We start from the raw sequence: 41,262 nt of genomic DNA, 5'->3' as shown, positions 1-41,262 counted from the left end.
CAATCGTCCCGATGTTGAGATGCGGCTTGTTCCGCTCGAACTTCGGCTTGCTCATCCCTGCTCTGCTCCCACATCTACCGCGCAGAGGCGGGAGGGTCGCGGTCTGACCCTCCCATCCTCTTGCCTTCACTCTCGGTAGCGGTGGCGGGACTCGAACCCGCGACGCCGCGATTATGAGCCGCGTGCTCTGACCAACTGAGCTACACCGCCGAGCCCCCTTACGGACTCGAACCGTAGACCCCTTCCTTACCATGGAAGTGCTCTGCCGACTGAGCTAAGGGGGCGAGCCAGTCAGGTTAGCAACACTGCGAATCCCGACCACCAGCCGTTGTGGGCCGACTACCTTCCGCGGCTGTGTCCACGCTGCCGATTCGACTCGCCGAGCGACGCGATGCCGCCGCGATCCGAGAGATCTACAACCTGGAGGTCGCCGAGTCGACGGTGACCTTCGACCTGGTTCCCCGCACGCTGGACCAGCAAGTGGCGTGGATCGACGAGCACTCGGGCGGTCACCCCGCGATCGTCGCCCTCGACGATGACGGGACCATCGTGGGTTTCGGGTCGCTGTCGCCGTACAAGGACCGCCCGGCATACGCGACCACCGTCGAGGACTCGGTGTACGTGCACCGGGATCACCGCTCCCGCGGCCTCGGGCGGCTCTTGCTCGACGAGCTCGTTCGCCTCGGCCGGGACCACGGGTTCCACTCGATGATCGCCCGCATCGTGGGCGATCACGAGGTGTCGATCGCGCTGCACGTAGCGTGCGGGTTCGAGCACGTTGGCATCGAGCGCGAGGTCGGTCGCAAGTTCAACAAGTGGCTCGACGTCGTGGAGATGCAGCGGCTGTTGTGACCGTGCGCGCGGTCGCCGCGCGAATCGGCCCGCCCCTCGGGCGAGCCGTGTCGTGGGCCGGGTTGGATTCGAACCAACGTAGGCTGTGCCAGCGACTTTACAGGCCGCTCCCTTTGGCCACTCGGGTACCGACCCCGGTTGCGTACAGTACCGCGATGCCTACCTTCGACGTTGTCTCCGAGGTCGACTTTCAAGAGGTGCGCAACGCGGTCGACCAAGCCAGCCGCGAGATCTCGACGCGCTTCGACTTCAAGGGCACGAACAGCTCGATCGAACTCAAAGAGAAGACGATCGAGCTGCACACCGAGAGCGATCAGCGCCTCAAAGCGCTCACGCAGGTGCTCGAAGAGAAGTTCGTGAAGCGCAAGGTGTCGCTGAAGGCGCTCTCGTACGGCAAGATCGAGGAAGCCACGAAGGGAACGGTTCGCCAGGTCGTCACCCTCATGGTCGGCATCAACCAGGACAAGGCGCGCGAGCTCGGCAAGTTCATCAAGGAGCTCGGACTCAAGGGCGTGTCACACCAGGTGCAGGGTGATCAGCTCCGCGTCAGCGGCAAGAAGCGCGACGACCTCCAATCCGTCATCGCCGCGGTGCGAGAGAAGGACTTCGGCATCCCCCTCGACTTCACCAACTTCCGCGACTGAAAGGGGGGGGGGGGGGGGGGGGGGGGGGGGGGGGGGGGCCCCCCCCCCCCCCCCCGGCCCCTCCCAACGCGACTCGCTCCACGCCCCGGTGGTCGAGCGGCGGCAAAGCCCCCGCTCGGGCGCACCAGCCGATGCCGTTGTGCTACCGCCACGCTCCGTCGCGGAGTCGGGCGACTCGGTCGGCTGTCGGTGGGTGGGTGGAGAAGAGGCCGGCGAAGCTGACTTTGCGGCCCGTGAGGGGATTGATGATGAACGCGCTGGCTTGCGCGGGTTGGATGTTCATCGGGACTTGCTTCACGTAGGCCTCGATCTTCTCCAGGGCACGGGCGAGCGGCTCACCGTCGTCGATCAGGTGCGCGCCGCTGGAGTCGGCCTGGAACTCGCGTGAGCGCGAGAGGGCCATCTGGAGCAGCATCGCCGCGATCGGGGCGAGGATCACGAGTGCCAGCAAGCCGATGATGCCGCCGCCATCGTCGTCGTCGCTACCGCCGAACATCGCACCCCACATCGCGATGCGGGACACGAACATGATCGCCATCGCCACCGCGGCGGCAACAGAGCCGATGAGGATGTCGCGGTTCTTGACGTGCGAGAGCTCGTGGGCGAGCACGCCGCGCAGCTCGTCGCGATCGAGGACCTGCATGATCCCCTGGGTGGCACACACCGCGGCGTGGTTCGGACTCCGTCCGGTGGCGAACGCATTGGGTTGCGGCTCTGCGGACATGTACAGGCGCGGCATGGGGATGCCGTCGCGACGGGCGAGGTCCTCCACGATCTCGTACAGGACCGGCTCGTCCTCGCGGGTCACGGGCTTCGCCCGAGCGGCCTTGATCGCGAGCTTGTCGCTGAACCAGTAGGACCCACCCACGAAGAGCAGGCCGATGACGAGCCCGATGGCGAGCCCGCCGTTCCCGCCGAGCGCTCCGCCGATTCCGATGAACAGCCCGCCGAGCGCGGCGAGGAAGATCATGGTCTTGAACGTGTTCTTGAATGCCGACATCGTCGTCACCTCTCGGGCCCACCTGATCGGGGCCATTTGATTCCAACGCTACGTGCTGCGGATTGGTTCCCGTGAACCGGGGTCAGCTTCTCCGCTCTCGGCGCTGCGAGCCGGGCCGCTTGGGCCCGCTCACTGCGCCCTAGGTTGCCTGCGGCGCGGACATTCGCTCAGCGAGAGGCCACGAGGAGCACCAATCCCACCGTCACCACGGCGGCCGACACGAGGCGCGCCCGTCCGAGACGCTCGTGGAGCAGGAGCCAGCCGGCGGCCGCACCCAACACCACCGACGACTCGCGCAGGGAGGCGACGTAGCCGACCGGCGCGAGTCGCACACCCGCCAGCACCATCGAGTACGCCATCACGGAGGCGATCCCGCCCAGGGACACGCGGCGCCAGTCGCTCCTCAAGTAGCGGGTGAAGTCGCCGACCATGCCTTGCGTGGCTCCGTAGATGCTGATCGCGAGCGCCGCTCCGATGACCAGTGCGATCCCGTATGCGATCCCGCTGTCGGTCTTCCGCGCGCCGGCCGAGTCGAGCACGGTGTACATGCCGATCGTCGCGGCGGTCAGCCCCGCCCACAGCAGCGCTGCTCGCCCGACGTGCCGCCGCACGAGCGACGCCAACCCGCCGACGACGATCGCGATCGCGAGCCACGAAAGACCCGAGAGGTCGTCGGACAGGAAGGCCACACCACCGATCGCTGCGAGCATCGCTCCGCCGCCGCGTGCCAGCGGATAGGCGAGCGAGAAGTCGCCGTGGTGGTACGCACGAACGAGGGCGAACACGTACACGACGTGCACGGCACTCGAGATCGCGAGGTACGGCAAGGCATCGGCGTCGGGGAAGCCGATGATCACGAGCACCGGCAGCGTGATCACGCCACCGACGAGGAACTGACCCCACGCCGTGAAGAGACGCTCCTGGCTCGCCTTGACGAGCAGGTTCCAGAACGCGTGCAGCGCGGCTGACCCGAGCGCGAGGAGCGTTGCCTCCAGCATCCAGATCAGTCGCTAGTCGTAGTAGCCGCTATGGAAGTAGATGCAGGGCACGCCCTCGCTGCGGAACATCTCGACGTTGCGCCGATCGTCTTCGATCGCGAGGCGAAGCTCGAAGCCGTACTGACGCAGCTCCCAAACCGACGCTTGCTTGAACTCACGCGACTGGTCGTAGTCACCCCACGGCCGCATGACGAGCACGTCCCAACGGATTCGGTAGTGCTCCAACCACGCCACCGTCAGGTGATGCAGCCGCTCGGGGCGAGCAGTGAGCAGGACGATGCGCAGCATCGGGTCGAGGAGGTCGAGGAGCACTTTGACCTCCTCGATCACCGGGTCCTCACTGCACGCGTCGAAGAACGCGCGCCAGTCGCGTCGCGGTGCCTCCAAGTAGTGCTGGCGGGTGGTCGCGTCCGAGAGCACGCCGTCGATGTCGATGACGGCGACGCGACCGGCCTCGATCGGACCATCGCGCCACGTCCAGTGTTCAGGAGCGAGCTTCATTCCCGCTGCGCGCGGCGAACGAGCGAAGCGAGTGAGCTCGCCGGAGTGGCGAGCCACCCGTAGGGCGGCGGCGGGAGACGGAGCCTGCGGAGTCGACCAGGCAGGTTGGTCCCTGCCGCCGAGCGAGCGCGACCAGAAAGGTGACTCACTCCTCGTCCGGCGTCTCTGCGAGGTAGCGCGCCTTGATGCCTTCGACGACGGATGGGTCGGCGAGGGTGGTCGTGTCGCCGAGCGCGTGGTCTTCGCTCACGTCCTTGAGCAGCCGGCGCATGATCTTCCCCGACCGGGTCTTGGGCAGGTCTTCGGTGAACAAGATCGTCTTCGGCTTCGCGATCGGGCCGATCGTGTCCCCGACGTGCGCGCGCAGCTCATCGGCGAGCGCCTCGCTCGGCTCCTGGCCGCTGCGCAGGATCACGAACGCGGCGATCGCCTGGCCGGTGGTGGCGTCGGTGCGTCCGATGACCGCGGCCTCAGCCACCGCCGGGTGCCCGACCAGCGAGTGCTCCACCTCGGCAGTCGAGATGTTGTGCCCCGACACGAGCATCACGTCATCGACGCGCCCGAGCAGCCAGAAGTACCCGTCGTCGTCGCGCTTCGCGCCGTCACCGGCGAAGTACTTGCCGTCGAAGCGGCTCCAATACGTGCTGCGGTACCGCTCCGGATCACCCCAGATGCCACGCAGCATCGAGGGCCACGGGCGCGTCAGCACGAGGTAGCCCCCACCGGGGATCGGGACACCATTGCCCTGGTCGTCGACGATGTCGGCACCGATCCCTGGCATCGGGAACGTCGCGCTCCCTGGCTTGAGCGTCGTCGCGCCGGGGAGCGGGCTGATCATGATGGCGCCGGTCTCGGTCTGCCACCACGTGTCCACGACCGGGCACCGCCCGCCGCCGATGTGCTCCCAGTACCAAACCCAAGCCTCCGGATTGATCGGTTCGCCGACGGTCCCGAGGAGCCGAAGGCTCTTCAGGTCACGATGTTCGGGCCATTCGGCGCCCCATTTCATGAAGGTGCGGATGGCGGTAGGTGCGGTATAGAGGATGGTGACGCCGTAGCGCTCGACGATCTGCCAGAGCCGGTCCTTGTCCGGGAAGTCGGGCGTTCCTTCGTACATCACGCTCGTCGTGCAGTTCGCGAGCGGCCCGTAGACGATGTACGAGTGACCGGTGACCCAGCCGACGTCGGCTGCACACCAGTAGACGTCGTCGTCGGGCTGGAGGTCGAAGACGTTCTGGTGCGTCCAGCACACCTGGGTGAGGTAGCCCCCGGTGGTGTGCATGATGCCCTTGGGCTTGGCCGTGGTCCCGCTCGTATAGAGGAGGTAGAGGAGGTCCTCGGTGTCCATCGGCTCGGGCGGGCACTCGGTTGATTGCTGCGCCACGAGGTCGTGCCACCACACGTCGCGCCCGTCGGTCCAGGGAACGTCCTGCTCGGTGCGCCGCAGCACCAACACCTTCTCGATTGACGGGCAGTCGGCGACTGCAGCGTCGGCGGTGTCCTTGAGGGGCACGATCGTCCCGCGTCGCCACGCGCCGTCGCCGGTGATGAGGACCTTGGCCTCGGCGTCGTTGATGCGATCGCGCAGTGAGTCGGCGGAGAACCCACCGAACACCACCGAGTGGGGCGCGCCGATGCGCGAGCACGCGAGAAGCGCCATCGGGAGCTCGGGCACCATTCCGAGGTAGATGTTCACCCGATCGCCCTTGCCGACGCCCAGCGCCTTCAACGCGTTGGCGAGGCGACTCACCTCGTCGAGGAGCTGCGCGTACGTGATCGTGCGCGTGTCACCGGGCTCACCTTCCCAGTGATACGCGACCTTGTCGCCGTGACCGGCGGCGACGTGGCGATCGAGGCAGTTGTACGACGCGTTGATCTTGCCGCCGACGAACCACTTGGCGAAGGGCAGGTCCCATTCGAGGACCGTGTGCCATTCCTCGTACCAGTCGAGGAGGTCGGCCGCTTGCTTGGCCCAAAAGCCCTCGAAGTCGGTGTTCGCCTCGTCGTAGAGCTCGGCGTCGGTGACGCGCGCGCGCTTCTTGAACGGCGCAGGGGGCGGAAAGGTCCGGCCCTCGGCGAGCAGAGACTCGATCGTGTCGGTCATAGACACCTCCCCTTGTCGCGCTCGCTCGGCGGCAGGTTACCTGCACCCCTGGTCGACTCCGCAGGCTTCGTCTCCTCCGGTGACGGGCGGCAAAGCCACCCGTCACCTACCGCCGTCCTTTGGAACGCTCGCCGCTCCGACTGTGAGAGTGACGACGCGGTGTGCACCCAGCCCGTCGGGGTCGGTGAGTGCCGCGGCTTCGACGCCGCGGCTGCGCCCCGCGATGGCCTCGAGATCTCCGATATGCGCGCGGTCGCGCCATGTGGCGTCGCCTGCCGCGACGAGCTCGTCAACGCCAAGCCCCGCCAACCACTCGGCTTGCGACGTCTCGCCCGCGATCGTGAACCCGGCGCGTGCCGCCGCCAAGCCGAGGTACTCGATCGGCACGTCGCACGTAATGTCCTGATGACCCGGGGCGTCGAGCGGGGCAGAACCGCGACCGTGACCGGCGTAGGTGCGCAACCAGCTCGCTTGGCCGCGCTGCAGCAGCCCGCGCACATCGTCCATGTAGTCGATCAACAGCACCTCGCCGTGGTCGAGCAGCATCGCGATGCGCTCGAGCCAGTCCTTGGTCGCGACCGGGATCGGGAGCCGGCTCCCGCCGGGCACGTCGGCGGACCCGACGCGATCGGCCTCGATCGCGAGCTCGGGTGGCGCGGGAACGAGCGCTTCGACCAATCGCTCTTCGTCGTCGAGCCGCACGCGGACCTCGCTCCACTCGCCCTCGACGCGTTCCACGAGGTGCACGGGCAGGTTGTCGAGGAGCTCGTTGGCGATGACGACACCGTCGAGGGACATGGCCGGGAGGTCGTCCAGCGAGCTCACGATCGGTCCGGACCCGGGCACCGCTTCCAGCGGCTCGTCGAGGTCGGCGCGGCGAGCGAACGGCCCTAGCGCTTCGTCGGCGGGCTCGAGCGTGAGGAGCTCGCGCTGCTCGGCGCGCAGCCGCGCCGAGCGCTCGATCAAGACGTAGCGCAACGCTGGCGCACATCCCGGACCCGCGCGCAACACGTCGGCGGCGAGGCGACCGCGGCCGGCACCGACCTCTACAACCACGAACGGGTCGGGCGCGTCGAGGCGGTGCCAGACCGCGTCGAGATGGCGGGCGACGAGCGCACCGAACAGTGACCCGACCTCGGGGCTGGTCATGAAGTCGCGCCCGCCGCGCCCCGCGCCACCGCCACCGGTGAAGAACCCGTCGGGCTCGTCGTAGAGTGCCATCGCCTGGAAGTCGGCGAACGCGATCGGACCCTCCCGCCGGATCCGCGCCGCAATCCGCGCTTCGAGCGTCACGGTGCTCGTGGGTTGCGCTACCCCGGTGTGAAGGCGAGCTCGCCGAGGCGGGCGATGGCCTGTGGGTACACGCCGACGGCGAGGACGCCGACGGTGACGATGAACATCGCGGCGTTGAGCGCAAGCGGCGTGGGCACCGTGCTGCGCTCTGTTGCCGGGTCGGGCTCGCGGAACCACATCTGACGGCCGACACCGGCGTAATAGAAGAAGGCCACGACCGCGTTCACCGCGGCGATCACGCCGAGGATCACCGCGCCCGTGGTGCCCGAGTCGAACGCGGCACGGAACATCACCAGCTTGGCGAACCAGCCTGCGAAGAACGGGATGCCGGCCAGCGAGAACAGGAAGATCGTCATCATCAGAGCGAGCGCGGGGTCGCTGCGGCCGAGCCCGGCGTAGCTCGAGATCTCGCCCGATCCGGTGCGCCGCGCCACCGCGATCACCGCCGCGAACGCACCGATGTTCATGCCGGCGTAGATCAGGAGATAGATGACGACGCCTTCCCAGGCGGAGTTACTGGTCACGTCGGCCGCGACCGCGAGCGGGACGAGCATGAAGCCGCCCTGCGCGATCGATGAGTACGCGAGCATGCGCACGATGTTGGTCTGGCGTAGTGCGGCGAGGTTCCCGAGCGTCATGGATGCCGCCGCAAGGGCATAGATGATCGGCTGCCACGAATCGTCGGACGAGAAGAAGCCGATCTTGAGGATCGAGATCATCGCCACGAAGCCACCGGCCTTGGACGCGACCGACAGGAACGCCGTGACCGGGGTGGGCGCGCCCTCGTAGGTATCGGGGGCCCAGAAGTGGAACGGCACCGCGCTCACCTTGAACGCGAAGCCGGTCAGCGTGAGGAACACGCCGACGGCGAAGAGCGGTGGCACCGAGTGTGCGTTGATGTATCCGGCGATGTCGACGAGCTTGTTGGCGCCCGTGACGCCGTACACCAGTGACATCCCGTACAACATGATCGCGGTCGAGATCACCCCGATCAGGAAGTACTTGAGCCCCGCCTCGTTGGACTTCGTGTCGTGCTTGCGCCAAGCCGCGAGCGCGAACGTGGGGATCGTGATCGTCTCGAGGGCCACGAAGATGGTGATGAGGTCACGAGCTGACGCCATGACCGTCATCCCGAGCACGGACGTGAGGATCAGCACGTAGAACTCGCCGCGGTAGTAGTCGCCCTCGCCGATGTAGTTGAACGCAAGCAGGATCGTGAGATACGCGACGATCAGGAACAAGCCTTTGAACACGAGGGCGTAGTTGTCGACGACGTATGCGCCACCGAACATGGACCGGTCGGCGCCGTCGACCGCGAGCGTGAACACGGGGATGAGCGCACCGAGCACTCCGATGCTCGCGAGCCGCGGTACGAGATCGGAACGCCGCGCGAACAGGTCGACCAGCAGCACGACGACGATCGTCCCGGTGAGGACGATCTCCGGCGCGAGCGCGTGGTAGTCGATCTGCGGCGCGTTCATGCGGTCAGCCCCCGAAGACCTTCGTGACGCTCCCGACCGCGCCGTCGGTGACGTCGAACAGCAGGTTGGGGTAAATGCCGAGCGCGACGATCAGGAGCAGGAGCGGTGTCCACGCGAGCCACTCGGGCACATGCAGATCGTGGATGTGCGCGCTCTCGAACTCAGACTTGGGTGCGCCGAAGGCAACGCGCTGCAGCATGACGAGCAGGTAGCCGGCCGCGAGCACCGTGCCGATCGCCGCGATCACCATGTACGTGCGATACGTCCACAACGCGCTGCCGTCGCCGACGAGGCCATCGAGCACCTTGGCGGGCGAGTAGGCGGAGAGGACGGCCGGGAACTCACCCCAGAACCCGGCGAGCCCAGGCAGCCCGAGCGACGCCATCGTGCAGAACCCGAGGATCCACCCGAGCTTGGGCGCTTGCGTGAGCAGGCCTCCAAGCCGGCTCATCTCGCGCGTCTCGTAGCGCTCCTGCACCGACCCGGCGATGAAGAAGAGCATGCCGGTGATGAGGCCATGCGCGACCATCCCGAAGACGGCTGCATTGAGGCCGAAGTCGGTGAGCGTGGCGATCCCGAGCATCACGAAGCCCATGTGCGCCACCGACGAGAACGCGATCAGGCGTTTCATGTCTCGTTGCGCGAGGCAGCACAGCGCGCCGTAGATGATGCCGATGACCGCGAGCAGGCCGATGAACGGCGCCCAGTCGGCAGCCGCGTCGGGGAGCATCGGCAGCGCGATGCGGATGAATCCGTACGTGCCGAGCTTCAGCAGGATCGCCGCCAGCAGCACCGAGCCAACGGTTGGCGCTTCGGTATGTGCGTCGGGCAGCCAGGTGTGGAACGGGAACATCGGCACCTTGATCGCGAACCCGAGGAAGAAGCCCCCGAAGATGAGCATCTGCGTCGTGTGATCGATCCCGGCGCCCGCGAAGTTGGAGAGCTCCACCATGTCGAAGGTCTGCTGCTTCGACACGAAGAACAGCGCCAGGAAGCCCACGAGCATCAGGGCCGAGCCGAACAGCGTGAACAAGAAGAACTTGATCGACGCGTACTCGCGGTTGGGGCCACCCCACACGCCGATCATGAAGAACATCGGGAGCAGGACGAGCTCGAAGAAGATGAAGAAGAGGATGAGGTCCTGGGCAACGAACGTGCCGTTCATGCCCACCTCGAGCAACAGGATCAGCGCGAGGAAGCCCTTGATGTTGCGCGGCTCGGGGAAGTGGTCCCAGGAGTAGATGATGCAGGCGATCACGATCAGCATGGACAGGATCAGGAGCGGCAGCGCGATGCCGTCGATGCCCACGTGGTACCGGCTCTTGATGACGTCGATCCACGACTCGTTGGCCTGGAACTGGAGCTTGCCGCCCGCCTCGTAGTTGAAGTCGACCATGATGCCGATGCCGACGGCGCCGGTGACGAGCGCCGTGAGGAGCGCCGTCACCTTCATCGCCTGCTCTTGTGCTCGTGGGATCAGCAGCACGAGCACCATGCCGACGAGGGGGAGGAAGACCGCCAGGGTCAACGCCCAGTCATCGAACCATTCCATGTGAAGGTCTCTCCCCTCAGAGTGTGTTGACGAGGAACACGAAAAGGGCCATGACCCCGACGGAGGCGAACAACAGCAGCGCGTAGCGCTGCACCCGGCCGGACTGCACGGTTTGCACGGCACTGCCGGCGTCGCCGGTGCCGGCGGCGAGCGCGTTGATCGAGCCGTCGACCAGGCGCTGGTCGAGAAGGTCGTAGGTGAATCGACCCGTGCGAGCGGCGCCGCGCCCGACACCGTTGATGATCCCGTCGACCACGTGCTGGTCGAACCAGTAGACCGCGCGACCCACGGCACCGCGTATTCCGTCGACGATCACGTTCTCGTAGAGGTGGTCGAGGTAGTACTTGTTCTCGAGGAACGTGTAACCGCCACGAGCGAGCGCGTTGCGCTGCGTGAGACCGCGGAAAGGCCCGAGCTCCTCCCGGCGGAACCAGAGGAATGCTGCGATCCCGATGCCGATGGCGGCGATCGACACCGACGCGACGGCCAACCCGTAGTCGAACTCCGCGTGCACCAGGTGCGGGAACGCGAAGGTGGGCTCGAACCACTCGGTGAACCGCTCGATGCCGAGCGGGACCGCATTGACGAGGCCGGCGAGCACCGAGAAAGCGGCGAGGATCATCAGGGGAACGGTGATCGCGCGGCTCGACTCGTGCGGGTGACCGTGACCGCGGTACTCACCGAAGAACGTGAGGTAGACGCAGCGGGTCATGTAGGCCGCGGTCAGGAAGGCGCCGATGAGGCCGACGACCAGGAAGATGTCGAACCCGTTCTCCCCCGCGGTCACGAGGATCTCGTCCTTCGACCAGAACCCGGCGAGCGGGAAGATCCCGGCGAGCGCGAGCGAACCGATCATGAAGGTGGCGAACGTGATCGGCATGTGCTTGCGCAGACCGCCCATGTCGGCCTTCATGTCGAACGAGTGGTGGGCCCCGGAGTGACTCACCGATCCCGCGCCGAGGAACAGCAGCGCCTTGAAGAAGGCGTGCGTGAACAGGTGGAAGACGGCCGCGGTCCACGCGCCGACACCCAACGCCATGACCATGTAGCCGAGCTGGCTGATCGTCGAATACGCGAGCACCCGTTTGATGTCGCGCTGAACGAAGGCGAGGACCGCTCCGATGATGATCGTGACGCCGCCGATCAGCGCCATGAAGTTGAGTCCCCCGTCGGCGATCGAGAAGCCCTCGTAAAACACCGGGTACACGCGGGCACCGAGGTACACACCCGCGACCACCATCGTGGCCGCGTGGATGAGCGCAGAGACCGGCGTGGGACCCGCCATCGCGTCGGGCAGCCACGTGTGCAGGGGGAACTGGCCGCTCTTGCCGATGATCCCGATGAACAGGCACAGCGCGCCGGCCATGAGCAGGTCGTGCTCCGCGCCGCTGCTCAACGCGTACTCGTTGATCCCGACAATGCTGAACGTGTTGGCGGCGAAGAACACCACGATGACGCCGATCACCAGACCGATGTCCCCGACCCGGGTGGTGAGGAACGCCTTGATGGCGGCGCGGCTGTTGGCGCGGTCCTCCCACCAGTGCCCGATGAGCATGAACGAGCACAAGCCGACGAGCTCCCACCCGACGAGGAGCTGGAGGAGGTTCTCGGAGACCACGAGCGTGAGCATCGAGGCCGTGAAGAGGGACAGTGCGGCGAAGAACCACGTGTAGCGCTTGTCCTCATGCATGTACGCGGTGGAGTAGATCTGCACGAGCAGCGAGATCAGCGTGACGACGAACATCATCATCACGGTGAGGCCGTCGACTGTCGTTCCGACGCCGAACTCGGTACCGCCGCTCGTCCACCAGGTGACCGTGTTCACGACCGGCTCGACGGCGCCGTGCTCGCTCGCCGCGGCGAAGACGCTCTTGCCGAGCGCGGCGAGACCATGGGACTCGCCGCCGGTCGCTTCCTCGACGCGGTGGATCCACTCCACCAGGGCAACGCACGAGAGCAGGAACGACGCGCCAACCGCGGCGATGCCGATCTCGGCACCGTGCCTGGGCGCGCGCTTGCCGAAGAAGAGGATCGCGGCGAACGCGACCGCGGGAAGCGTGGGGATGAGCCAGGCGGCGTCGAGCATCCGTCAGCCCTTGAGCTGGTCGATCTTGTCGAGGTCGGGGCTCCGGAGGTTGCGGTAGATGAGCAGCACGATCGCCAACCCGACGCCGACCTCGGCCGCCGCGATGGTGATCACGAACAAGGCGAAGATCTGACCCCCGATGTCGGCGTTGAACGCCGAGAACGCGATCAGGTTGATGTTCACTGCGTTGAGCATGAGCTCGACGCTCATGAGCACGAGGACGCCGTTGCGGCGAGCGAGCACGCCGTACACGCCGACGCAGAACAGGAACGCGGAGAGGACGAGGAAGTAGTTGAGCTCCACGGTGCCCCTCAGTCCCGCCGCGCCAGGACGACCGCGCCGACGAGCGCGGCGAGCAACAGCATCGAGACGACCTCGAACGGGACGAGGAAGTCTCGGAAGAGGGAATCGCTCACCGCGGCGGTTCGACCCCGCTGGACGAGCGCGTCGTTGAACACGATCTCCTTGCCGCCGAACGCGTCGACGAGGAGCGCGACCAGGACGCCGAGCACGAACAGCGCGACGACCCCGGCCGCCCACCGTTGGTCGTTGTCGAGCTGGCCCTCCTCGGCTCCCATCGGCGCGCGGGTGAGCATGATGCCGAACAGGAACAGGATCACGACCGCGCCGATGTAGATCAGCACTTGCACCCAGGCCACGAACTCGGCCACGAGCAGGATGTACATCGCGGCGGCGCCAGCGAGCACGACGACGAGGAACAGCGCGGCGTGGACGACGTTTCGCGACCGCACAACGCCGAGCGACGCGGCAGCCATCGCCAACGCGATGACCCAGAAGGCGATGTCCCGCTCCCACATCTCTATGCGCTAGCTCTCTGCGCCTCGGAATACCCGAGGCGCGGGCGTTCGCTCGCTGGCGAGCTCCCTCCGCTTCGCTCCAGTCGCCGCATCATTTCTTGCCACTTTCAGCGCCGGCTTCCAGGGGCTCCGGCTCGGGGACGGACTCCATCCACTCGCCGAGCTTGGCCTTGTCGTGCAGCAGGTTCGAGATCGAGAACTCGGAGTACTCGTACTCGGGGCTCCAGAAGAGCGCGTCGAATGGGCACACCTCGACGCAGATGCCGCAGTACATGCAGAGCGCGTAGTCGATGTCGAAGCGGTCGAGCACGCTGACCGAGCGCGGGCGCCCGCCTTCGCGACGCGGCGGGCGTTGCTCCTTGTGGCCCTCGATGTAGATGCACCAGTCGGGGCAGGAACGACCGCACAGCATGCAGACCGTGCAGTTCTCCTCCTTGAGTGCGATCACGCCGCGGGCTCGGGGCGCAGGTGCTTCCTTCTCGTGCGGGTACTGCACCGTGACCGCGGGCTTGAGCATGGTCTTGAGCGTGACGCCCAATCCCTTGAGCAGGCCAGGAGGCTTGGGAAACGCCATCAGAAGGCCACCTTGAGTGCGCCAGTAAGGAGGATGTTGGCGAGGCCGATCGGGATGAGGAACTTCCACGCGAGCGCCTGGAGCTGGTCCTCGCGAAGGCGCGGATATGTGAAGCGAACCCAGAACATGAGGAAGGCCACGATCATGAGCTTGGCGAAGAGCACGCCCGGCCCGAGGATGTTGGCCCAGTCGCCGTGCACACCCGGGATCGACCAACCACCGAGGAACAGCGTCGCCGCGAGGGCCGCGAACCCGAACGCGGTCCCGAACTCGCCGATGAAGAAGAAGAGGAAGCGGAAGCCCGTGTACTCGACCATGTACCCCGAGACCAGCTCGCTCTCGGCCACGGGCATGTCGAAGGGTGTCTGCGTGAGCTCGGCTTGCGACGCAACGAGGAATAAGCCGAAGCCGATGAACTGCGTGAAGATGTATGGATTGCCCAGGGCTCCGAACCCGAACATCTCGCCGTTCTGCTGCGCACCGACGATCTCCTGCAGGTTCATCGTGCCGGCCTGCACGACCACTCCCACCACCGCGAGCAGCAGCGGTAGCTCGTACGCGATGAGCTGCGCGGCGGCGCGCAGCGCACCGAGCAACGCGAACTTGTTGGCGCTCGCCCAGCCTGCCATCAGTACACCGATGACCGACAGGCTCGACACTGCCAGTGCGTAGAACACGCCGACGTCGAGCGGCTTCACCACGAGGTCGGGACCCATCGGGATCACCGCGAACACGAGGAAAGTGGACAGCACGATGACCGCGGGCGCGGCGGCGAATACACGCCGGTCGGCCTGCGCAGGCATCACGTCTTCCTTCTGGAGGAACTTGAGGCCGTCACCGATGAGCTGGTACCAGCCGTGGAATCCGCCGGGGTCCATCGGCCCGAGCCGACTCTGCATGTGGCTCATCACCTTGAGCAGGAAGACGTAGCCAAGGATGAGCGCGCCGGCCGGAATGATGGCCAGCACCACGATCGTCTTGATCGCGAGCGTGGTGCCCCAACCGATGTCGAGCGCGATCGGCGACAACAAGGAGATCACCTTCTCGGGTCGCCTTCGCTACGCCGTGCCGGGCCGCCAACACGGGTCGCTCCGCTGCGTCGTCTCGCTCGTCCGAGCACGACTCCGCTGCGCTCCTCGCCCGCGGCTCCGCTGCGGCTCATCGGTCGATGTCCCCGAGGATGAAGTAGAGGCTGGCGAGGATCGTGATCACGTCGGGCACGAACACGCCCTGGAGCAGCCACGGCAGGATCGAGACGTTGCTGAACGACGCGGAGCGGATCTTCACGCGGAACGGGCCGGTCGCGCCCTTCGAGATCACGTAGTACGCCATCTGCCCGAGCGGGTTCTCCGTCTCGACCCAGACCTCGCCCTCCGGCACCTTGATGATGCGCGGGACCTTCGCCATGATCGGGCCGGCTGGCATGCCCTCGAGGCACTGGAGCACGATGCGCGCCGCTTCGCGCGTCTCCTGGAGTCGGACCCAGTAGCGCGCGTACGAGTCGCCGTCGGTGTGCGTCCAGACCTTGAAGTCGAGCTCGGGGTACGCGAGGTACGGACGGCCGTCGCGCCGCAAGTCCCAGTCGACGCCCGACGCGCGCAGGTTGGCCCCCGACACGCCGTAGTTCGTGCCGATATCGCCGGGGATGATGCCGATGCCGCGCGTGCGCGCCTCGAAGATCTCGTTGCCGAGCACGAGGTCTTCGAACTGGTCGCACGCGTCGAGAACGATCTTCATCGTGGAGCGCGTCTCGGCGATCCACCCCCACGGGAGGTCGTCCTTGAGGCCGCCGATGCGGTTGAAGTTGGGGTGGAAGCGCCCGCCGGTCGCCGCCTCGATGAGGTTGAGCACGTGCTCGCGATCGCGGAAGCCGTAGAACGCGGGCGTGAGCGCGCCGACCTGGAGGCCCATCTCGCCGAGGAACAGCAGGAAGGTGGCGATGCGCGACAGCTCGGTGAGCGTGGTGCGGATCCAATACGCACGCGGCGGCGCCTCGATGCCCATGAGCTTCTCGGCCGCGTCCATGAACGGGACCTCGTTGGCGAAGCTCGAGAGCCAGTCGATGCGGTTGATGAGCGTGGTGACCTGTGGGTACGTGCGGAACTCGGTGAGCTTCTCGTAGCCGCGGTGCATGTATCCGATCACCGGGTCGGCGGCGAGCACGCGCTCGCCGTCCAGACGCACGACGAGGCGCAGCGTGCCGTGCGTGGCCGGGTGCTGCGGGCCGAGGTTGAGGATCATGTCGCCGGTGTCCAGCTCGACGTTCACTTGCGCTTCGGCGAGGTGGCGCATGGCCGCGGGATCGATCTGGAGATCGGTCACGCTTCACCCGTCTCCAACGGCTCGCTCGATTCGGCCGGGGTTACCCCGGCCGACCCTTCGGGACTCTCGCTCCCCGCCGGCTCACCGGGCATCGGCTCGACATCTACGAGGCCGGGCCACGGCTTCACGAACCGCGCCAGCAACGAGTAGTCCTTGCGCAGCGGGTGTCCCTCGAACTCGAACGGTAGGTAGAGGTGGCGCAGGCTGGGGTGGCCGTCGAAGGTGAAGCCGTACATCTCCCAGCACTCGCGCTCGTGCCAGTCGGCGCCTGCGTACACCGGCACCCACGACTCGACCCGCGGGTCGGCGTCGTCGACGTCGGTCTTGAAGGTGACGCCCCAATGCTTGGTGGTGGACTGCACGTGCGCGAACACCTGGAAGCGACCCGCGGACCCGGCGGCACCGAACGTCATCTCGGTGGGTTGCACCGGCGCCGACGAGTCACCGCCGGCCTCGTCCCCTTCGCGCGGCGCGGGCTGCCAGTCGATGCCCGAGATGAAGGACAGGTAGTCGCACGCGAGGTGCTCTTTGGCAACTTCGGCCGCGCGCTTCCACTGAGCGTTGGCCACTCGGACCACGAGCCCGCCGTGCGCGTCGGCGGTCTCGACGATCGCGTTCCCGTTGAACCCCGCGCCTTTCAGAAGCGCCAGCAGCGCATCGTGCTGCTCCATTGGCTCGCTCTCTCCGGCCGGGGGACCGCCTTGCTGGCCGCTCGCGGGGTTGGGCTCCGGCGCGGGCGCGTCCTCGGGTGCGTCGTCGGGCGAAGTGTCGTCAGCCAACGCTCGCTCCGGTGGACTCCGACTGCGCGGCACCCATCAGGGCACCGCCGCCGATCGCTTCGCCGTTCGGCTGCCCCCGCCAGCGCATCGCGAGCTCGTCGTTGCCGAGACCCTCGTTCTGGATCCGCTCCTGGAGCAGCACAATGCCTTGCAGCAACGCCTCGGGGCGCGGTGGGCAGCCGGGCACGTACACGTCGACCGGGATGATCTGGTCGACACCCTTCGTGACCGAGTACGAGTCCCAGTACGGACCGCCGCAGTTCGCGCACGCGCCCATCGAGATGACGTACTTCGGGTCGGGCATCTGCTCGTAGAGGCGCTTGATGGCCGGCGCCATCTTGTCGGTGACGGTTCCGGAGATCACGACGAGGTCGGCCTGGCGCGGGCTGGCTGGGAACGGGATGACGCCGAGCCGCATCATGTCGTAGCGCGGGCTGGCGAGCGCGGCCCCCATCTCGATCGCGCAGCACGCGAGACCCCACTGGAACATCCAGAGCGAGTACTTACGGCTGTAGTTGAGGAGCCAGGTGAGCGGCTTCGGCAGCTTGCCCTTCTCCATTAAGCCCACCGCAGCACTTCTCCTCCATCGGGTCGTGCTGCTGGTTCGCTGTGTGCCGCGCGTCGTTCGGTCACGCCCACCGCAGCACTCCCTTGCGCCAGGCGTACACGAGGCCGAGCGCGAGCAGCACGATGAACACCGTCATTTCGACGAGGCCGAACCAGTCGAGCCCTTCGAGGCCGACCGCCCACGGGAAGATGAACACCGCTTCCACGTCGAAGATCAAGAAGAGCAACGCGTAGATGTAGTAGCGGGCATTCGACTGCCCCCATCCGGCGACGGGGTCGGACCCCGCTTCGTAGGTGACGTACTTCTCCGGCTGCGGACGCACCGGACGCAACAGACGACCGGCGCCGAGCATCGCGCCGACCATGAGCAGCGCCGCGCCAATCAGCACGGCCACCGCGAGATAGTCCCGATAGAACTCTGTGACCAAGGTCTCCGCCCTCTGCGAACGCTCCGGGGCCTTGCCCGCGGCAGCCTATATGTGGCCCTCCGCGCTTCCTCAACTCCAGTCGACGCGCTCGCTCTCTGCGGGTCGGGATACCCGCCCCGCGGGCGATCGCTCGCTGGCGAGCGCCTCCGTTGTGCTCCGGCGCCGCATTGGTCCCGGCACGCGCGACCATCGGAGGGTGACCAGCATCCTCCGCCCGGGACGGGCGCGCAGCGAGCCGGTCACCGCGTTCGTGCTCTCGGGCGGAGCCAACCAGGGTGTCGGCCAGGTCGGGATGCTGCGCGCCCTCGTGGAGCGCGGCATCCTGCCGGACGTGATCGTCGGGACGTCGGCCGGCGCACTGAACGGCGCGGCCCTCGCCACCTCGCCCACGATGGAGAAGGTCGACCACCTCGACAAGGTGTGGTGCAGCCTCGACGGCGACACGGTCTTCCCGGGCGGCGCCCTGCGCAGGGCCTGGAACATCCTGCGCCGCGACGATCACCTGATCCCGAGCCGCGGCCTCGAAGGCGTGATCGAGCGCGCGGAGGTCGCACCGACCTTCTCCGACCTCCAGATCCCGATGCGCGTGGTGACCACCGATCTCGACACCGGCGACGAGATCGTCATCGTCAGCGGGTCGCTCCCGCCTGCGCTGCTCGCGAGCGCCGCGCTCCCAGGGATCTTTCCGCCCGTGAAGCTCAACGGGCACACGCTCGTCGACGGCGCGGTGGTGAACCTCGTCCCGATCTCCCACGCCCTCGCCGGACCGATCGACCGCATCTTCCTGCTCGACGTGTCGGACCCGGTCGGGAACCGATCGATCCGCTCGCCGCTCGACGTGCTGGTGCGCGCGTTCGCCATCTCGCGTGACCTGCGCCTCGAACTGGAGCTGCAGTGGTTCCCGAAGGAGGTCGAGCTCATCGTGCTCCCACCGCCGGTCGACGACCGCGAGTTCTTCGACTTCTCCGGCGGCCGCGAGGTCATCGACAGCGCGTACGAGGCCGCGTCGACCACCCTCGACGATCTCGAACGCCGTCCGGGTTTGCAACGACTCCGAAGGTTCTGGCGCAGACGCGCGAGCTGAGTCCCTTGACCAACCGTTCGGTTTGGCGTCGATAGCTGTCGCTCTTCGACAGTGAGCGACGCCAAAACGAGGGCTTTAGAGGAGGAAAGTCGCGTCTTTGGCGAACGTGAGCCACGCGCCGGGGAGGATGCCGGCGAACAGGACTGCTGCGGTGGTGACCGCGAGCACGGTGCCGGTCCAGGCGTCGACGGGACGGTCTTCCTCTGACGCGGCTTCTGCGGGCTCGTCGCCGTCGGGCTTGTTGAAAAGCGTCACGGCAATGCGCAGGTAGAAGAACGCGGCAATGACCGCGGCCAGGACGCCGATGACCGCGAGGCCGTACTCGCCGGCGTCCACCGCGGACGCGAACACCTGGAGCTTGACCACGAAGCCACCCGTGAGCGGCACACCCGCTTGCGCGAGCACGAAAAACGCGAGCAGTCCGCCGACGACAGGACGGCGCAACGCGAGGCCGCGGTAGTCGTCGAGCGAGTGATGGTCGTCACCCTTGCGGGTGGCCACCGTGATCACCGCGAACGCACCGACGGTCATGAAGGCGTACACGAAGAGATAGATCAGCGCGGCCTGACGACCGCGCGGGTTGTCGGCCTGGAGCCCGATGAGGATGTAGCCCGCGTGCGCGATCGACGAGTAGGCGAGGATGCGCTTCACGTCGGTCTGCACCACCGCGGCGACGCTCCCCACGATCAATGACAGCGCGGCGAGCACCCAGATCGCGGGGCGCCAGTCGGTGCGGTACAGCGGGAACGCGACGCCGAGCACCCGCAGGAGCGCGGCGAAGCCGGCCGCCTTTGTGGCCGACGCCATGAACGCGGTGACGGGTGTGGGCGCGCCCTGGTACACGTCGGGCGTCCACATGTGGAACGGCACAGCCGCCACCTTGAATCCCACGCCCACGAGCAACATCGCGAGGCCCGCGAGCAGCGTGCCTTGCTCGAAGAGCGTGTTTTTCGCGAGGAAGTCGGCGATGCCGGTGAGCGACGTTGTGCCCGTGGCGCCGTAGGTCAGCGCGACGCCGTAGAGGAACACTGCGGACGAGAACGCCCCGAGCACGAAGTACTTGATGCCCGACTCCTGCGACGACAGCCGCCGCCGGTCGAACGCGGCAAGCACGTAGAGCGGGATCGAGAGCAGCTCGAGCGCGAGGAACACCACGATGAGGTCGTTCGCCGTGGTCATCGTGAGCATGCCCGCGGCCGAGAGCAGCATCAGCGCGTAGTACTCGGGCGCTTCCAGACCCTCCCGGTCGAGGTACGACGCGGCGAGGAACAACGCCATGGCCGCGGCCGCGATCACCACCACGCCGAGGAAGACACCGAACGTGTCGACGCGTACGGCCCCGGCGATCGTGGTGATGGCGCCGTGGTCACGCACGTCGTTCCACTGGAAGCCGAGGATGACGCCCGCGGCGACCACGCCGACAATCGACACGCCGAGCGAGATCTGGTTGACGGGGCCGCGCTTGCGCAGGATCGCCTTGGCCAGGATCACGACGAGCGCGGCGGCCGCGAGCGCCAGCACCGGCGCGATGGCGAGATAGTCGATGTCGGGCCCGAGGATCTTCCCCTCGATGAGCGCGATCACTTGTGCGTCTCTCTCGTGCCATCACTGGATGTGATTTCGAAGGAAGACTCGGGTGCCTTGTAGTCGCTTCCGCGTTCGACCTGCTGGATGACTTCCTTGACGTCGGGTTCGATGATGTCCAGCACCGGCTTGGGGTAGATGCCGAGGAACAGCGACAGACCGAGCAGCGGCACGACGCACGCCAGCTCGCGGAAGCTGACGTCCTTCATCCCGGCGTTCTCGCCCGTCGGGCGGCCCATGAACGTGCGCTGGAACACCCACAGCAGGTACACCGCGGCCAGCACCACTCCGATCGCGGCCACGATCGCGTACGGCTTCTCGAGGACGAACGTGCCGATGAGCGTGAGGAACTCGCCGATGAACCCGGAGAATCCGGGCAAGCCGATCGACGCGAACGCGGCCGCGCAGAAGAGCCCACCCAGCACCGGCATGACCTTCCACAACCCGCGGTAGGCGTCCACCTCATAGGTGTGGCGGCGGTCGTACAGCATGCCGAGCAGGAGGAACAGCGCGCTCGTGGTGAGACCGTGACTGATCATCGTGAACACGCCACCGTCGAGCCCCTGGGTGGTCAATGCGAAGACGCCGAGCACCGCGAAGCCCATGTGCGCGACCGACGAGTACGCCACGATGCGCTTCACGTTGGGCTGCATCGCCGCGACGATCGCCCCGTAGATGATCCCGATCGTCGCCAGCACGAGGAGCACCGGCGCCAGGTCCACCGAAGCCTGGGGGAAGAGCGGCAACGAGAAGCGCAAGAAACCGTACACACCCATCTTCAGCAACAGGCCGGCCAGGATGACCGAGCCCGCAGTCGGCGCCTCGGTGTGCGCGTCGGGCAGCCATGTGTGCAACGGGAACAGCGGCACCTTGACCGCGAACGCGGCGAAGAAGGCGAAGAACAACGCCTTGGCCGCGCCCGGATCGAGCCCGTCGGGCGCCCACGCCGTGAGTGTGCCGAGATCGAATGTGAGGATGCCGGTGTCGTCGCGGTGCAAGAACGCGAGCACGAGCAGGCCGACCAGCAGGAACGCCGATCCGGCCATCGTGAAGATGAAGAACTTCAGCGCGGCGTAGTTCCGCCGTCCGTGGCCCCAGCCGAGGATGAGGAAGTACATCGGCACGAGCACGAACTCGAAGAACACGAAGAACGCGATGAGGTCGAGCGCGAGGAACACGCCCATGAGCGCGGCCTCGAGGGCCAGCATCCATACGAAGAACGATTTGGCCCGCTCCGTGATCGATGCTGACGCGAACAGCGCGATCGGGAACAGCAGCGCGTTCAGCACGATCATGAAGAGGCTGATGCCGTCGACGCCGACCTTGTACTGGACGCCGAGGTCGCCGAGCCATTGTTCCCGCTCGACGAACTGGTAGCCCCCGCCGCCCTCGTAGTGGAAGAGCAGCCATCCGGCGAGTGCGAGCGTCGCGAACGAGAAGATGAACCCGGCCAGCCGGACGTACTCCGGGCGGCGCACCGGCATCGCGATGACGACGAGCGCGCCGATGATCGGCGTGACGATCAGCGCACTGAGGATCGGAAAGTCGGTTGGCACGTCAGCGACCCGCGTAGAGGAGGAAGAAGAGGAGCAGGCCGGCGGCGCCGATCACGATCCACAGCGCATAGCTGCGCACCAGCCCGCTCTGGACCCGACGTAACCCGAGTGCGGCGCGCTGCACGAGCGTGCCGACGCCGTTGACCACGCCGTCGACGCCGCGCGCGTCGGCCGTCGCGCTGAGCCACGTGGCCGCCCGGCGCATCGGACCATCGACCAGGCGGCTGACACCGGCGTCGAAGTAGTACGCGTGACCGAACACGCGCCCGAGTGGGCCGAGGCGCTCGACGGCAGGGTCGCGATCGGTCGCGGCGAGGCCGTGGCGGTAGAGCGCGACCGCGAGCCCGATGCCGACCAGGCCGACAACGACCGACACGCCGGCGAGGGCCAAGCCGTCGACGAACGACGGTGTATGGGTCTCGTGCACGTCGGCGAACGACGGGTGCAGCCACTCGGTCAGGAACTCGAGTCCCTTCAGCGGGATGTTGATGAGCCCGCCGACGACCGCGAGCCCCGCGAGCGCGAGGACCGGCATCGCCATCGCGGGCGGCGCCTCGTTCACCTCCATGGTGTCGCTCGCTGCGGCCGGGGATACCCCGGCCACGGCCCCTCGCTCCGCATCGTGGCGGACGTGCGACACGACCCGCGGTGGCTCACCGAAGGCAACGGTGGGCTCCGCTGGGTCCCAAACCATGGCCTCGCTCTCTGCGGGCGGGGATACCCCGCCCGCGGGCGTTCGCTCGGCGTTGTCGTCACTACCTCCCGACACGGTTGGGAGCCATCTTTCGTTGCCGAAGAACACGAGGAAGACGAGGCGCGTCATGTAGAAGCCAGTGAGCAGCGCAGCCGCCACGCCGAAGATCCAGACGCCGTACTCGTCGGCGAAGAACGCCTTGGACAGGATCTCGTCCTTCGACCAGAAGCCGGAGAACGGCGGCACGCCCGCGATGGCGAGCCACGCGATGACCATCGCCAGCGAGGTGAGCGGCAGGTACTTGCGGAAGCCGCCCATCACGCGCATGTCCTGGTTGTCGCCGTTGCCGTGGATCACGGAGCCGGCACCGAGGAAGAGCGTGGCTTTGAAGAAGGCGTGCGTGACCACGTGGAAGATGGCGGCGGCGTACGCGCCCACGCCGAGCGCAAGGAACATGAAGCCGATCTGGCTGATCGTGGAGTACGCGAGCACCCGCTTGATATCGGGTTGCACGAGCGCGACCGTCGCCGCGAGCAACGCCGTCCCGGCGCCCACCCACGCGACGACTGTCATCGCGTCGCCGCTCGCCTCGAAGTACGGATGAGCGCGCGCCACAAGGAACACGCCCGCGGTGACCATGGTCGCGGCGTGGATGAGCGCGGAGACCGGTGTGGGGCCCTCCATCGCGTCGGGCAGCCAGAAATGCAGCGGGAACTGCGCGCTCTTGCCCACTGCTCCGAGCAGGAGGAGCAGCGCAACCGCGGTGGCGGTGCCGTTGGCCAGACCTTCCGCCGCGCCGAGCGCCGAGTAGTCGAGGCTGCCGACCTTCAGGAAGATCAGGAGCATCGCGATCATGAAGCCGACGTCGCCGATGCGCGTGGTGATGAACGCCTTCTTGCCTGCGAGTGCCGCGCCGCGCCGCTCGAACCAGAAGGAGATGAGCAGGTACGAGCACAGGCCCACGCCTTCCCAACCGAGGAAGGTGACGAGGAAGCTCGAGCCGAGCACGAGAATCAGCATCGAGGCGCAGAACAGGTTCATGTACGCGAAGAAGCGCGAGAACCGCTCGTCGCCATGCATGTAGCACACCGCGAACACGTGGATGAGCGTGCCCACGCCGGTGACGAAGAGGATGAACGTGACGGAGAGCGGGTCCACCAGGAAGCCCATGTCGACGTGCAGGCCCCCCGACGGAAGCCATTCGAAGATGGTGGTCACATGGCCCCGCTCGTGCGCGGGCAGGTCGTGCAGCGCGAAGAAAGTGACCACCGACCACAGGAACGCCAGCCCCATCATCCCGGAGCCCACCCAGCCGGCCTTGGGCTCGCCGATGCGGCGACCGAATAGCAAGAGCACCGCCGCTCCGAGCAGTGGGAACAGCGGTACGAGCCAAACGAGATCGAGCAGATCGCGCGCCATCAGCCCTGCAGGACGTCGAGGTCGTCAGCTGTGGCGCCGCGGCGGCGCCGGAAGATCGCAACAATGATCGCGAGCCCCACTGCCACTTCCGCGGCGGCAACCACCAGCGTGAAGAACACGAGCACCTGGCCCGCGATGTCGTCGAGCATCTCGGCGAAGGTGACGAACGTGAGGTTCACCGCGTTCAGCATCAGCTCGACGCACATGAACATCACGAGCACGTTGCGCCGCACGAGCAGCCCGACCGCGCCGATCGTGAACATCAGCGCGGCGACGATCAGGTAGTAGCTGCCGGTGATCTCCAGACCGAGGATCACCTTTCCCGCTCCTGGCCCTGCGGGCCGGGCCGCTCCACTTCACCTGGGCGGCCGCCTCGCTGCGGACGCCGCAGGGTACCTACGGCGCGGTCGCTCGGCTCAGAGGCCGTCTCCTGATCGGGACGCTCGCCACTCCGACGGGCCAGGACGATCGCGCCGACCACGGCGACGACCAGCAGCGCGGCCGTGATCTGGAACGGCCACAGGAAGTCGGTGAACAGCACACGCGCGACCCGCTCGATGTTGTTGCCGAGATCCTTGCCCTGAAGATCAGGACCACTGATCGGTACGCCGTGCCCGGTGCTCGCGCCGGTCGCCCACTCGTGACCGGCGAGGAACACGACCTCGGCCAGCACCAGTGCTCCGAGCGCGATCGCGGCCGGACGTTGGAGGCGGACGGGATCGCTCAACGTCTCTTCGCGGTCGACCCCGAGGAGCATGATCACGAAGAGGAAGAGCACGACGATCGCGCCCGCATAGACGATCACCTGCACCGCCGCGACGAGCTCTGCGTCCTGGAGCAGGAAGAACACGGCAACGCTCAGGAGCGTGACCACCAGCCAGAGCGCGGAGTGCACCGGGTTGCGCGACAGGATCACGCCCAACGCGCCGCCCAGCGCGGCCGCGGCGAACACGAAGAAGAGGACGGCGGTCACGCGCCCCCTCCACTGGTCGACTCCGCTCCGCCCTCCCGGCCATCCGGCCAGGGCTCCGCTGCGTCTCCTCCACTGGTCGACTCCGCTCCGCCCTCCCGGCCATCCGGCCAGGGCTCCGCTGCGTCTCCTTGGCCCTTCTCGGGCTCGCGCACACCGAAGCCGAGCTCACCTGACCAGTTCACGCGGCCCTCGTAGTCCGCGGCACCTGACGACGACGTCGCCCGCATCCAGGCGCTGGTGTGGTCGTCCTCGCCACCGAGCCACAGCTCCCACGGCTGGCGGCGCGCCCGACCCTCGTCGTCGACGAGCAGCTCGCTGCGCGTGTAGATGGCATCTTCACGGTTCGTGAAGGAGAACTCGAGGAGCTTGCTCTCGGTGATCGCCTCCGTCGGACACGCCTCCACGCACAGATCGCAGTGGATGCAGCGCAAGTAGTTGATCTCGTACACGAATCCGTAGCGCTCACCCGGCGACACGGGAGCGTCGGGCGGGTTGTCGGCGCCGCGCACGTAAATGCAGCGCGCCGGACACACACCCGCGCAGAGCTCGCAGCCGATGCACTTCTCCATCCCGTCTTCGTAGCGATTGAGGACGTGACGGCCGTGGAAGCGCTCGGGCTTGGCGCGTTTGTGCTTCGGGTAGTCACCGGTGAGCTTCGGCTTGAACACCTGCGTGATCGTCACGAGGAACCCACCGAAACGCCCCATCAGCGGATCTCCTCATTCTTGGTCGTGCTCGCTGCGGGCCGGGATACCCGGCCCGCGGCCGCTCGCCACTCCCGCGAGCTCGCTCTCTGCGTTCGCTCGCCGCCCCTCACCTGATCTCCTCTATTTCTTCGCGCTTGGGGATGCAGAGATAGAGGACGCCGAGGATGATCGCCGCGCCGACCAGAGCGCCGAGGGCTACCGGGGCGATGTCCCAGAAGTTGTCACCCGGGTCACGGGCGACCTCGAGCACCGCGAGGATCATCGCCCAGACGAAGCCCACCTCGATGAGTACCTTCCAGCCGAAGTTCATGAGCTGGTCGTAGCGAAGGCGCGGGAGCGACGCCCGCACCCACACCGTTGCGTACAGCAACACGAGCAGCTTCACCATGAACCACGCGACGGGCATCACCCACGTGTTGAGCCAGCTGTCGCCGGCGACGCCGAGTCCCGTCAAGCTCGGGCCCGACGGTCCTCCGAGGAACAGCGTGACTGCGATGGCGCACATCGTGATGAGGTTCATGAACTCGGCGAGGAAGAAGATGGCGAAGCGGATGCCCGTGTACTCGGTGTGGAACCCGCCGACGAGCTCTTGCTCGGCTTCCACGAGATCGAACGGTGGATGGTTGGTCTCGGCCATCGCCGCGATGAGGAAGATGACAAACGGCACGATCGCCACTTGCGCCCAGTACCAGCTGTTGGCAATCGACCCGATGCCGTCCCACGCTTGCCCGTCCACGATCTCCCGGGTCGAGAGCGTGCCCGACTGGATGAGCACCGCAACGATGGCCAGTCCCATCGCAGCTTCGTAGGAGAGCAGCTGCGCCGACGCGCGCACGGCACCGAGCAGCGGGTACTTCGAGCCCGACGACCAACCGGCGAGCATCACTCCGTAGAGCCCGATGCCCGACATCGCGAGCAGGAACAGCACACCGACCGGCGGGTCGGCGAGCTGGAGCAACGTGCGATGACCGGCGATCGACACGACGCCACCGATCGGCACGATCGAGAACGCGAGGAAGGCCGGCAGGATCGACAAGTACGGCGCGAGCCGGAACACGCGCTTATCGGCGGTCGCGGGCTCCGACTGCTCCTTGAAGAAGAGCTTGATGCCATCGGCGAGCGTCTGGAGGATCCCGAACGGACCTGCGCGCTGCGGCCCGATCCGGTTCTGCATGTCGGCGATCACCTTGCGCATGAACCAGATGTAGAACATGACCGCAACGAGCAGCAGCGCGAACACCACGGTCGTCTTCACGAGCACGATCAGCACGACCGTGAAGTCGATGTCGCCCACGAGGAGCGGGTCGATGCCGAACATCCCCCTCACGAAAGGGTCTCCACGCGGACGTCGGTGACGGGCGCGGTGAGGTCGATGAGCTCGGGCGCGCCGGGTCCGTCGCGGTTCACCGCGAGGAACGCCACGCCTTCGGGTGTCGACGGATCGGTGTGCACCGGGAGGTCGAGCGACGCGCGGGGGGAGATCACGCGCACGGTCGTCCCGTCTTCCACGCCGATGCGCTCCTGGTCACGGCGGCTCACGAGCAACCGCGCGCGGGCTTCGGCCAGCGGAGCGAGCGACGGTGACGCCGAGGTGACCCGGTCGTTCCCGTACAGCGTGCGGGCGGCAACGAGACGCAGCGCGTAGGCGTCGATGGGAGCCGCTTGGGGCGGCGCAGCGTCACCCGACCACACATGGAGCTCGACCGGTGGCGCGGTAGGCGTCAGCTCGCCATGGCCGTTCGCGGGCTCAGTGGAGGAGGGTCGCAACGGCTCCCACGTGACGCCCGCGGCGGGCGGCGCGGGCGCGAACGTGACCTCACCGATGTGCTCGGCCAGCGGGAGCACGACGCCGTCACGCGCCCGGCGCAGGAGGGCCGCGTCGACACCGGCGAACGCCGATGCCACGGACGCGATCTCGTCCTGCACCTCGTCGATCGTCTCGAGTCCCCACTCGGAGCCGAGGCGCGCAGCGAGCTCGGCCGCGATCCGCCAACCCTCCATCGTGAGTCCTTCGGGCGTGACCTTGCGGCGGAGGACCAGCACACGACCTTCGAGGTTGGTCGTCGTGCCCGCGTGCTCGCCCCACACGGTCGTCGGAAGGAACACGTCGGCGCGCTCGGCCGCGTCGTCGGGGAACACGCCGACACACACCACCCGCTCGGCCGCGGCCAGCGCGGCGTGGGCGAGCGCACGATCGGGGAAGTCGGTGAACAGGTCGCACCCCACGAGCACCAGCGCCTTGATGCGACCGTCGGCCGCGGCCCGCAGGATTCCCTCGGCGTCGAGACCTGACGCCTCGGGCACGCCACCCCACACGGCGCTCACGTGATCACGCCCCGCGTCGAGCGTCACTCGTCCTGGGAGGAAGCCGGGAGTGAGCCCGAGATCCAGCGCGCCGCGTGTGTTCGCGCGCGGCAGGGCCGACAGGAAGCGAGCACCAGGCACCGCCGCGAGTCGACCGGCGGCGTAGACCGTGGCGTCAGGAGCTTCGGCGACCGACGGCCGGCCGACCACGACGACGACCGGACCATCACCGGCGATGCCTTCGAGCGCGGCGATCGCGCCGTCGACGGCCTGGTCGATGACGCCCGGCGAGTGTCGAAGCACGTGTGACGCGTACGGAGTGAGCCCGTGGTCGCGCGCCGCGATGTCGATCAGCGGCACGCCGAAGTCGACCGCAGCGCGCCGGGCGCGCAGATAGAGGACGGGCAGTTCTTCCTTGAGATCGGGACCGAGCAGCACAATGGCGCGCGCCCGGTCGAGGTCGGAGATCGTGGCGCGTGGCATGCCAAGCACAACGTCCCCGGGCAGCCCGTCGGCGAGCTGGGCATCCACGTTGTCGGTGCGCAGCACACCCTTGGCGAAGCGCGCCCATGCGTAGGCATCCTCGTTGGTGCCGCGTGCTCCACCGAGCACGCCGATCGTCGCCGGGCCGTGCTCGTCACGGACCCGTCGGAGCGCGGCGGCCGCCGCGTCGAGCGCTTGCGGCCACGAGGTGACCTCGAGGTCGGGGCCCCGCCGGACGCCGGGCGCGCGCACGCGGGCGTCGGAGTGCACCCACTCGTAGCCGTACCGGCCCTTGTCGCACAGCCAGCCGTGGTTCACCGGCTCGGAGTCGACACCGAGCAGCCGGACCAACCGGTTCGACGTGGACTCGAGCGCGCCGCGGCAACCGACCGCGCAGGTCTGGCACGACGTCTCGACCGATTCGAGGTCCCACGGGCGGGCCCGGAACCGGTACGGGCGCGCCGTGAGCGCGCCGACTGGGCAGATCTGGACGGTGTTGCCCGAGAAGTACGAGCTGAACGGCTCGTCGGGAAACGTGATGACCTCGGTCATGCCGCCCCGACCGCCGAAGTCGATGAGCGCATCGCCGGCCAGCTCCGATGCGAAGCGCGTGCAGCGACCACACTGGATGCAACGCTCGCGGTCGAGCATGACGAGGTCGCTGATCGCGATCGGCTTCTCGAAGTGGCGCTTCTCCTCGACGTAGCGCGACTCGCCAGGACCGAACGCGAGCGTCTGGTCCTGGAGCGGACATTCGCCACCGCGGTCGCACACGGGGCAGTCGAGCGGGTGGTTGAGGAGGAGGAACTCGAGCATGCCGTCCTGGGCTGACCTCACCGTGTCGCTCACGGTGCGCACGATCATCCCGTCGACGACCGGCGTGGCGCAGCTGATCTGGAGGCCGCGCATGCCCTCGACCTCGACCAGGCACATGCGGCACATGCCCACGGGCTTCATGCGCTCGTGCCAACAGAACCGCGGGATGTACGTGCCGTGATCCTGCGCGGCCTTGATGAGCAGCTCGCCGCGCGGCACCTGCACGACCTTGTCGTCGATCGTGATCGAGACGACGTCCTGGTCGCCGGCCACCGGGATCGTGTACTGGTGGTCAGAGGGCCACTGCGACATCGGGACGGAGCTCACGCTCATCCGGCGGCCACCTCGAGGGTGGTTCGGCGCTCGGCGTCTTGCGCGAGACGCGCCCGGATCTCGTCGCCCCAGTGCTTGTGCAGGCTGAGCGTCGGGCTCATCGTGCTCGGCCCGAGCTGGCAGATCGTCGTCTGGCCTGGGGGCCACGTGACGCCAGGAGAGATGTTGTTACCGAAGCTGAGCAGCAGGTCGAGGTCGTCGGCGCGGCCGAGCCCGTTCGCCATCCGGTAGAGCACCTTCTCGAGCCACCACGAGCCCTCGCGACACGGCGTGCACTTGCCGCACGACTCGTGCGCGAAGAACTTGGCGATGCGCCAGGCGACGAGCACCGGGTCGACGGTCTCGTCGAACACCATGATCGCCCCCGACCCGAGCATGGTGCCGAGCTCCGTGGCGCGGTCCATGTCGAGCGGCTCGTCGAGATGCTCCGGCAGCAACCACGGTGACGACGCCCCGCCGGGAATGAAGAACTTCATCTGCTTGCCGCCCGCGACCCCACCGGCAAGCCCCTCGATGAGGTCGCGGAAGGTCATCCCGAGCTCGACCTCGTAGTTCCCGGGCTTCTCGACGTTGCCCGACACCGAGAAGATGCGTGTACCAAGGGACTTGTTGACGCCCGTGCCCGCGTACCACTCCCCGCCGCGGTCCACGATGTGCGGCACCGCCGACATCGTCTCGACGTTGTTCACGATCGTGGGCGCGGCGTACAAGCCCTGCACTGCGGGGAACGGCGGCTTGATGCGCGGCATCGCGCGCTCGCCTTCAAGACTCGAGAGCAGCCCGGTCTCGTCGCCGGCGATGTAGCAGCCCGCACCCCGGTGCACGATCAGCTCGAGGTCGAAGCCGGAGCCGAGAATGTTCTTGCCGAGGAAGCCGTTGGCGTACGCGTCGTCCACCGCGGCCTGGAGTCGCTCCGCGCCCAGCGCGAACTCGCCCCGCAGGTAGATGAACGCGTGGTGCGCCTCGATGGCATAGGCAGTGATGATCGAGCCCTCGACGATCTGGTGCGGGTCGCGCTCGATGAGCATGTGGTCCTTGAACGTGGCTGGCTCCCCCTCGTCGGCGTTCACCGCGAGGTAGCGCGGGAACACATCCTTGGGGAGGAACGACCACTTCTGGCCCGTACCGAACCCGGCGCCACCGCGACCGCGGAGACCGGACTTCGTGACCTCTTCGACGAGCTGCGCGGGCTCCATGCCCAACGCCTTTTCGAGCGCGGAGTACGCCTGGTTGTGCTCGCGGGCGACGGCGAACTCCCACGAGTCGTCGGTGCGATCGCGCAGGAACTTCGTGATGACGCGTGTCTCTTGCGCGGCCATCACCCTCCCTTGGCGAGCTCTCTGCGGACCGTGGTACCCGCCCCGCTGACACTCGCCGCGGCGGGACTTCCAGAGATCGTGCGGGCCGTGAGCGCGCCCGACTTGTACTGCTCGATGACCTCCACCGCCGCGCCGCTCGTCACCGGTCCGTGGAACTCGTAGTTCACCTGCATCACCGGCGCGAGATCGCACGCGGCGATGCACTCCACCTCTTCGACGTGCACGTCGAGGTCGTCGGCGTAGCGCGCCCGAAGCGAGTCGACCAGCGCCGGCCCGCCATTGACGAGGCACGACACGTTGGTGCACACCGACACCACGAGGCGTCCGATCGGCTCACGCTTGAACATCGTGTAGAAGGAGCACGCCCCGAGCACGAGCGCGGGCGTGAGACCGAGCAACGCCGCGATGTCCTGCATCGCGTCCTGGGTCACGTAGCCGTCACGGTCCTGGGCCATGTGCAACAGCGGCAGCAGCGCGGACTTCCCATGCGGATAACGAGCGATGAGCTCCTCGGCGCGACGGCGTTCCGTGTCGGTGAAGCTCATCGGTCGACCTCCCCCATGACCGGGTCGATGCTGGAGATGATCGCGACCGCGTCGGCGACGAGCGAACCTTCCACCATCGCGTCCATCGACTGGAGGTTGTAGAAGGACGGGCCGCGGATGTGTAGCCGGACGGGCTTGCCGGTGCTGTCCGAGACGAGGTAGCAGCCGATCTCGCCGCGCGGGGACTCGATTGCGACGTACGTCTCGCCAGGAGGCACACGGAAACCTTCGGTGAAGAGCTTGAAGTGATGGATCAGCGCTTCCATCGACTCGTCGATGCGCGCGCGTGGCGGCGGCGTGATCTTGGCGTCCTGCACGCGGTAGTCACCCGCGGGCATGCGCTCGACGCATTGGCGGATGATCTTCAGTGACTCACGGATCTCGTAGAGGCGAATCAGGTAGCGGTCGTAGCAGTCGCCGTTCTGCGTGTAGATCACGTCGAAGTCGACCTGGTCGTACGCAAGGTACGGCTGCGCCTTGCGCAGGTCCCACGGGAAACCGGTGGACCGCAGGATGGGGCCCGACACGCCGAGCGCCAACGCTTGCTCGGTGGTGATCGGGCCGACGCCGACGAGACGCTCCAGCCAGATCGGGTTCTCGCTGAGCAGATCTTCGTAGTCGCGCATCCCCCGCTCGACCGTGTCACACAGATCGAGGGTCGCCTGCTCCCAACCGTCGGGCATGTCAGCCGCGACACCGCCGGGCCGGATGAAGTTGTGGTTCATCCGCAAACCCGTGACGTACTCCTTGTACCGGAGCACTTCCTCGCGCTCGCGCCAGCCGTAGATCATCATCGACAGCGCCCCGATGTCCATGCCATTCGTCGCTTGGAACAGCAAGTGCGACTCCAGGCGCGAGATCTCGCACAGCATCATGCGGATCCAGGTCGCCCGAGGTGGAAGCTCCAGATCGAGCAGCCGCTCCACCGCGAGCGCGAACACGGTCTCGTTCGAGAGCGGCGCGAGATAGTCCATGCGGGTGACGTTCGTGCCGCCCTGCACATACGTCAGCTCTTCACCGGTCTTCTCCATGCCGGTGTGCAAGTAACCGATGACGGGCTTCACGCGCAGCACGTTCTCGCCGTCGAGCTCCATCATCACGCGCAGCACGCCGTGGGTTGACGGGTGCTGCGGACCCATGTTGACGATCATCGTCTGGTCGTCCTCGGGCCAGAGCCCACCGGTGAGGATCATCTCGCGCTGCGCGCGCTGCATCTCTTGCGCGCCTTCGTCGGTCTGGCGACTGAGACGCTCCTCTTCGGCCGCGGGGAGCCCGGTAACGGTGTGCTCGTTCATCTCCATTGCCTCGCTCGCTGCGGGCCGGGAACCACCTTGCTGGTCGACTTCGCGAGCTCCGTCTCCTGGGAGTCGAGCGGCAAAGCCACTCGACTCCCGGCCCGCGGACGCTCGCTCGGTCGGCGCGGAGTGCGCGGCAAACACGTCATCGGGGACTTGGATCGCCCTTGAACGCGACCGGCACACGGCCCGGCGCGTCGTCCTTGCGGAGCGGGTACCCGACCCAGTCGTCGGGCATCAGGATGCGCGTGAGGTCGGGGTGGCCTTCGAAGGTGACGCCGAACATGTCGTAGGCCTCCCGCTCACCGAAGTTGGCGCCGGGGTATAGGTCGGTGACGCTGGCGACGGTGGGGTCGTCGACCGGCACCTCGCAGATCGCGCGGATGCGCCGGTTCCGTGGGTGCGAGAGCAAGTTGGCGACCACCTCGAACCGCTCCGGTGTCACGCCGTCGACTGTGAGGCGAACCTCGTCGGCGAGGTGGTCCACGACGGTGACGTCGAGGCACTGCGTGAACTCCTGCTCGTCGCGCAGGAACACGGCGACGTCGTGCCACACCGCGCGGTCGAGGTAGACGACGGGCTGCCCATGCGAGCTGTGGAACACGGTCCCCGGGAACTTCTCGACGATCGCGGCAACTTCCTCCATTGCCTCGCTCGCTGCGGCCGGGGATACCCCGGCCGCAGCCGCTTGCTCGGTCGGCGCGGGGTGCGCGTTGTCCTTGTGAATTTCTTCACGAGGGGTGGCGTCGTCGGGCACCGGGAAGATCCTCTCCGTGTTCCTCTTACGCCGACCGCGCCGGGACGGCGACCGGAGTGCCGTCGCGCTGCTCGACCTGGATGCCGACGCCGCGCCCCGCACCGCGACGCGCGAGCAGGTCGCCGGTTCGGATCTGCTCGTGCAGCGTGAGGATGCCGTGCATCAAGGTCTCTGGTCCGGGTGGACAACCAGGCACGTACACGTCGACCGGCACGATCTGGTCGACCCCTTGCACGAGCGCGTAGTTGTTGAACATGCCGCCTGTGCTCGCGCACACGCCCATCGAGATGACCCACTTCGGCTCGACCATCTGGTCGTAGACCTGGCGAAGGACGGGTGCCATCTTCTGGCTGAGGCGTCCGGCGACCACCATGAGGTCGGCCTGGCGCGGGCTGGCACGGAAGACCTCCATGCCGTAGCGCGCGAGGTCGTAGTGCGCGGCGCCGGCGGCCATCATCTCCATCGCGCAGCACGCAAGGCCGAACGTGGCCGGCCACACGGAGTTTCGGCGCGCCCACTTCACGAGATCCTCGAGGCGCGTCGTGAGGAAGTTGTGGGGGATCTGCTCCATCCCCATTACGCCACCTTCTCCTCCGCGGGCGCGGGGTCTAGACCGTCGCGTCCGGGTGTGCCGGTCGCGCGTAACACGCGTCCGTAGATGCGCGCGCTCACACGGCGCGCGGGTCCCCAGTCAAGGGCGCCCGTCGACAAGAGATAGCCGAACGGCACGAGAAGCACGATGAGAAACACGCCCATCGCGACGAGGCCGTACGTTCCCAACGGCCGCATCACCGTCGTGAACGGATACAAGAAGATGATCTCGACGTCGAGCACGATGAACGCCATCGCGACCAGGTAGAACTTCACCGGGAAGCGCTCGGCCGGCTCGTGCTCGGGCACGATGCCGCACTCGTACGGCGCTTCCTTGGCCGATGTGGGACGCCGCGGCCCGAGCCGCTTCGACGCGGTGAACGAGAGCGCCACGAACAACACGACCAGCACGATCATCGCCAGGATCGGCAGGTATTGCGCCACTGTGCCTCGCCCCCTCGGGTTCGCTCCGCTCCGCCGTCCCGCTCGTCCGAGCACGGCTTCGCTTCGCTCCGCTCCGCTGACTCCCCGGGTCGGTCGGTCGTGCGCGCGCAGGCTATCCGAGGCGCCTCGACGGGCGGGAATGACGACGGGCTATCGGAGCGAGTAGCCGATCCCCTCGAGCGCGGCGAGGAACGGCAGCTCCCACGCGTCGCGTGACCGCACCGGCTCGGGTTCGGTGCGCGCCTCGTCCTCGAGGAAGGTGGTGACAGCGTCGGCGATCGTTGGCGGGTCGGGCATACACACCGCGGCATTCCCGAGCTCGAGTTGGTGCGTGAGGTTCTCGCGGCCGTGGCCCGGGACCACATCGAGCAGGACCAAGCCCCGCCCGACGACCCGTGCCTCGGTGCACGTGTCACCCGAGCTGGTGACCACGACATCGCACGCGGCCATGAGCTCGGGGATGCGTTCCGTGAAGCCGAACGCGTGGACCGACGGACTCGTCTCCGCGAGCCCCGTGAGACTGCGTTCGAGCTTCTGGTTGTGACCGGCAACGGCGAGCACCTCCAGTCCGGCGCGGGCCAACCTCACGGCGACCTCGTGGATCGGACCGAGACCCCACGCACCCGACATGAGCAGCACGCAGCGCGCGTCGTCAGAGATGCCGAGACCGGTGCGAGCCTCGGACCGCGAGGGCGCGTCGTAAAACGCTGACCTCGCGGGCGCGGGCACGATCTCCACCGGCGCACGCGGTCGGTACGCGCGCACCGATGCCGCCGCGGTGCGTGACGTGACGAGGAACAGGTCGGTCTCGTCGTGCACCCACATGCGGTGAAGCCAGGTGTCGGTGCAGAAGACCACGCTCAGGATGTCATCGCGCTCGCGACGGAGTCGCGCCGCGGCCGCAGCACCCGTGGCGAAGACCGAGACGAACAGATCGGGGTCGAACGCCTCCACGTGCTTCAAGAAATGGGGCCACATGTTTCGGAGCGCGAGCGAGTCGAGCCCGCGTGCGACTCGTGACCCGCGGCGAAGGTGCGAGAAGTGGAAGCCGTCGTAGACGGTCGGTGACGCGAACAACGACTTGAAGACAGCGTCGCCGATGCGGCCGCCGGCGCGTCCAAGGAGAACCATCGCGTCGAGGATCCGACTCTTCACGCCGTGCGGTGCGAGCGCGTCGACGCACGCCTGCGCGACCACGTCGTGGCCCGCGCCGAGATGGCCAGACAGCATCAACGCTCGCCGACGATCCACGCCGGTCACGCTACGAGGTCACTGAGTGTGCACGCGGTGAGATCTCGCCGTGCGAGGTCGTCGGCGATCGGACCGAGTGCTTCGATGACGCGGTCGACCGTGCCTGCTGGTGACGAGTCGTCGCTGTCGTGGAGCAGCACGATCGAACCTCGTTCGAGCGATCCGCACACGCGATCAGCAACGGTGCGCGCGTCATCGGCCTCCCACTCGCGCCCCCACACCGACCAATGGGCGAGGTCGAGCCCGCGCCGCCGGACCGCGAGCATCGTGCCAAAGCTGGCCTGTCCGTACGGCGGGCGGTACCAGCGCGGAGCCACGCCGCACTCGCCCAGGACGTCGAGCGCGGCGTCGAGGTCGGCCTGGATCCAGCTCGATGTTCGGGCCAGATGGTGCTCGTGGTCAAAGCCGTGCACCGCGATCTCGTGGCCGCGTTTCACGGTCTCGACCACGAGATCGGGTGCGTACTGCACGCGGTTGCCCAAGCAGAAGAAGGTGCCGCGTAGACCGAGCGCTTCGAGGCGGTCGAGCACGCGGGGGGTCGACTCGAGATCGGGACCGTCGTCAAACGTCAAGGCCACGCGCGACACATCGGGACCGCGCCAGCGGCACCACCCGCCCGGCAGCGAGCGCACACGACTCCACTGCCCGAGCGCGACGACGCTCGGCAGCGCGTGCACGAGAGCAACGCCAACCGGGAGCATCAACAGGCGCGTGGGCTTCATCGCCAGACTTCGCTCGGCTCAGGCTTCGCCGGTGCGCTCCGCGAGCGACTCGGGCTCGGCAGTGCGCCACTCGATGTAGCGCCGCAGCCCGTCCTCGAACGACACCCGTGGCTCCCAGCCCAGGAGGCTGCGAGCCTTCTCGGCCGAGACCGTTCGGCCGGCGAAGTCGCCCTGGCGCGCGGTCACGTGTTCGATCGCCATCGGGCGCCCGAGCACCTTGAGCACGGTCTCCGCGATGCGACGGATGCTCACCGGCTCCGCGCCCTCGAGGTTGACGACCTCGTTCTCGGCCGCCTCTTCGAGTGCGAGTACGTGTGCGCGCGCGAGGTCCTCGATGTACACGTAGTTGCGGTATTGGTTGCCGTCACCCTCGATGCGAATCGTCTCGCCGTCGATCCCTGCCTGCACGAAGCGTGGGATCACCAGCTCGTCACGCATGCGCGGCCCGAACGGGATCCCGTAGCGGAGGATCGTGAAGGGCTGACCGTAGAGGTCGAAGTAGTTGTGGACGATCATCTCGCCGGCGATCTTCGTCGACGTGTACACGTGCCCGGCGGGTGCGAGGAAGAACGGGGACTCCTCGTCGACCTGGTCACCCACCGCGCCCGCGTACACCCACACGGTGCTGGCGAGGATCGCCCGTCCGACCTCGTTGCGGCGCGCGGCCTCCCACACGTTCGCGGTTCCCGTGACGTTGACCTCCACCGCTCGCACCGGGTCGGCGAACGCGTCGTTCACGTTGGACACCGCGGCGAGGTGGAACACGGCGTCGGTTCCCTTGGTCGCGCTCACGAGGGAACTGAGGTCGAGGATGTCGACCGGGAGACTGCCGACGTCATCACGGTGCGCACTGCGCACGTCCAGCACCGTGACCTCGTGCCCGGCATCGACCAGATGATCCACGACGTGCGATCCGATGAAGCCGGCACCACCGATCACCGCGACCCGCATCAGGCGGAAACCGCCGTGGTGAGTGCGTCGATCACGAGATCAGCCTCGTCGTCGGTCATGTCGGAGTGCAGCGGGAGACACACCTGGCGCGCGCAGACATCCTCGGCAACCGGCAGCGGCCCGTGCGGCACGTCTGCGAACACCGGCTCGAGGTGCAGTGGCCGGGCGTACACCTCTCCACTCATGCCGATGCCGTGCTCCTCGGCGAGGCGCTTCTTGAGGGCGTCCCGGTCGATGCCGGGCGCGAGCAGCGCGGGGTACTTGTAGTACGAGTGCCCGCAGTCGGCCGGCGGCGCGACCGGCGTGACCAGCTCGGAGCCCAGAAGCGCAGCGTCGTAGCGCGCCGCGACACGTCGCCGGATGCCGATGAACTCGTCGAGGCGGCGGAGGTGCACGAGCCCGATGGCGGCGTGGAGCTCGCTCATCCGCCACGCAGCTCCCATGCGCACATGCGCGCCACCCACGAAGCCGGCCTTGCCCTGGTCGCGGTAGATCCGAGCCTCGTCGCGCAGGTCCTCGTCGTCCGTGACGATCATCCCGCCCTCGCCCGTCGTCATGATCTTCGTGGGATAGAAGGAAAAGCCGGCTGCCACCCCGAAGGTACCCGCCGGTCGTCCCTGGTAGCTGGCCCCGTGGGCATGAGCGGCGTCCTCGAGCAGGAACACGCCGCGCTCGTCGCACAGGGCTCGGACCGCCTCCACCTCGGGCGAGATCAACCCGCCGATGTGTACGAGCACGACGCCGGCGGTGGTCTCGTTGATCGTCTCGGCGAGGGTCTCGGCAGAGATCGCCAAGGTGTCTTCGGCGACGTCGGCGAAGCGAGGAGTGCCCGCGGCGTGCACGACCGCCGCTGCGGTCGCGAAGAACGTGTTGGCCGGCACGACGACCTCACGGCCCGCGACTCCGAGGATGCGTAGCGCGATCTCGAGCGCCGCCGTCCCGCTGCTCACCGCGACGGCGTGGGCCGCCTTGTGACGCGCCGCAAAGGCGTCCTCGAGCTCGACCGTGCGCGGTCCGAGCGTGAGCGAACCGGTCTGGAGCGCCTCGTCGATCAAGCCGAGGATCTCGGCGCGGTCTTCGGGGGAGAAGACGGCACGCGCCGGCGGCACCCGAAGCGGCGGCCGGCTCACGCGGCAACCTCCGCCAGCGGTGGCTCTTCACCAGCAACGAGGGGGTTCCGACCGAGCACGACGAGCCCTCCGAGCATGACCATGACCGCGAGGACGATGCCGACCGTGCGGCCACCGCCGGAGGCGAGCGTCTCACCAAAGAGCGTCACGCCGATCAGCGAGCCCACGAGCGGGTCAGCGACGTTGATCGTCGGCAGCACGATCGTCGGGTGACCGGCTTGATACGCGCTCTGGATGAGCAAGGTCGCCATGATGCCCGCTACCACGACCGCGTATGGCTCCCACGAAGCGAACGTCTCCCCGAGGCCGTCGTCGAGCTTGTCGGCGAACGCCTTGGTGAGCACGGCCATGAATCCGTTCGCGATCCCCGCCGCGACCGCAAGCAGCGCGGCCCGTGCGACGCCGCGCGTGCGCAGGGCCCACACAGCGGTGGCCGCGGTCACGAGCACGACCCACGCCACACACAGCAGCCACCCGGTCGTGTCGGCCGTCGCCGTGCTCTCTTCGCTCGGTGACGCGGCAACGAGGAACGCAGATACGCCGACGATCGTGCAGGACACGCCGAGCCAGTCCCGTGCGATGAGTCGGCGGTGCGTCCAGACCGCGCCAATCGCCAAGGTGAACACCAGATCGAGAGTGAGGAGCGGCTGCACGAGCACGAGGGAACCGCGCGAGAGCGCCGCGGCGTGGAGCCCGAACCCGCCGATCTCGCAGGCGAGGCCGGCGAGCCACAGCGGCCGACGCGCGAGTCGCGTCAGCAGTCCGAGACGGAGGGCGTGCTCCTGAGGTACCTCGAGCGCGGCTCGCTGCTGGAGCGCGACGCCGAGCCCGAACACCAGGCTGGCGAAGAGCGCGAGGGCGATCGTCACCGAAGCAGGGCGCCGGCCCTACGGCTCGGGGGCGATGGCAACGAGCTTGGCAACCACCTTGTATGCGGCTTCGGCGGGGCCGAGCTCGTCGGGACGCAAGAGGTTCGCCATGATGCGCAGCACCCACTCCATGAGGCTGCGGCTCATGAACCCGACGCGGGTGAGCTCGCGCATGACCGCCGGGTTGCCGATGGCACGCACGAAGGCGCGCGCCACCTTGAAGTAGAGGGCGTACTCCTGGTCGAGGCGCGCCTCGTAGCCACGGAGCGCGAGTCCGTCACCAGTCGTCAACGCCTCGCCGACCGCGTCGGCGGCGTAGCGACCGGTCTCGTAGGCGACCGAGATGCCCTCGCCGTTGAACGGGTTCACCGAACCGGCCGCGTCGCCGACGCACAGCCACGTGGGACCGACCTTGGGTCGCACCGAGAACCCGGTGGGCAGCTTGCCGCCCGTCGGCGGACCGCACGATGTCTCCGGTGAGAGCTCCCACGACGCGGGCGCGGTCGCGCAGAACGCGTCCATGAGGTGCGACGTGTTGATGTCCTTGAAGCCGGTGAAGGTGTCGAGCAGACCGACGCCGACGTTGACCGTGCCGTCCCCGACGGGGAACAGCCACCCGTAGCCGGGCAGGCTCGCACCGTTTCGGTCGTGCAGGTCGAGGTGGCTCTCGATCCAGGGCTCGTCGTGGCGCGGGCTGCGGAAGTAGCCCCGCAGGGCCATGCCCATCGGGTACGACCGGTCGCGCGAGGCACCGAGTGCCCGGCCGAACCTCGAGTTGGCCCCGTCGGCGACGATCACGTACCGGGCGTGCGCTTCCTCGGTCGCCCCGCTCTCCTTGCTCCGGAGGACCGCGCCGGTGACCAGACCGCCCTCCACGATCGGCTCGACCGCCTCGGTGGCAGGCCGGAGCGTGGCACCCGCCTTCACCGCCTGCTGGGCGACCATCTCGTCGAGGTCGCGGCGCCGAACCACATACCCGTAGGAGGGATAGAGAGGATGCGTCGGCCAGGCGAGCTCGAGGGTGACCCCGTGCGCGATCGATCGCAGACCGTCGAAGCGCAGGTGGTCGGCCAGCCGGTCGCCGAGACCCATCTGCTCGAGCTGGTGCACGGCCCTCGGTGTGAGCCCGTCTCCGCACGTCTTCTCCCGCGGGAAGCGCTTGCGCTCCACGACGACGACTCGGTGGCCGGCCTCGGCGAGCCAGTAGGCCGCGGCCGCGCCCGAGGGCCCAGCCCCCACCACGAGCACATCCCAGACCATTGGCTCGCTCACTTCGCTCCGGGATACCCGGAGCGACCCTCCGGGACGTTCGCTCGCTGGCGATCCACGGGTCAAGTCTCGCGGAGCGACTCAGACCGCGCGGCACCGGAGCGACCGGCCGCGGGACGGGGGGGGGGGGGGGGGGGGGGGGGGGGGGGGGGGGGGGGGGGGGGGGG

The 41,262-nt window shown here is 67.7% G+C and carries 38 protein-coding genes, 3 tRNA genes and 1 pseudogene; 3 read left to right on the top strand and 39 right to left on the bottom strand.

Annotated features, from left to right (window positions below; all coding sequences use genetic code 11):
• Nucleotides 1–136: 136 nt before the first annotated feature.
• A tRNA-Met gene (locus WEE69_02695) sits at nucleotides 137–210 on the bottom strand.
• A 1-nt stretch (nucleotide 211) separates the two neighbouring features.
• Nucleotides 212–284: transfer RNA gene (locus WEE69_02690), tRNA-Thr, on the bottom strand.
• A 70-nt stretch (nucleotides 285–354) separates the two neighbouring features.
• On the opposite strand from WEE69_02690, the gene WEE69_02685 reads away from it, so the two are divergent.
• The gene (locus tag WEE69_02685; GenBank protein MEX1144193.1) at nucleotides 355–852 is read left to right on the top strand and encodes an N-acetyltransferase family protein; all 498 of its coding nucleotides are present in this window, start codon (nucleotides 355–357) and stop codon (nucleotides 850–852) included.
• A gap of 53 nt (nucleotides 853–905) precedes the next feature.
• On the opposite strand, the gene WEE69_02680 is transcribed toward WEE69_02685, so the two are convergent.
• Nucleotides 906–987 (bottom strand) — tRNA-Tyr (locus WEE69_02680).
• A gap of 20 nt (nucleotides 988–1,007) precedes the next feature.
• Between WEE69_02680 and WEE69_02675 the strand changes: the two genes are divergently transcribed.
• A complete protein-coding gene (locus WEE69_02675) occupies nucleotides 1,008–1,496 on the top strand; it encodes a YajQ family cyclic di-GMP-binding protein (protein MEX1144192.1) in 489 nt (162 codons plus the stop codon).
• Between the two features lie 142 nt (nucleotides 1,497–1,638).
• Here the strand turns inward: WEE69_02675 and WEE69_02670 are convergent, their stop codons facing one another.
• The 16 genes and pseudogenes from WEE69_02670 to WEE69_02595 all read right to left on the bottom strand — a co-directional run bounded on the left by WEE69_02670 (nucleotide 1,639) and on the right by WEE69_02595 (nucleotide 17,999).
• Complete coding sequence (locus WEE69_02670) at nucleotides 1,639–2,532, bottom strand: M48 family metalloprotease (GenBank protein ID MEX1144191.1); 894 nt, start codon at nucleotides 2,530–2,532, stop codon at nucleotides 1,639–1,641.
• 131 nt (nucleotides 2,533–2,663) lie between these two features.
• Nucleotides 2,664–3,494, bottom strand: a complete 831-nt coding sequence (locus tag WEE69_02665) for an EamA family transporter (GenBank protein ID MEX1144190.1) — start codon at nucleotides 3,492–3,494, stop codon at nucleotides 2,664–2,666.
• Between the two features lie 12 nt (nucleotides 3,495–3,506).
• On the bottom strand, nucleotides 3,507–3,995 hold the full coding sequence (locus tag WEE69_02660) for a hypothetical protein (GenBank protein MEX1144189.1): 489 nt from the start codon (nucleotides 3,993–3,995) through the stop codon (nucleotides 3,507–3,509).
• Between the two features lie 145 nt (nucleotides 3,996–4,140).
• Complete coding sequence (gene acs / locus WEE69_02655) at nucleotides 4,141–6,099, bottom strand: acetate--CoA ligase (protein ID MEX1144188.1); 1,959 nt, start codon at nucleotides 6,097–6,099, stop codon at nucleotides 4,141–4,143.
• 102 nt (nucleotides 6,100–6,201) lie between these two features.
• Nucleotides 6,202–7,392 carry an SAM-dependent methyltransferase gene (locus WEE69_02650; GenBank protein MEX1144187.1) on the bottom strand — a complete coding sequence of 397 codons (1,191 nt, stop codon included), beginning with the start codon at nucleotides 7,390–7,392 and terminating at the stop codon, nucleotides 6,202–6,204.
• 17 nt (nucleotides 7,393–7,409) lie between these two features.
• A complete protein-coding gene (locus WEE69_02645) occupies nucleotides 7,410–8,873 on the bottom strand; it encodes an NADH-quinone oxidoreductase subunit N (protein MEX1144186.1) in 1,464 nt (487 codons plus the stop codon).
• 4 nt (nucleotides 8,874–8,877) lie between these two features.
• Nucleotides 8,878–10,425: an NADH-quinone oxidoreductase subunit M gene (locus tag WEE69_02640; GenBank protein MEX1144185.1), complete on the bottom strand. Its 1,548-nt coding sequence runs from the start codon at nucleotides 10,423–10,425 to the stop codon at nucleotides 8,878–8,880.
• A gap of 16 nt (nucleotides 10,426–10,441) precedes the next feature.
• A complete protein-coding gene (gene nuoL / locus WEE69_02635) occupies nucleotides 10,442–12,511 on the bottom strand; it encodes an NADH-quinone oxidoreductase subunit L (GenBank protein ID MEX1144184.1) in 2,070 nt (689 codons plus the stop codon).
• 3 nt (nucleotides 12,512–12,514) lie between these two features.
• Nucleotides 12,515–12,814: an NADH-quinone oxidoreductase subunit NuoK gene (gene nuoK / locus WEE69_02630; GenBank protein ID MEX1144183.1), complete on the bottom strand. Its 300-nt coding sequence runs from the start codon at nucleotides 12,812–12,814 to the stop codon at nucleotides 12,515–12,517.
• Nucleotides 12,815–12,822: 8 nt separating this feature from the next.
• Nucleotides 12,823–13,329, bottom strand: a complete 507-nt coding sequence (locus tag WEE69_02625; GenBank protein MEX1144182.1) for an NADH-quinone oxidoreductase subunit J — start codon at nucleotides 13,327–13,329, stop codon at nucleotides 12,823–12,825.
• 94 nt (nucleotides 13,330–13,423) lie between these two features.
• Nucleotides 13,424–13,903: pseudogene (locus WEE69_02620) on the bottom strand (NADH-quinone oxidoreductase subunit I).
• Nucleotides 13,903–14,934, bottom strand: a complete 1,032-nt coding sequence (gene nuoH, locus WEE69_02615; protein ID MEX1144181.1) for an NADH-quinone oxidoreductase subunit NuoH — start codon at nucleotides 14,932–14,934, stop codon at nucleotides 13,903–13,905. Before nuoH ends, WEE69_02620 begins: the two are co-directional and overlap by 1 nt.
• A 127-nt stretch (nucleotides 14,935–15,061) precedes the next feature.
• Nucleotides 15,062–16,195, bottom strand: coding sequence for an NADH-quinone oxidoreductase subunit D 1 (locus tag WEE69_02610; GenBank protein MEX1144180.1), 1,134 nt, complete (start codon nucleotides 16,193–16,195; stop codon nucleotides 15,062–15,064).
• A 26-nt stretch (nucleotides 16,196–16,221) separates the two neighbouring features.
• Nucleotides 16,222–17,004: an NADH-quinone oxidoreductase subunit C gene (locus WEE69_02605; protein ID MEX1144179.1), complete on the bottom strand. Its 783-nt coding sequence runs from the start codon at nucleotides 17,002–17,004 to the stop codon at nucleotides 16,222–16,224.
• Nucleotides 16,997–17,563 carry an NADH-quinone oxidoreductase subunit B family protein gene (locus WEE69_02600; GenBank protein ID MEX1144178.1) on the bottom strand — a complete coding sequence of 189 codons (567 nt, stop codon included), beginning with the start codon at nucleotides 17,561–17,563 and terminating at the stop codon, nucleotides 16,997–16,999. Before WEE69_02600 ends, WEE69_02605 begins: the two co-directional genes overlap by 8 nt.
• 70 nt (nucleotides 17,564–17,633) lie before the next feature.
• The gene (locus WEE69_02595) at nucleotides 17,634–17,999 is read right to left on the bottom strand and encodes an NADH-quinone oxidoreductase subunit A (GenBank protein MEX1144177.1); all 366 of its coding nucleotides are present in this window, start codon (nucleotides 17,997–17,999) and stop codon (nucleotides 17,634–17,636) included.
• A 196-nt stretch (nucleotides 18,000–18,195) separates the two neighbouring features.
• On the opposite strand from WEE69_02595, the gene WEE69_02590 reads away from it, so the two are divergent.
• Complete coding sequence (locus WEE69_02590; protein ID MEX1144176.1) at nucleotides 18,196–19,083, top strand: patatin-like phospholipase family protein; 888 nt, start codon at nucleotides 18,196–18,198, stop codon at nucleotides 19,081–19,083.
• Nucleotides 19,084–19,158: 75 nt separating this feature from the next.
• On the opposite strand, the gene WEE69_02585 is transcribed toward WEE69_02590, so the two are convergent.
• The 20 genes from WEE69_02585 to WEE69_02490 all read right to left on the bottom strand — a co-directional run bounded on the left by WEE69_02585 (nucleotide 19,159) and on the right by WEE69_02490 (nucleotide 41,098).
• Entirely contained in the window at nucleotides 19,159–20,667 is a 1,509-nt protein-coding gene (locus tag WEE69_02585) for an NADH-quinone oxidoreductase subunit N (protein MEX1144175.1), read from the bottom strand.
• On the bottom strand, nucleotides 20,664–22,223 hold the full coding sequence (locus WEE69_02580) for an NADH-quinone oxidoreductase subunit M (GenBank protein ID MEX1144174.1): 1,560 nt from the start codon (nucleotides 22,221–22,223) through the stop codon (nucleotides 20,664–20,666). The genes WEE69_02585 and WEE69_02580 overlap by 4 nt, the downstream gene beginning before the upstream one ends.
• 1 nt (nucleotide 22,224) lies before the next feature.
• The gene (gene nuoL, locus WEE69_02575; protein ID MEX1144173.1) at nucleotides 22,225–24,336 is read right to left on the bottom strand and encodes an NADH-quinone oxidoreductase subunit L; all 2,112 of its coding nucleotides are present in this window, start codon (nucleotides 24,334–24,336) and stop codon (nucleotides 22,225–22,227) included.
• Nucleotides 24,336–24,635: an NADH-quinone oxidoreductase subunit NuoK gene (gene nuoK / locus WEE69_02570; protein ID MEX1144172.1), complete on the bottom strand. Its 300-nt coding sequence runs from the start codon at nucleotides 24,633–24,635 to the stop codon at nucleotides 24,336–24,338. The genes nuoL (WEE69_02575) and nuoK (WEE69_02570) overlap by 1 nt, the downstream gene beginning before the upstream one ends.
• A 14-nt stretch (nucleotides 24,636–24,649) precedes the next feature.
• Nucleotides 24,650–25,309, bottom strand: coding sequence for an NADH-quinone oxidoreductase subunit J (locus tag WEE69_02565; GenBank protein ID MEX1144171.1), 660 nt, complete (start codon nucleotides 25,307–25,309; stop codon nucleotides 24,650–24,652).
• On the bottom strand, nucleotides 25,306–26,016 hold the full coding sequence (gene nuoI, locus WEE69_02560) for an NADH-quinone oxidoreductase subunit NuoI (protein ID MEX1144170.1): 711 nt from the start codon (nucleotides 26,014–26,016) through the stop codon (nucleotides 25,306–25,308). The genes WEE69_02565 and nuoI overlap by 4 nt, the downstream gene beginning before the upstream one ends.
• Nucleotides 26,017–26,122: 106 nt before the next feature.
• A complete protein-coding gene (locus tag WEE69_02555; GenBank protein ID MEX1144169.1) occupies nucleotides 26,123–27,334 on the bottom strand; it encodes a complex I subunit 1 family protein in 1,212 nt (403 codons plus the stop codon).
• A 5-nt stretch (nucleotides 27,335–27,339) separates the two neighbouring features.
• A complete protein-coding gene (gene nuoG / locus WEE69_02550) occupies nucleotides 27,340–29,952 on the bottom strand; it encodes an NADH-quinone oxidoreductase subunit NuoG (protein ID MEX1144168.1) in 2,613 nt (870 codons plus the stop codon).
• The gene (nuoF, locus tag WEE69_02545; protein ID MEX1144167.1) at nucleotides 29,949–31,271 is read right to left on the bottom strand and encodes an NADH-quinone oxidoreductase subunit NuoF; all 1,323 of its coding nucleotides are present in this window, start codon (nucleotides 31,269–31,271) and stop codon (nucleotides 29,949–29,951) included. Before nuoF ends, nuoG begins: the two co-directional genes overlap by 4 nt.
• Nucleotides 31,271–31,816 (bottom strand): NAD(P)H-dependent oxidoreductase subunit E, encoded by a 546-nt coding sequence (locus tag WEE69_02540; protein ID MEX1144166.1) that lies wholly within the window; start codon nucleotides 31,814–31,816, stop codon nucleotides 31,271–31,273. The genes nuoF and WEE69_02540 overlap by 1 nt, the downstream gene beginning before the upstream one ends.
• On the bottom strand, nucleotides 31,813–33,111 hold the full coding sequence (locus tag WEE69_02535; protein ID MEX1144165.1) for an NADH-quinone oxidoreductase subunit D: 1,299 nt from the start codon (nucleotides 33,109–33,111) through the stop codon (nucleotides 31,813–31,815). Before WEE69_02535 ends, WEE69_02540 begins: the two co-directional genes overlap by 4 nt.
• Nucleotides 33,112–33,256: 145 nt before the next feature.
• Nucleotides 33,257–33,868 (bottom strand): NADH-quinone oxidoreductase subunit C, encoded by a 612-nt coding sequence (locus tag WEE69_02530; GenBank protein ID MEX1144164.1) that lies wholly within the window; start codon nucleotides 33,866–33,868, stop codon nucleotides 33,257–33,259.
• A 25-nt stretch (nucleotides 33,869–33,893) separates the two neighbouring features.
• Entirely contained in the window at nucleotides 33,894–34,445 is a 552-nt protein-coding gene (locus WEE69_02525; protein MEX1144163.1) for an NADH-quinone oxidoreductase subunit B family protein, read from the bottom strand.
• On the bottom strand, nucleotides 34,445–34,903 hold the full coding sequence (locus WEE69_02520) for an NADH-quinone oxidoreductase subunit A (protein ID MEX1144162.1): 459 nt from the start codon (nucleotides 34,901–34,903) through the stop codon (nucleotides 34,445–34,447). Before WEE69_02520 ends, WEE69_02525 begins: the two co-directional genes overlap by 1 nt.
• Before the next feature lie 150 nt (nucleotides 34,904–35,053).
• Entirely contained in the window at nucleotides 35,054–36,154 is a 1,101-nt protein-coding gene (locus WEE69_02515; GenBank protein ID MEX1144161.1) for a glycosyl hydrolase, read from the bottom strand.
• Nucleotides 36,155–36,159: 5 nt separating this feature from the next.
• Entirely contained in the window at nucleotides 36,160–36,876 is a 717-nt protein-coding gene (locus tag WEE69_02510) for a polysaccharide deacetylase family protein (GenBank protein MEX1144160.1), read from the bottom strand.
• An 18-nt stretch (nucleotides 36,877–36,894) separates the two neighbouring features.
• Complete coding sequence (locus WEE69_02505) at nucleotides 36,895–37,827, bottom strand: NAD-dependent epimerase/dehydratase family protein (protein MEX1144159.1); 933 nt, start codon at nucleotides 37,825–37,827, stop codon at nucleotides 36,895–36,897.
• Nucleotides 37,827–38,957, bottom strand: coding sequence for a DegT/DnrJ/EryC1/StrS family aminotransferase (locus WEE69_02500; GenBank protein MEX1144158.1), 1,131 nt, complete (start codon nucleotides 38,955–38,957; stop codon nucleotides 37,827–37,829). Before WEE69_02500 ends, WEE69_02505 begins: the two co-directional genes overlap by 1 nt.
• Nucleotides 38,954–39,826 (bottom strand): DMT family transporter, encoded by an 873-nt coding sequence (locus tag WEE69_02495; GenBank protein MEX1144157.1) that lies wholly within the window; start codon nucleotides 39,824–39,826, stop codon nucleotides 38,954–38,956. The genes WEE69_02500 and WEE69_02495 overlap by 4 nt, the downstream gene beginning before the upstream one ends.
• A gap of 18 nt (nucleotides 39,827–39,844) precedes the next feature.
• On the bottom strand, nucleotides 39,845–41,098 hold the full coding sequence (locus WEE69_02490) for a geranylgeranyl reductase family protein (protein MEX1144156.1): 1,254 nt from the start codon (nucleotides 41,096–41,098) through the stop codon (nucleotides 39,845–39,847).
• Nucleotides 41,099–41,262 lie beyond the last annotated feature (164 nt).

Source organism: Acidimicrobiia bacterium (genome assembly GCA_040881685.1).
Taxonomy (GTDB): Bacteria; Actinomycetota; Acidimicrobiia; order IMCC26256; family PALSA-555; genus SHVJ01.
Note: the sequence above shows the minus strand (reverse complement) of the source record. Positions and strands in the feature narration are given on the sequence as shown.

Excerpts from the sequence above, each read along its gene's own strand:
- WEE69_02675 (MEX1144192.1), top strand. The coding sequence starts at position 1,008 with ATGCCTACCTTCGACGTTGTCTCCGAGGTCGACTTTCAAGAGGTGCGC.
- WEE69_02670 (MEX1144191.1), bottom strand. The coding sequence starts at position 2,532 with ATGGCCCCGATCAGGTGGGCCCGAGAGGTGACGACGATGTCGGCATTC.
- WEE69_02665 (MEX1144190.1), bottom strand. The coding sequence starts at position 3,494 with ATGCTGGAGGCAACGCTCCTCGCGCTCGGGTCAGCCGCGCTGCACGCG.
- WEE69_02660 (MEX1144189.1), bottom strand. The coding sequence starts at position 3,995 with ATGAAGCTCGCTCCTGAACACTGGACGTGGCGCGATGGTCCGATCGAG.
- acs (MEX1144188.1), bottom strand. The coding sequence starts at position 6,099 with ATGACCGACACGATCGAGTCTCTGCTCGCCGAGGGCCGGACCTTTCCG.
- WEE69_02645 (MEX1144186.1), bottom strand. The coding sequence starts at position 8,873 with ATGAACGCGCCGCAGATCGACTACCACGCGCTCGCGCCGGAGATCGTC.
- WEE69_02640 (MEX1144185.1), bottom strand. The coding sequence starts at position 10,425 with ATGGAATGGTTCGATGACTGGGCGTTGACCCTGGCGGTCTTCCTCCCC.
- nuoL (MEX1144184.1), bottom strand. The coding sequence starts at position 12,511 with ATGCTCGACGCCGCCTGGCTCATCCCCACGCTTCCCGCGGTCGCGTTC.
- WEE69_02625 (MEX1144182.1), bottom strand. The coding sequence starts at position 13,329 with ATGTGGGAGCGGGACATCGCCTTCTGGGTCATCGCGTTGGCGATGGCT.
- WEE69_02610 (MEX1144180.1), bottom strand. The coding sequence starts at position 16,195 with ATGCGCCACCTCGCCGAAGCGCAAGTGAACGTCGAGCTGGACACCGGC.
- WEE69_02600 (MEX1144178.1), bottom strand. The coding sequence starts at position 17,563 with ATGGAGAAGGGCAAGCTGCCGAAGCCGCTCACCTGGCTCCTCAACTAC.
- nuoL (MEX1144173.1), bottom strand. The coding sequence starts at position 24,336 with ATGGCGCGCGATCTGCTCGATCTCGTTTGGCTCGTACCGCTGTTCCCA.
- nuoI (MEX1144170.1), bottom strand. The coding sequence starts at position 26,016 with ATGGGGCGTTTCGGTGGGTTCCTCGTGACGATCACGCAGGTGTTCAAG.
- WEE69_02555 (MEX1144169.1), bottom strand. The coding sequence starts at position 27,334 with ATGTTCGGCATCGACCCGCTCCTCGTGGGCGACATCGACTTCACGGTC.
- nuoG (MEX1144168.1), bottom strand. The coding sequence starts at position 29,952 with ATGAGCGTGAGCTCCGTCCCGATGTCGCAGTGGCCCTCTGACCACCAG.
- nuoF (MEX1144167.1), bottom strand. The coding sequence starts at position 31,271 with ATGGCCGCGCAAGAGACACGCGTCATCACGAAGTTCCTGCGCGATCGC.
- WEE69_02540 (MEX1144166.1), bottom strand. The coding sequence starts at position 31,816 with ATGAGCTTCACCGACACGGAACGCCGTCGCGCCGAGGAGCTCATCGCT.
- WEE69_02535 (MEX1144165.1), bottom strand. The coding sequence starts at position 33,111 with ATGAACGAGCACACCGTTACCGGGCTCCCCGCGGCCGAAGAGGAGCGT.
- WEE69_02525 (MEX1144163.1), bottom strand. The coding sequence starts at position 34,445 with ATGGGGATGGAGCAGATCCCCCACAACTTCCTCACGACGCGCCTCGAG.
- WEE69_02510 (MEX1144160.1), bottom strand. The coding sequence starts at position 36,876 with ATGAAGCCCACGCGCCTGTTGATGCTCCCGGTTGGCGTTGCTCTCGTG.
- WEE69_02505 (MEX1144159.1), bottom strand. The coding sequence starts at position 37,827 with ATGCGGGTCGCGGTGATCGGTGGTGCCGGCTTCATCGGATCGCACGTC.